The 56,416-nt window shown below is 65.1% G+C and carries 57 protein-coding genes and 1 other RNA gene (1 of these 58 cut by a window edge); 32 read left to right on the top strand and 26 right to left on the bottom strand.

All coding sequences use genetic code 11. The features are described from left to right. Together trpD and H292_RS0115250 are read right to left on the bottom strand one after the other, a co-directional pair. Window positions 1-537: the start of an anthranilate phosphoribosyltransferase gene (gene trpD / locus H292_RS0115255; RefSeq protein ID WP_026347921.1), read on the bottom strand. Its footprint begins 537 nt before the window's first position; the window shows 537 of its 1,074 coding nt (coding positions 1-537); the start codon lies at window positions 535-537; its stop codon lies off the left edge, out of view. Window positions 538-616: 79 nt separating this feature from the next. Further along, window positions 617-1,099 carry a hypothetical protein gene (locus H292_RS0115250; RefSeq protein ID WP_026347922.1) on the bottom strand — a complete coding sequence of 161 codons (483 nt, stop codon included), beginning with the start codon at window positions 1,097-1,099 and terminating at the stop codon, window positions 617-619. 151 nt (window positions 1,100-1,250) lie between these two features. On the opposite strand from H292_RS0115250, the gene ctaE reads away from it, so the two are divergent. From ctaE to H292_RS27895, 5 genes are all read left to right on the top strand, one after another. Then, a complete protein-coding gene (gene ctaE, locus H292_RS0115245) occupies window positions 1,251-1,862 on the top strand; it encodes an aa3-type cytochrome oxidase subunit III (RefSeq protein ID WP_026347923.1) in 612 nt (203 codons plus the stop codon). Window positions 1,863-1,965: 103 nt separating this feature from the next. Next, complete coding sequence (gene qcrC / locus H292_RS0115240; RefSeq protein ID WP_019665968.1) at window positions 1,966-2,808, top strand: cytochrome bc1 complex diheme cytochrome c subunit; 843 nt, start codon at window positions 1,966-1,968, stop codon at window positions 2,806-2,808. Continuing rightward, on the top strand, window positions 2,805-4,007 hold the full coding sequence (gene qcrA, locus H292_RS0115235; RefSeq protein ID WP_371828572.1) for a cytochrome bc1 complex Rieske iron-sulfur subunit: 1,203 nt from the start codon (window positions 2,805-2,807) through the stop codon (window positions 4,005-4,007). Before qcrC ends, qcrA begins: the two co-directional genes overlap by 4 nt. After that, on the top strand, window positions 4,004-5,773 hold the full coding sequence (gene qcrB, locus H292_RS0115230) for a cytochrome bc1 complex cytochrome b subunit (RefSeq protein ID WP_020111963.1): 1,770 nt from the start codon (window positions 4,004-4,006) through the stop codon (window positions 5,771-5,773). Before qcrA ends, qcrB begins: the two co-directional genes overlap by 4 nt. 310 nt (window positions 5,774-6,083) lie before the next feature. Continuing rightward, window positions 6,084-6,350 carry a helix-turn-helix domain-containing protein gene (locus tag H292_RS27895; protein ID WP_027498845.1) on the top strand — a complete coding sequence of 89 codons (267 nt, stop codon included), beginning with the start codon at window positions 6,084-6,086 and terminating at the stop codon, window positions 6,348-6,350. A gap of 133 nt (window positions 6,351-6,483) precedes the next feature. Here H292_RS27895 and H292_RS0115220 read toward each other — a convergent pair whose 3' ends face one another. Further along, window positions 6,484-6,900 carry a cytochrome c oxidase subunit 4 gene (locus H292_RS0115220; RefSeq protein ID WP_019665972.1) on the bottom strand — a complete coding sequence of 139 codons (417 nt, stop codon included), beginning with the start codon at window positions 6,898-6,900 and terminating at the stop codon, window positions 6,484-6,486. Between the two features lie 18 nt (window positions 6,901-6,918). Next, on the bottom strand, window positions 6,919-7,995 hold the full coding sequence (ctaC, locus tag H292_RS0115215) for an aa3-type cytochrome oxidase subunit II (protein WP_026347926.1): 1,077 nt from the start codon (window positions 7,993-7,995) through the stop codon (window positions 6,919-6,921). A 223-nt stretch (window positions 7,996-8,218) separates the two neighbouring features. Between ctaC and asnB the strand changes: the two genes are divergently transcribed. Then, a complete protein-coding gene (gene asnB / locus H292_RS0115210) occupies window positions 8,219-10,144 on the top strand; it encodes an asparagine synthase (glutamine-hydrolyzing) (protein WP_027498844.1) in 1,926 nt (641 codons plus the stop codon). A 108-nt stretch (window positions 10,145-10,252) separates the two neighbouring features. Here asnB and H292_RS0115205 read toward each other — a convergent pair whose 3' ends face one another. Then, complete coding sequence (locus H292_RS0115205; RefSeq protein ID WP_019665975.1) at window positions 10,253-11,227, bottom strand: carbohydrate kinase family protein; 975 nt, start codon at window positions 11,225-11,227, stop codon at window positions 10,253-10,255. A 147-nt stretch (window positions 11,228-11,374) separates the two neighbouring features. Continuing rightward, window positions 11,375-11,725, bottom strand: a complete 351-nt coding sequence (locus H292_RS0115200; protein ID WP_019665976.1) for a HesB/IscA family protein — start codon at window positions 11,723-11,725, stop codon at window positions 11,375-11,377. Between the two features lie 177 nt (window positions 11,726-11,902). On the opposite strand from H292_RS0115200, the gene H292_RS0115195 reads away from it, so the two are divergent. From H292_RS0115195 to H292_RS0115180, 4 genes are read left to right on the top strand one after another with little or no spacing between them, the layout of a single operon-like run. Beyond that, window positions 11,903-12,553, top strand: coding sequence for a DUF3043 domain-containing protein (locus tag H292_RS0115195; RefSeq protein ID WP_019665977.1), 651 nt, complete (start codon window positions 11,903-11,905; stop codon window positions 12,551-12,553). 14 nt (window positions 12,554-12,567) lie between these two features. Beyond that, on the top strand, window positions 12,568-13,146 hold the full coding sequence (cobU, locus tag H292_RS0115190; RefSeq protein WP_019665978.1) for a bifunctional adenosylcobinamide kinase/adenosylcobinamide-phosphate guanylyltransferase: 579 nt from the start codon (window positions 12,568-12,570) through the stop codon (window positions 13,144-13,146). Then, window positions 13,121-14,236, top strand: a complete 1,116-nt coding sequence (cobT, locus tag H292_RS0115185) for a nicotinate-nucleotide--dimethylbenzimidazole phosphoribosyltransferase (protein WP_442978566.1) — start codon at window positions 13,121-13,123, stop codon at window positions 14,234-14,236. The genes cobU and cobT overlap by 26 nt, the downstream gene beginning before the upstream one ends. Continuing rightward, window positions 14,236-15,000, top strand: a complete 765-nt coding sequence (locus H292_RS0115180) for an adenosylcobinamide-GDP ribazoletransferase (RefSeq protein WP_019665980.1) — start codon at window positions 14,236-14,238, stop codon at window positions 14,998-15,000. The genes cobT and H292_RS0115180 overlap by 1 nt, the downstream gene beginning before the upstream one ends. Before the next feature lie 27 nt (window positions 15,001-15,027). On the opposite strand, the gene H292_RS0115175 is transcribed toward H292_RS0115180, so the two are convergent. Then, window positions 15,028-16,131, bottom strand: coding sequence for a branched-chain amino acid aminotransferase (locus tag H292_RS0115175; RefSeq protein WP_019665981.1), 1,104 nt, complete (start codon window positions 16,129-16,131; stop codon window positions 15,028-15,030). Between the two features lie 34 nt (window positions 16,132-16,165). Beyond that, complete coding sequence (gene gcvT / locus H292_RS0115170) at window positions 16,166-17,266, bottom strand: glycine cleavage system aminomethyltransferase GcvT (RefSeq protein ID WP_026347928.1); 1,101 nt, start codon at window positions 17,264-17,266, stop codon at window positions 16,166-16,168. Window positions 17,267-17,374: 108 nt separating this feature from the next. Here gcvT and H292_RS0115165 point away from each other — a divergent pair, with 108 nt between their 5' ends. Then, window positions 17,375-18,892 carry a leucyl aminopeptidase gene (locus H292_RS0115165; RefSeq protein ID WP_019665983.1) on the top strand — a complete coding sequence of 506 codons (1,518 nt, stop codon included), beginning with the start codon at window positions 17,375-17,377 and terminating at the stop codon, window positions 18,890-18,892. A gap of 65 nt (window positions 18,893-18,957) precedes the next feature. On the opposite strand, the gene H292_RS0115160 is transcribed toward H292_RS0115165, so the two are convergent. Further along, a complete protein-coding gene (locus tag H292_RS0115160; protein WP_019665984.1) occupies window positions 18,958-19,290 on the bottom strand; it encodes a hypothetical protein in 333 nt (110 codons plus the stop codon). Between the two features lie 421 nt (window positions 19,291-19,711). Between H292_RS0115160 and sucB the strand changes: the two genes are divergently transcribed. The 5 genes from sucB to H292_RS0115135 all read left to right on the top strand — a co-directional run bounded on the left by sucB (window position 19,712) and on the right by H292_RS0115135 (window position 25,164). Continuing rightward, window positions 19,712-21,487, top strand: coding sequence for a 2-oxoglutarate dehydrogenase, E2 component, dihydrolipoamide succinyltransferase (gene sucB / locus H292_RS0115155; RefSeq protein ID WP_020111960.1), 1,776 nt, complete (start codon window positions 19,712-19,714; stop codon window positions 21,485-21,487). A gap of 149 nt (window positions 21,488-21,636) precedes the next feature. Next, a complete protein-coding gene (locus tag H292_RS0115150; protein ID WP_019665986.1) occupies window positions 21,637-22,527 on the top strand; it encodes a TIGR01777 family oxidoreductase in 891 nt (296 codons plus the stop codon). A gap of 38 nt (window positions 22,528-22,565) precedes the next feature. Then, on the top strand, window positions 22,566-23,330 hold the full coding sequence (lipB, locus tag H292_RS0115145) for a lipoyl(octanoyl) transferase LipB (RefSeq protein ID WP_020111959.1): 765 nt from the start codon (window positions 22,566-22,568) through the stop codon (window positions 23,328-23,330). A 10-nt stretch (window positions 23,331-23,340) separates the two neighbouring features. Further along, the gene (gene lipA, locus H292_RS0115140; protein WP_026347929.1) at window positions 23,341-24,354 is read left to right on the top strand and encodes a lipoyl synthase; all 1,014 of its coding nucleotides are present in this window, start codon (window positions 23,341-23,343) and stop codon (window positions 24,352-24,354) included. 54 nt (window positions 24,355-24,408) lie between these two features. Next, window positions 24,409-25,164: a DUF4191 domain-containing protein gene (locus tag H292_RS0115135; protein ID WP_020111958.1), complete on the top strand. Its 756-nt coding sequence runs from the start codon at window positions 24,409-24,411 to the stop codon at window positions 25,162-25,164. A gap of 35 nt (window positions 25,165-25,199) precedes the next feature. Here the strand turns inward: H292_RS0115135 and H292_RS0115130 are convergent, their stop codons facing one another. Beyond that, window positions 25,200-25,670 (bottom strand): RDD family protein, encoded by a 471-nt coding sequence (locus H292_RS0115130; protein WP_019665990.1) that lies wholly within the window; start codon window positions 25,668-25,670, stop codon window positions 25,200-25,202. 202 nt (window positions 25,671-25,872) lie between these two features. Here H292_RS0115130 and glnA (H292_RS0115125) point away from each other — a divergent pair, with 202 nt between their 5' ends. From glnA (H292_RS0115125) to H292_RS0115105, 5 genes are all read left to right on the top strand, one after another. Continuing rightward, the gene (gene glnA, locus H292_RS0115125) at window positions 25,873-27,309 is read left to right on the top strand and encodes a type I glutamate--ammonia ligase (RefSeq protein WP_019665991.1); all 1,437 of its coding nucleotides are present in this window, start codon (window positions 25,873-25,875) and stop codon (window positions 27,307-27,309) included. Window positions 27,310-27,509: 200 nt separating this feature from the next. Then, on the top strand, window positions 27,510-28,160 hold the full coding sequence (locus H292_RS0115120) for an ABC transporter permease (protein WP_019665992.1): 651 nt from the start codon (window positions 27,510-27,512) through the stop codon (window positions 28,158-28,160). Further along, a complete protein-coding gene (locus tag H292_RS0115115) occupies window positions 28,153-29,343 on the top strand; it encodes an ABC transporter ATP-binding protein (protein ID WP_027498843.1) in 1,191 nt (396 codons plus the stop codon). Before H292_RS0115120 ends, H292_RS0115115 begins: the two co-directional genes overlap by 8 nt. A 41-nt stretch (window positions 29,344-29,384) precedes the next feature. After that, the gene (locus H292_RS0115110; protein WP_051104930.1) at window positions 29,385-30,161 is read left to right on the top strand and encodes an ABC transporter permease; all 777 of its coding nucleotides are present in this window, start codon (window positions 29,385-29,387) and stop codon (window positions 30,159-30,161) included. Between the two features lie 14 nt (window positions 30,162-30,175). Beyond that, window positions 30,176-31,144: a glycine betaine ABC transporter substrate-binding protein gene (locus H292_RS0115105; RefSeq protein ID WP_020111956.1), complete on the top strand. Its 969-nt coding sequence runs from the start codon at window positions 30,176-30,178 to the stop codon at window positions 31,142-31,144. A gap of 15 nt (window positions 31,145-31,159) precedes the next feature. On the opposite strand, the gene H292_RS0115100 is transcribed toward H292_RS0115105, so the two are convergent. The 3 genes from H292_RS0115100 to H292_RS0115090 form a co-directional block, all read right to left on the bottom strand. Then, window positions 31,160-34,195: a bifunctional [glutamine synthetase] adenylyltransferase/[glutamine synthetase]-adenylyl-L-tyrosine phosphorylase gene (locus tag H292_RS0115100; RefSeq protein ID WP_019665996.1), complete on the bottom strand. Its 3,036-nt coding sequence runs from the start codon at window positions 34,193-34,195 to the stop codon at window positions 31,160-31,162. Window positions 34,196-34,293: 98 nt separating this feature from the next. After that, entirely contained in the window at window positions 34,294-35,634 is a 1,341-nt protein-coding gene (gene glnA, locus H292_RS0115095) for a type I glutamate--ammonia ligase (protein WP_019665997.1), read from the bottom strand. Window positions 35,635-35,735: 101 nt separating this feature from the next. After that, entirely contained in the window at window positions 35,736-37,340 is a 1,605-nt protein-coding gene (locus H292_RS0115090) for an alpha/beta hydrolase (protein WP_196806176.1), read from the bottom strand. 58 nt (window positions 37,341-37,398) lie between these two features. Between H292_RS0115090 and H292_RS0115085 the strand changes: the two genes are divergently transcribed. The 4 genes from H292_RS0115085 (at window position 37,399) to pip (ending at window position 41,585) form a co-directional block, all read left to right on the top strand. After that, window positions 37,399-39,111 carry an NAD+ synthase gene (locus H292_RS0115085; RefSeq protein ID WP_231383861.1) on the top strand — a complete coding sequence of 571 codons (1,713 nt, stop codon included), beginning with the start codon at window positions 37,399-37,401 and terminating at the stop codon, window positions 39,109-39,111. Between the two features lie 117 nt (window positions 39,112-39,228). Then, on the top strand, window positions 39,229-40,074 hold the full coding sequence (gene panB, locus H292_RS0115080) for a 3-methyl-2-oxobutanoate hydroxymethyltransferase (protein WP_019666000.1): 846 nt from the start codon (window positions 39,229-39,231) through the stop codon (window positions 40,072-40,074). A 31-nt stretch (window positions 40,075-40,105) separates the two neighbouring features. Continuing rightward, on the top strand, window positions 40,106-40,549 hold the full coding sequence (locus H292_RS0115075; RefSeq protein ID WP_019666001.1) for a hypothetical protein: 444 nt from the start codon (window positions 40,106-40,108) through the stop codon (window positions 40,547-40,549). 1 nt (window position 40,550) lies between these two features. Next, on the top strand, window positions 40,551-41,585 hold the full coding sequence (gene pip, locus H292_RS0115070) for a prolyl aminopeptidase (protein ID WP_020111953.1): 1,035 nt from the start codon (window positions 40,551-40,553) through the stop codon (window positions 41,583-41,585). Here the strand turns inward: pip and H292_RS0115065 are convergent. The 3 genes from H292_RS0115065 to rnpB all read right to left on the bottom strand — a co-directional run bounded on the left by H292_RS0115065 (window position 41,513) and on the right by rnpB (window position 43,626). Further along, window positions 41,513-42,979: an RNB domain-containing ribonuclease gene (locus H292_RS0115065; protein ID WP_020111952.1), complete on the bottom strand. Its 1,467-nt coding sequence runs from the start codon at window positions 42,977-42,979 to the stop codon at window positions 41,513-41,515. The two genes, pip and H292_RS0115065, sit on opposite strands and share 73 nt — an antisense overlap. A 2-nt stretch (window positions 42,980-42,981) precedes the next feature. Beyond that, complete coding sequence (locus tag H292_RS0115060; protein ID WP_019666004.1) at window positions 42,982-43,167, bottom strand: hypothetical protein; 186 nt, start codon at window positions 43,165-43,167, stop codon at window positions 42,982-42,984. 17 nt (window positions 43,168-43,184) lie between these two features. After that, window positions 43,185-43,626: RNase P RNA component class A (gene rnpB / locus H292_RS27710), an RNA gene on the bottom strand. Between the two features lie 52 nt (window positions 43,627-43,678). Here rnpB and H292_RS0115055 point away from each other — a divergent pair. Then, window positions 43,679-44,200: a DUF1697 domain-containing protein gene (locus H292_RS0115055; protein WP_019666005.1), complete on the top strand. Its 522-nt coding sequence runs from the start codon at window positions 43,679-43,681 to the stop codon at window positions 44,198-44,200. Next, window positions 44,197-45,441, top strand: a complete 1,245-nt coding sequence (locus tag H292_RS0115050) for an SLC13 family permease (protein WP_019666006.1) — start codon at window positions 44,197-44,199, stop codon at window positions 45,439-45,441. The genes H292_RS0115055 and H292_RS0115050 overlap by 4 nt, the downstream gene beginning before the upstream one ends. On the opposite strand, the gene H292_RS0115045 is transcribed toward H292_RS0115050, so the two are convergent. The 4 genes from H292_RS0115045 to cobC are packed head-to-tail and all read right to left on the bottom strand — an operon-like array spanning window position 45,430 to window position 49,493. Next, window positions 45,430-46,524: a bifunctional RNase H/acid phosphatase gene (locus H292_RS0115045; RefSeq protein WP_027498841.1), complete on the bottom strand. Its 1,095-nt coding sequence runs from the start codon at window positions 46,522-46,524 to the stop codon at window positions 45,430-45,432. The genes H292_RS0115050 and H292_RS0115045 overlap by 12 nt on opposite strands. Further along, the gene (locus H292_RS0115040; protein WP_026347932.1) at window positions 46,512-47,249 is read right to left on the bottom strand and encodes a zinc ribbon domain-containing protein; all 738 of its coding nucleotides are present in this window, start codon (window positions 47,247-47,249) and stop codon (window positions 46,512-46,514) included. Before H292_RS0115040 ends, H292_RS0115045 begins: the two co-directional genes overlap by 13 nt. 43 nt (window positions 47,250-47,292) lie before the next feature. After that, window positions 47,293-48,438: a Nif3-like dinuclear metal center hexameric protein gene (locus H292_RS0115035; RefSeq protein ID WP_020111950.1), complete on the bottom strand. Its 1,146-nt coding sequence runs from the start codon at window positions 48,436-48,438 to the stop codon at window positions 47,293-47,295. Further along, window positions 48,435-49,493, bottom strand: coding sequence for an Rv2231c family pyridoxal phosphate-dependent protein CobC (gene cobC / locus H292_RS0115030; protein ID WP_020111949.1), 1,059 nt, complete (start codon window positions 49,491-49,493; stop codon window positions 48,435-48,437). Before cobC ends, H292_RS0115035 begins: the two co-directional genes overlap by 4 nt. 103 nt (window positions 49,494-49,596) lie before the next feature. Between cobC and H292_RS0115025 the strand changes: the two genes are divergently transcribed. Genes H292_RS0115025 through H292_RS0115015 form a run of 3 tightly spaced genes read left to right on the top strand, consistent with a single transcriptional unit; the run spans window position 49,597 to window position 51,790 of the window. Further along, window positions 49,597-50,292, top strand: a complete 696-nt coding sequence (locus H292_RS0115025) for an HAD-IA family hydrolase (protein WP_019666011.1) — start codon at window positions 49,597-49,599, stop codon at window positions 50,290-50,292. Then, window positions 50,279-50,767 carry a low molecular weight protein-tyrosine-phosphatase gene (locus H292_RS0115020; protein WP_255183008.1) on the top strand — a complete coding sequence of 163 codons (489 nt, stop codon included), beginning with the start codon at window positions 50,279-50,281 and terminating at the stop codon, window positions 50,765-50,767. The genes H292_RS0115025 and H292_RS0115020 overlap by 14 nt, the downstream gene beginning before the upstream one ends. Window positions 50,768-50,800: 33 nt before the next feature. Beyond that, window positions 50,801-51,790: an SURF1 family cytochrome oxidase biogenesis protein gene (locus H292_RS0115015; RefSeq protein WP_020111948.1), complete on the top strand. Its 990-nt coding sequence runs from the start codon at window positions 50,801-50,803 to the stop codon at window positions 51,788-51,790. On the opposite strand, the gene H292_RS0115010 is transcribed toward H292_RS0115015, so the two are convergent. Both H292_RS0115010 and H292_RS28755 read right to left on the bottom strand, forming a co-directional pair. Then, window positions 51,731-52,714 carry a cobalamin biosynthesis protein gene (locus H292_RS0115010; protein WP_020111947.1) on the bottom strand — a complete coding sequence of 328 codons (984 nt, stop codon included), beginning with the start codon at window positions 52,712-52,714 and terminating at the stop codon, window positions 51,731-51,733. The two genes, H292_RS0115015 and H292_RS0115010, sit on opposite strands and share 60 nt — an antisense overlap. Window positions 52,715-52,769: 55 nt before the next feature. Beyond that, complete coding sequence (locus H292_RS28755; RefSeq protein WP_019666015.1) at window positions 52,770-52,895, bottom strand: hypothetical protein; 126 nt, start codon at window positions 52,893-52,895, stop codon at window positions 52,770-52,772. Between the two features lie 148 nt (window positions 52,896-53,043). Between H292_RS28755 and H292_RS0115000 the strand changes: the two genes are divergently transcribed. Next, window positions 53,044-53,607 carry a hypothetical protein gene (locus tag H292_RS0115000; RefSeq protein ID WP_019666016.1) on the top strand — a complete coding sequence of 188 codons (564 nt, stop codon included), beginning with the start codon at window positions 53,044-53,046 and terminating at the stop codon, window positions 53,605-53,607. Window positions 53,608-53,611: 4 nt separating this feature from the next. Here the strand turns inward: H292_RS0115000 and H292_RS0114995 are convergent, their stop codons facing one another. From H292_RS0114995 to H292_RS0114980, 4 genes are read right to left on the bottom strand one after another with little or no spacing between them, the layout of a single operon-like run. Then, window positions 53,612-53,860 carry a hypothetical protein gene (locus H292_RS0114995; RefSeq protein WP_019666017.1) on the bottom strand — a complete coding sequence of 83 codons (249 nt, stop codon included), beginning with the start codon at window positions 53,858-53,860 and terminating at the stop codon, window positions 53,612-53,614. 42 nt (window positions 53,861-53,902) lie between these two features. Continuing rightward, window positions 53,903-54,325, bottom strand: coding sequence for a hypothetical protein (locus H292_RS0114990; protein WP_231383860.1), 423 nt, complete (start codon window positions 54,323-54,325; stop codon window positions 53,903-53,905). 25 nt (window positions 54,326-54,350) lie between these two features. Then, the gene (locus tag H292_RS0114985; RefSeq protein WP_020111944.1) at window positions 54,351-55,028 is read right to left on the bottom strand and encodes a GAP family protein; all 678 of its coding nucleotides are present in this window, start codon (window positions 55,026-55,028) and stop codon (window positions 54,351-54,353) included. Window positions 55,029-55,050: 22 nt separating this feature from the next. Then, the gene (locus tag H292_RS0114980; protein WP_019666020.1) at window positions 55,051-55,944 is read right to left on the bottom strand and encodes a LysR family transcriptional regulator; all 894 of its coding nucleotides are present in this window, start codon (window positions 55,942-55,944) and stop codon (window positions 55,051-55,053) included. A 118-nt stretch (window positions 55,945-56,062) separates the two neighbouring features. Here H292_RS0114980 and H292_RS27175 point away from each other — a divergent pair. After that, on the top strand, window positions 56,063-56,416 hold a 354-nt coding region (locus H292_RS27175), incomplete at its 3' end, for an aldehyde dehydrogenase family protein (RefSeq protein ID WP_037188545.1).

Here is a 56,416-nt window from a genome sequence, read left to right as displayed (position 1 = left end):
GATCTCCTTCCGCGGAGGGCCCGCGAAACGCAGCGCCGGATGGTAGACAGGCGCGAAACAGAACCCGATTCCCACGTCTCGGACCGTGGTCGCGACACCGTCCGCTCCGAGCCCGAACTTCACTCCGAGGGCCTCGAGCACATCCGTCGTCCCACTTCGCGAAGACGCAGCACGGTTGCCGTGTTTGACTACCGGAGCTCCGGCCGACGCCACGACGAGGGCGGCCATCGTCGAGATGTTGACCGTGTCGGCGCCGTCGCCACCCGTACCGACGACGTCGACGGCATTCGGTTCGCTGTCGACCAAGGTCGCATGGCCCAGCATCGAGTTCGCCAGTCCGCTCACTTCCTCCGGAGTCGGACCCTTCATCTTCAGAGCGACACCGAAGGCCGCGATCTGAGCGGCAGTGGCGTTGTCGGACATGATCTCGTCCATCGCCCAGGCCGTGTCGTCGGCGGAGAGATCGACGTTCGACGTCAGCGCACCGAGTACGGCCTTCCAGGTCCTGCTCGGCACACCGTTGCTCGCATCTGTCATCGACTACTCCCCATACCTTCCTCGGCCGTTCCAGAGCTCGACGCCCTCGATCGGCAGTCCGCGACGTGCGACCGAAAGCCTAGTCAGCACCGGACGGAGACGCCCCTCCAGGTTGCAGCGCATCCCACCCCTCGACCACACCACCTCGCCGCTGCGCGAGACCGGCCATTCGCGAGCGTTCCTGTGAGCAGTGCAACGCGTCGATCACCTGCACCCGCTGCAGCGTCAGGCCGACACCGCCCTCGACACTCGGGCGGTAACCGATGGTCGGAATCTCCGGGCGCGGGCGCGGATCCATCACCGGCTCGTACCCGTCCTGCGCGGCGACGGCCGTCGCGTCCTCGATCTGGTCCGGCGGCAACACCAGGTGATGACGGAACACCGCCTCCGCTGTGTCGACCCATCCCGCAGCCGCTCCGCGACCGAGCGCCGTCGAACACGATTCGGCGTCGTCGAAGGAAAATGCCACTACCACCAAATCGTCCCTGGCGGGGTCGAGAGGAACAGTCTTCGCCCCTCCGAACAACCGCCGGAACCATGATGCGCCACCGTTCGTTGCCATGAGGCGAGCCTTGCACGACAACCTATGCGCAGCGTGGTCGATGCCCTTGACCTGGCCATACGCGGGAGCCGGCAATCACCCCTGCGTCGGCGACGCGCCAAGACCGGACCCGAGTATGCCTCCGGTACTACGAGCAGTCATACTTCTTTCTGTGACGAGCGCTGTAGGGACTCAAGGATCGGCAATCACCCAACGCGTGCACTCGCTGAACCGTCCCAATATGGTCAGCGTCGGCACCATCGTGTGGCTGTCGAGCGAACTCATGTTCTTCGCTGGACTTTTTGCGATGTACTTCGTCGCGAGGGCGCAGGCAAACGGAAACTGGCCACCGGAACCGACCGAGCTCAACCTCGCGCTCGCCGTTCCGGTCACCGCCGTGTTGATCGCGTCGTCGTTCACCTGCCAGCTCGGGGTCTTCGCCGCCGAGCGCGGTGACGTCTTCGGACTGCGACGCTGGTACGTCATCACCCTGGCGATGGGCATCTTCTTCGTGGCCGGACAGGGCTACGAGTACTACCACATGGTTCACGAAGGCACGACGCTCTCCTCGAGCGTCTACGGATCGGTCTTCTACATCACGACCGGATTCCACGGACTGCACGTCATCGGCGGTCTGATCGCATTCGTCTTCCTCATCACTCGAACGCTTGTCAGTAAGTTCACGCCGGCACAGGCCACCGCCGCGATCGTCGTGTCCTACTACTGGCACTTCGTCGACATCGTGTGGATCGCGTTGTTCGCCACCATTTACTTCATCCGCTAGTAGACATAAAGCAGATCAAGTGTTTTCACTTCGCCAACCGCAGCGAACGACCTGTATCAGCCCCAGGCCGTTCGGTCCGTCCCGACACGACAAGGGATAGAAGATGAGTTCATCTCCCCCAGCAGCATCCGATGCCGCAGCCAAGAACAGGCGCAAGCGCAAGACTCGTCGCCGTGTGACCGGTGCGCTCGTGCTGATGATGGGACTCCTGAGTGCAGGATTTCTCGCATCGGCTCTGACCCCCACCCCGCAGGTCGCGACGGCCGATCAGGATTCGGCCGCTCTGATCCGCGAAGGCAAGCAGTTGTACGACACCTCGTGCGTCACGTGCCACGGCGTCAACCTGCAGGGTGTGCAGGACCGCGGCCCGAGCCTCATCGGCGTCGGCGAAGCTGCCGTCTACTTCCAGGTCTCCTCGGGACGTATGCCTGCCGTACGTAACGAAGCTCAGGCGATCCGTAAGCCACCGAAGTTCGACGACAAGCAGATCGACGCTCTCGGCGCGTACATCCAGGAGAACGGTGGAGGCCCCACGGTCATCCGCGACAGCAACGGCGAAATCGCGCAGTCCTCGCTCGCCAGCGGCGACGTCGCTCGCGGTAGCGAACTGTTCCGCTTGAACTGTGCGTCGTGCCACAACTTCACCGGTGAGGGCGGCGCACTGTCCTCCGGTAAGTTCGCTCCCCCGCTCGGACCTGCATCGGAGCAGGAGATCTACGCGGCCATGATCAGCGGCCCACAGAACATGCCGAAATTCTCCGACCGTCAGCTGACGCAGGAAGAGAAGATCGACATCATCTCCTACGTGAAGTCCGCTCAGGAGACCAAGGCTCCCGGTGGATGGGGACTCGGCGGCTTCGGACCCGGTACGGAAATGATTGCTATCTGGGTTGTCGGAATCGCTGCCGTCGTCGGCGCGACGATGTGGATCGGATCACGGTCATGAGCGAAGCCGATCCCGAACGCACAAGCCATGGCCACGATGACAGCGCGAAGGTCGACAAGGTGGATCTGAACAAGAAGTACACCGACGAGGAACTCGCCGGTATGACACGTGAGCAGTTGGTCGAACTCGGCACCAACCTCGACCACGTGGACGTCGCGTACCGCCGCGACCGTTGGGCTGTGAAGGGCACCCGCGCAGAGAAGCGGGCCGAGCGCAGCGTTGCTGCCTGGTTCACTCTCGCCGGCGTGTCCGCGGTCGCGTTCATCGCGATCTACCTGTTCTGGCCCTGGCAGTACGCCGGCATGGGCGAAGAGAACTACGGCGCCTACTCGCTGTACACCCCGTTGATCGGCCTCACCATGGGTCTGGCGATCCTCGGTGTCGGCGTCGGCGCAGTCCAGTTCACCAAGAAGTTCATCCCCGAAGAGGTGTCCATCCAGGACCGCCACGACGGTGGTTCGTCCGAGGTCGACCGCAAGACCGTCGTCGCCGAACTCGGCGATTCGCTGGAGACGTCGACGATCGGTCGTCGCAAGGTCATCAAGCGTTCACTGTTCTTCGGCGGTGGCGCACTCGGAATCATGGCGCTGATGCCGCTCGGTGGCCTGATCAAGAATCCGTGGGCCGAAGGTGACAAGTCTCCGCTCTGGGTGTCCGGCTGGACGCCGCGCTACCCTGGAGAGACGATCTATCTCAGGCGCGATACCGGACGGCCACACGACGTCGTTCTGGTCCGCCCCGAGGATATGGATGCCGGAGCCATGGAGACTGTGTTCCCGTTCCGCGAGGCCGATCGCGACGACGACCACGCGCTTCTCATGTCGCTGCGTGGAATTCGTAACTCGGTGATGCTCATTCGTCTTCGTACCGAGGACGCGGAGACGGCCATCAAGCGCAAGGGCCAGGAAAGCTTCAACTACGGCGATTACTTCGCCTACTCCAAGATTTGCACGCATTTGGGTTGCCCGACTTCGTTGTTCGAGCAGCAGACGAACCGCATCCTGTGCCCGTGCCACCAGTCGCAGTTCAACGCGCTGGAATACGGCAAGCCGATCTTCGGCCCTGCCGCTCGCGCATTGCCACAGCTGCCGATCACCGTGAACGAAGAAGGCTTCCTCGTTGCCAACGGGGACTTCATAGAAGCCCTCGGACCTGCCTTCTGGGAGCGTCCGAACCGCGAAGCGGAGAGTGAATCATGAGTCCTTCACTGCAGACACTCGCAGCGAAGCAGGCGAACGACGTAGACAGTCGGTACCACCTCGCACCGGGTCTGCGCCGTCAGATCAACAAGGTGTTCCCGACGCACTGGTCGTTCCTTCTCGGCGAGATCGCGCTGTACAGCTTCATCATCCTGTTGCTGTCCGGTGTCTTCCTGACGCTGTTCTTCGACCCCTCGCTCAGCGAGGTCGAGTACAACGGCATCTACGAACCACTGCGCGGTGTGACCATGTCTCGGGCGTACGCCACGACACTGGACATCTCGTTCGAGGTCCGCGGTGGTCTGTTCATGCGGCAGATCCACCACTGGGCAGCGCTGATGTTCGCCGCGTCGATCATCGTCCACATGATGCGCATCTTCTTCACCGGTGCGTTCCGTCGCCCCCGTGAGGCCAACTGGGTCATCGGCTGCCTGCTGCTGATCCTCGCGATGTTCGAAGGCTTCTTCGGATACTCCCTCCCCGACGACCTGCTCTCCGGCACCGGCCTCCGCGCCGCGTTCTCCGGCATCACGATGAGCGTCCCGATCGTCGGAACGTGGCTGCACTGGCTGATCTTCGACGGCGACTTCCCCGGCACGATCATCATCCCGCGCTTGTACGTCGCCCACGTTCTATTGCTGCCCGCCATCATCCTCGCGCTGATCGCGGCTCACCTGGCACTCGTCTGGTACCAGAAGCACACGCAGTTCCCCGGACCCGGCCGCACCGAGAAGAACGTCGTCGGCGTTCGCATTCTCCCGGTCTTCGCCGTCAAGTCCGGTGCGTTCTTCGCAGTCACGTTCGGTGTACTCGCACTCATGGGCGGTCTGCTGCAGATCAACCCGGTCTGGAACCTCGGCCCGTACAACCCGGCTCAGGTATCCGCCGGCTCGCAGCCCGACTTCTACATGATGTGGACGGACGGACTGGCCCGACTGTGGCCGGCATGGGACATCTACATCGCCAACCGCTACACGATCCCCGCAGTGTTCGCAGTCGCCCTGATCATGGGCCTCGTCTTCACCGTGATGATCGCGTACCCGTGGATCGAGAAGCGCCTCACCGGAGACACTGCTCATCACAACCTGCTGCAGCGTCCCCGCGACGTACCGGTCCGTACCGCGATCGGTGCCATGGCTCTGGCGTTCTACGTGGTGGCAACGCTCTCCTGCATCAACGACATCATTGCGTACAAGCTCGACATCTCCCTGAACGCAATGACGTGGATCGGCCGTATCGGCATACTGGTGTTGCCGCCCATCGCCTACTTCGTGGCCTACCGCTTCTGCATCGGCTTGCAGCGCAGTGACCGCGCAGTACTCGACCACGGAATAGAGACCGGCATCATCAAGCGTCTCCCCCACGGTCAGTACGTGGAGGTGCACCAGCCGCTCGGACCTGTCGACGACCACGGACACCCCATCGCTCTGCCTTACCAGGGCGCAGCTGTCCCGAAGAAGATGAGCAAGCTCGGCTCGGCCGGCAAGCCCGGATCCGGATCGCTCTTCCGTCCCGACCCTGTCTCCGAAAGCAAGGCACTCGAGGAAGCACTGCACCACGGCGAACTCGAGCAGCTGAAAATGCTGAAGGACTACCAGACGTCGCTGTACGGCAACGGTTCCAACGGCAACGGCAACGGCCACAACGGCAACGGCCACAACGGCAACGGGGCCAACGGTCACAACGGCAACGGCTCGAACGGCCACGCTTCGAACGGCAACGGTGATCACTCACCCGCACGCCAGGAAAGCGACAGCGAGCACTAGCTACACGCAGAACCACAACGAGGGCGGCACCGATCCGGTGCCGCCCTCGTCGTATGTCGTACCCCCTCCCCTCCCCCACCCTCCTGCATCCGGCACCCTTCACCCGTCTGCCTCCCGGCTCCCTCGCGGACCGAACGTGGCGTTCGGTCACTCCAAGTGACTGAACGTGACGTTCGGTCACCTCGGAAAGTCCACCTGTAGGACCGAATGTGGCGTTCGGTCACTCCAAGTGACTGAACGTGACGTTCGGTGCGGCTACCCAGCGAGGCGGAGGTCTTGGACGGCGTGGGCCGGTATTACTATTGGTGACATGGTTCGTATTCCGTTGTCCCCCGAGGAGCTGTCGAGAGGTCTTCGCTTGGGTGAGTTGCTTCGCTCTACTCGCGGGCCGAGGACGATGACGGATGTTGCGGCGCAGGCGGGGATTTCGGTGGAGACGTTGCGCAAGATCGAGACGGGCCGGATTCCGACGCCTGCGTTCTTCACTGTTGCGGCTCTGTGCCGGACGCTGGGCTTGTCGCTCGATCAGGTTGCGGCCACCCTTGCCGACGCCGATCGTCAGGCCGACGCGTCCTGAGGGACTCACTGGACCCACCGTGCGGAGTCCGTCGGGCAAAGACTGTTACGTGGCCGCTGTACGACACGCAGAAACGACTGACGCCGACCCCCAATCGGGAGTCGGCGTCAGTCGTCGTGTGAGCTGTGTGAGTTCAGTGCTTCTCTGGTCCGAGGTGGTACTCGAACACCAGTCCGGCGGCTGCCGACAGGACGAGCACGACACCGAAGGCGATGAGCCACCAGAGGAAGAACGCGAATCCGATGGCGGTGACCGATGCGGCGCCGGCGAGCAGGATCGGCCAGAAGCTTCCGGGGCTGAAGAAGCCCAGATCGCCTGCGCCGTCGCTGATCTCTGCATCGTCGAAGTCTTCGGGACGAGTGTCGAGACGACGGGCGACGAATCGGAAGTACGTTCCGATGATGAGTGTCAGACCGACCGACAGTGCGATGGCCGTGACACCTGCCCATTCGACGCCGGTCCGTGAGAATCCGGTGAAGAGGGCGTACACGATCCCGACGAGAAGAAAGAAGACAGTCAGGATCTCGAAGATCTTGGCTTCGATTTTCATTTCAGCATTCTTCCTGGGTCAGTTGCCTTCGGCGACGGATTCGGACTTCTGCGAGCGGTCCGTGGTGAACGGGATGGTGCTGGTGGCGATCGGGGACTGGCCGATTGCTTCCAGCGCCTGAGCGTTGGTGAGGCCTTCTCCGCCGTCGGATTCGGGCTTGCGAAGCTCGATGTATTCCTGGAAGTCGTCCGGGGATACTGCGCGCACCTCGAAGTTCATCATGGCGTGGAATGTGCCGCACATTTCGGTGCAGCGGCCGACGAAGGCGCCTTCGCGTTCGATCTCGGAGATCTGGAAGACGTTGTCCGAGTGGTTTTCCTTCGGGTTCGGGAGGACGTCTCGCTTGAAGAGGAACTCGGGAACCCAGAAACCGTGGATGACGTCCGAGGAGGCAAGAACGAACTCGATGCGCTTACCGGTCGGGAGGACCAGAACCGGAATCTCGTTGCTGGTGCCGACGGTCTCGATCTTGTTGTAGTGCAGGTAGGACAGATCCTGCGGGCTTGCACCGTGGATTGCGCCGGGAACGAATTCGCCGTCCTCGCTACCTTCGGCACCCTCACCTGGATCGGCGGCGGCTTCGGCTGCAGCCTGCGCTTCGAGGTCGGTGCCGTCGTACTTGACGACGCCGTCCTTCAGGTCCACCGTCTGGTAGCCGAACTTCCAGTTCCACTGGTACGCCGTCACGTCGACGGTCACATCCGGATTCGGTTCCTTCTCGTCGACGTAGTTCTGCACGACGACGGTGAAGTAGAACAGCACCGCGATGATGACGAAGGGAACTGCGGTGTAGAACAGCTCCAAGGGCACGTTGTATGCCGTCTGACGCGGGAACTCGGGCGAGTCCTTCTTCTTGCGGTGGAAGATGACCACCCAGAAGATCAGGGCCCACACGATGATGCCCATGATCAGGGCTGCCACCACGGACCAGGTCCACAATTCTCGAATCGACTTGCCCTGGGGAGTAATGCCCGACGGAAAGCCGAAGCGCAGAACATCGTTGTCGATGGAACAACCCGACAACAGCAACGCGGCCAAGCCGAGAAATACTGTTAGCCCAGCTCGCCGAAGGATCCGACTCTGCGCCACGTTCACGCCTTCCTGATCGCTCACCACTGAAGAATGAGGGCTTCCACATGCGGATGCCCTAGTACTACGCAGCGTAGACCAAAGCCGTCGCATCACCACTCTTGGGTCGCCCGCGTTGCGCGTACCGTGTCTGCGGCATACTCGAGGTTTCCGTGCCGCCTGGGGCGTCAGGATGCTGACGCCGTGGCAGCGGACCAATCCCCAACTGCGAAACGAGGTAGCAGACGCTGTGTGTGGACTACTCGGTGTACTGACGTCGACCGGCACCGATGCTGCGGGAGTCGACCTCGTGTCCTCCGCCATGCACTGCATGCGCCACCGCGGACCGGACGAACCGGGCACCTGGCACGACGACGACATCATCTATGGATTCAATCGTCTGTCGATCATCGACATCGCTCATTCACATCAGCCGCTTCGGTGGGGGCCGCCCGAGAACCCGACGCGTTACGCACTGACGTTCAACGGCGAAATCTACAACTACCTCGAACTGCGGGAGGAACTCTCTCGCGATCACGGCGCCGAGTTCTTCACCGAGGGCGACGGCGAGTCCATCGTGGCGGCTTTCCACTACTGGGGTCCGACGGCTGTGCGACGGCTGCGTGGCATGTTCGGGTTCGCCATCTGGGACACGGAAACGCGCGAGCTGTTTCTGGCGCGTGACCCGTTCGGTATCAAGCCGCTGTTCATGGCGACCGGTCCGGGCGGCACCGCGTTCGGCAGCGAGAAGAAGAGCTTGCTGGAGCTGACGGACCTGGTGGGTATCGGCACTGACCTCGACGCGAGAGCAACCGAGCACTACACGGTGTTGCAGTACGTACCCGAGCCGGAGACGCTGCATCGTGAGATCCGACGCCTCGAGTCCGGTTGCTACGCGACCCTCTCCCCCGGTGGGACTCCGGTGGTCACTCGGTACTTCACGCCGAAGTTCCCGGTGAAGCCGTTCGCGGCGGGTTCCGAGGCGGCTCGCTACAAGGAGATCGCCGAGGCGCTGGAGGATTCGGTCGCCAAGCACATGCGGGCCGATGTCACCGTCGGATCGTTCCTGTCGGGCGGCATCGACTCGACCGCCATCGCGGCTCTGGCGATGCGCCACAATCCGAACCTGATCACGTTCACCACCGGCTTCGAGCGTGAGGGCTACTCGGAGGTCGATGTGGCCGCGGAGTCGGCCGCCGCGATCGGGGCTCGGCATGTCGTCAAGGTCGTCGGCCCCGAGGAGTTCGCAGCGTCGATTCCGGAGATCGTCTGGTACCTCGACGATCCGGTCGCGGATCCGGCTCTGGTGCCGCTCTACTTCGTGGCGAAGGAAGCACGCAAACACGTCAAAGTCGTGTTGTCGGGTGAAGGCGCCGACGAGCTTTTCGGTGGCTACACCATCTATCGGGAGCCGCTGTCGCTCAAACCTTTCGAGTACCTGCCGAGGGGTCTGCGTCGCGCGGCGGGCGCTCTGAGCGAGAGGATTCCCGACGGTACGCGGGGTAAAAGTTTGCTGCACCGCGGATCCATGTCGCTCGAGGAGCGCTATTACGGGAATGCGCGGAGTTTCGGGGACGCTCAGCTCAGGGCGGTACTGCGCGATTTCCGTCCGGAGTGGACGCACACGGACGTGACGGCGCCGATCTATGCACAGTCGCAGGGCTGGGATCCGGTGGCGAGAATGCAGCACCTCGATCTGTTCACGTGGTTGCGCGGCGACATTCTGGTCAAGGCAGACAAGATCACCATGGCGAATTCCCTCGAACTGCGTGTCCCGTTCCTCGACAACGAGGTGTTCGCGGTCGCCGAGAAGCTGCCGTTGGAGCAGAAGATCACGAAGGACACCACCAAGTACGCCCTGCGGCAGGCGCTCGAAGGAATCGTGCCCGGCCATGTTCTGCATCGCGCGAAACTGGGCTTCCCGGTCCCTCTTCGGCACTGGCTACGCGGAACCGAATTGTTCGATTGGGCGCACGAGCAGATCGCCGCGTCGGAGACCGATCACATCCTCAACAAGGCGGCCATCACCGCGATGCTGAACGAGCACCGCGACGGCAAGTCCGATCACAGCCGACGGCTGTGGACCGTGTTGATCTTCATGGTGTGGCACGGGATCTTCGTGGAGAAGCGGATCGTCCCGGAGATCGCGGAGCCGACATACCCGGTGGACCTCTGACGGCGCACAGGCTGGTCTGAATCTCTACCTGAACTTCGATGGCCCGCACGCAACGATTTCGACTGTTGCGTGCGGGCCATCGACGTGAGGTCTGCGATACCGAGCGACCTACGACGGCAGGAGTGCGCCGATCTCCTCGGCCGCGACGGAGCCGTAGGCCGCGCCGAGACGTTTCAGTGCGTCGTCGCGCACGAAGGTCCATTCCTGAGTACCGGTGGTCTCGAGCACGAGGACCGCGACGAGCGAGCCGAGTTGGGCGGCGCGCTCGACCGTCGCACCGGCGCGGTGCGCGAGCAGGAATCCAGCGCGGAATCCGTCACCGACGCCGGTCGGGTCGACCTTGCTTGTTTCCGGTACGACCTCGACATGCGTCCTCGTACCGTCGGCGGCGACGATCTCCACACCGGATTTGCCGAGCGTGGTGACTCGCAGTCCGACCTTCGCGGCGATTTCCGCCTCGGACAGTCCGGTCTTCTGACGCAGCAGTCCCCACTCGTATTCGTTCGTGAACAAGTAGGTCGCGCCGTCGACGAGGGCAATTGCCTGCTCGCCGGTCAGTCGCGCCAGCTGCTGCGACGGATCGGCTGCGAACGGAATTCCGCTCGCGCGGCATTGGTCGGTGTGCGCGATCATCGCGTCGGGATCGTTGGCACCGATGAGAACGAGTTCGATGGGACTCGAGGACACCAATCCGTCGATCGTGATGTCACGAGCTTCGCTCATCGCACCGGGGTAGAACGAGGCGATCTGAGCCATGTCCTCGTCGGTCGTGCACACGAATCGAGCGGTGTGCGCGGACTCCGAGACTCGCACGCCCCCGCAGTCGACGCCGTTGGCTTCCAACCACGCGCGGTACTCGCCGAAGTCCGGTCCGACGGCTCCCACGAGAAGCGGTGATCCGCCGAGGACACCGAGTGCGTATGCGATGTTCCCGCCGACTCCGCCTTTGCGGATCACCAGATCGTCGACGAGGAAGCTGAGCGAGATGTTCGACAGCTGATCGGCAACGATCTGCTCGGCGAACTTGCCCGGAAATCGCATGAGGTGATCGGTGGCTATCGATCCCGATACCGCGAGTGTCACGTGGGTGGGCCTTTCGGTTGGCGAGACGGGCTATGTGAGTGGAAATGTGCCCCCTGGGCTACATTTCCACTCACGTGGCGATTGGGTGTGAACAGACCTCTGACCGGTACCCGCGAGCGAGTACCGGTCAGAGGTTGTGCTGAAAACTCAGTTGAACGAATCACCGCAGGCGCACGAGCCTGTGGCATTCGGGTTGTCGATCGTGAAGCCCTGCTTCTCGATGGTGTCCACGAAATCGATGGACGCACCCTCGACGTACGGAGCACTCATCCGGTCCACGGCGAGCGTGACGCCGTTGAAGTCGACCGCGAGGTCGCCGTCGAGGCTTCGATCGTCGAAGAAGAGCTGATAGCGCAGACCTGCGCAACCACCGGGCTGCACAGCAATGCGCAGTGCGAGGTCGTCGCGGCCTTCTTGATCCAGCAACGCCTTGGCCTTCGACGACGCGGCTTCTGTCATCGTGACCTTGTGCGTGATGGTCTCGTTCGAGACGGTCATGGGCTCTCCCTGTCAGTCGTACCAAACCCGTGAACGCCTCAACCGTACTCCGCTCCCGCTTATTCCTCACGAGCCACGGGCGTCGAAGACCGATTCGATCGTATGAAACCCCGGACTTCGGACGTGTCCGACGCGGCCGGTGTTCAGGACTTCGTCGTCATCCCATAACCTGGGAGGGTGAAGTTGCTACGCCGCGGAAACTCTGACAATTCGGACGGGGACGATTCGAAGTCCGTCGAGTCCCCCGCCACGGACCAGACGGCTCCCGCCGTCGGCAAGGGTCGCCCGACGCCGAAGCGTCGGGAAGCCGAGGCGCGGCGCCGCGGTCCGGTCGCCCCACCGCCGATGACGAGCAAGGAAGCCCGCGAGCGCAGGAAGGCGAACCGCGGCTCCAAGGACGACCGGAAGAAAGCCGCAGCCGAGCGGCGTGCTGCCTCTGCCGAGCGTCGTGAACGGATGCTGGCCGGTGAGGACAAGTACCTGCTCCCCCGCGACAAGGGTCCGGTTCGGGCCTTTGCGCGCGATCTGGTGGATGCACGACGCAACCTCGTCGGCTTGTTCATGCCGTTGGCGTTGCTCCTGATCTTCGCGTTGTTCCTCAGCCCGGCCGTTCAGGCGTTCGTGACTCTCGCGATGTTCGTCATGATGCTGTTCATGGTGATCGAGGGCATCTTCATCGGCCGTCAGATCAACAATCGGGTGCGTGAGCGTTTCCCGGACACCACCGACGGTGGTTTCCGCCTCGGTTGGTACGCGTTCGTCCGCGCGTCGCAGTTGCGCAAGATGCGCGCGCCGAAGCCACGCGTCGAGCGCGGCGCAGCAGTCTGACCGCCGCGGCCCACGTGAGTACCGTGCGGCGCACGCTCGTCCTCGGGGGTACGCGGTCGGGTAAGTCTGCGTACGCGGAATCTCTTGCCGCCGAGGCGCCTGTTGTTCGATATGTCGCGACGGGACGCCGCATCGCCGGCGACGCGGATTGGGATGCTCGTCTGGACGCGCACCGCGCGCGTCGTCCATCGGAGTGGTCCACCGTGGAGTCGTCGGACGGGTTGGTGGAGACGCTGCGCGAAGCACATCCGGGTACGACGATCGTCGACGATCTCGGCACCTGGTTGACCGGTGCCCTCGACGACGCCGATGCGTGGGATTTGCCGCGAGGAACCGCCGCCCCAGCCACCGACGCGCTGTGTGCGGCCGTGCAGCGGTACCGGGGCGATCTGGTTCTCGTCAGTCCCGAGGTGGGGTGGGGCGTGGTTCCCGCGACTCGCTCGGGCAGGCTGTTCCAGGACGAGATGGGTACCCTCAATTTCCGACTGGCCGCCACGTGCGAGACGGTCGTTCTTGTAGTCGCCGGCCTCCCGCTGCCGCTGAAGTCCGACGACCCGAAGACCGACGATGACAGCGGTTCCGATTTTCGATGAAAGGTCGCCTGTGACAGCCCCTTCGGAGTCCGAGGACTTCTCGACGCCCCTGCGTCCCGTGGCACCTCCGTCGGCGGAGTCACGAGTGCAGGCTTCGGAGCTGCAGCGATCGCTGACCAAGCCCGTGGGCAGCCTCGGGCGGCTCGAGGAGCTCGGCGAGTGGGTGTCCGCCTGCCAGGACCGATGCCCTCCGTCGCCGATCGTCAGGCCACGCGTGGTGGTGTTCGCCGGTGATCACGGTGTGGCTGCGCACGGGGTGTCGGCGTACCCGCCAGAGGTCACCGCGCAGATGGTCGCCAACTTCACTGCCGGCGGCGCTGCGGTCAATGCGCTTGCCGGGGTTGCCGGGGCGTCGGTTCGGGTCGTGGACATCTCGGTCGCGACCGACACCGATCCGACGGTGAGCGCGTACAAGGTTCGCCGGTCCAGCGGTTCCATCGACCGGGAGGATGCGCTGACGTCCGACGAGGTTCTCGCCGCGATCGACGCGGGCCGCGCAGTGGCGGACGAGGAGGTCGACGGCGGTGCCGATCTGCTGATCGCGGGCGACATGGGAATCGGAAACACCACTCCCGCAACAACGTTGATCGCCGCGCTCACCGACACCGAACCCGTCGCCGCGGTCGGGCGAGGAACCGGCGTCGACGACGCAGGCTGGATCAGGAAGACCGCAGCTATCCGTGACGCGATGCGCCGGGCACGGCCCGTCGTGAAGGATCCGGTGGCGTTGCTTCGAGTCGCCGGAGGCGCCGACATCGCGGCCATGGCGGGCTTTCTCGCGCAGGCAGCACACCGTCGTACGCCGGTGATTCTCGACGGCCTCGTCGTCACTGCTGCGGCGTTGGTCGCGGAGGAATCGGCTCGCGGTGGGCGTGAATGGTGGGTCGCCGGTCATCGCTCGACCGAGCCGGCTCATTCGATTGCACTGCGCCACTTGCGTATCGAGCCGGTCCTCGAACTCGACATGCGGCTCGGGGAAGGCTCGGGTGCACTTGTTGCACTCAACGTGGTGCACGCGGCGGTGGCAACCCTCGGTGAGATGTCCACGTTCTCTGCCGCGGGGGTCAGCACCGAGAGCACCACCACGTAATGCTCATCGGACCGCGCCTGGCACTGTCGTGGTTGACGGTTGTGCCGGTGCGCGGCCCGGAGACGGTCGGTCGCGACGACGCCCGTGCGGCGATCGGGTGGACACCGCTGGTGGGAGTCGGGCTCGGCGCATCGGCGGCGGCCGTTCTGTGGTTCGGCGTGGTTGCCGCGTCTCTGCCTGCCGTTCTGGCCGGGGCGTTGGGCGTCTCTGCGCTCGCGTTGCTGACCCGAGGCATGCACATCGACGGGCTGGCGGACACCGCTGACGGACTGGGGTGCTACGGGCCACCCGAGCGCGCCCGTGACGTGATGCGGTCCGGAAGCGCAGGCCCGTTCGGCGTCGCGGCCATCGGGTTGGTGATGCTCGTTCAGGCCGCCGGGTTCGGCGCTCTCGCCTCGGCCGAGCAGTGGTGGTCTGTCGTCGTCGCTGTCGCTGCCGGGCGCGTCGCCGTCGTTCTCGCGTGTCGACGCGGCGTCCGGCCCGCGTCGGACACCGGTTTCGGTGCGCTGGTTGCGGATTCGCAGTCCCGCGTCGTGGTGTCCACGTGGGCGGTACTGGCTGTTGCAGCATCGACTCTCGCCGTCGACGGTCGGTGGTGGCAGGGCCCGGTGGTACTCGTCGTCGCGTTGGGCGCGGCCGCACTGGGCGTCCGGCATTGTGTCCGACGGTTCGGCGGTGTCAGCGGAGACGTTCTGGGCGCAGCTGTGGAGACGACGACGACGATCGTCGTGGTGGGGTTGCTGGCGGGGCTGCCTTCCGCCTGATCGGACGATCCGCGGAAGGCAGACTGGTCAGCCGAGCTTGGTCATCCAGCCGTGCGTGTCGGCGAAGGTGCCGCGCTGAATTCCGGTCAGCGTGTCCCGTAGCGCGAGGGTCACTTCGCCGGGCTCGCCGTCGGCGACGGCGAATTCACCGTCGGCGGACTTCACGGTTCCGACCGGGGTGATGACGGCGGCGGTTCCGCATGCGAAGACCTCGGTGATCTCGCCCGATTCGGCGCCCTTGCGCCATTCCTCGGTGGAGATCCGGCGTTCCTCGACGGGGATGCCGGAGTCCGTTGCCAGCGTCAGCAACGAGTCGCGCGTGATGCCCGGCAGAAGCGAGCCCGACAGGGACGGGGTGACGAGCCGGGCGTCGGATCCGGAGCCGAAGACGAAGAACAGGTTCATTCCACCCATTTCTTCGACGTAGCGCCGCTCGATGGCGTCGAGCCAGACCACCTGATCGCAGCCTTCGTCGCTGGCCTGGGCCTGTGCGAGGAGCGACGCGGCGTAGTTGCCCGCGAACTTGGCTGCACCGGTGCCTCCTGGCGCGGCCCGAACGTACTCGGTCGAGAGCCACACCTTGACGGGCTTGACGCCACGTGGGAAGTAGGCGCCTGCGGGTGACGCGATGAGCATGTAGCGGTAATCGTCCGCCGGCCGGACTCCGAGGCCTGCCTCGGTGGAGAACATGTACGGACGCAGGTACAGGGCGTCTTCGCCGCCGGCCTCGGGAACCCACTCGTGATCGACAGCGAGCAGTTGCTCGATCGATCCGAGGAAAAGTTCGTCGGGTAGTTCCGGCATCGCGAGCCGCTTCGCCGACGTACGGAAGCGCTCCGCGTTGGACAGCACTCGGAACGACGCGAATTCTCCACTCGGCTGGCGGTACACCTTCAGGCCTTCGAAGATGGCTTGGCCGTAGTGAAGAACCATCGCGGCAGGGTCGAGCTCGATGGGACCGTACGGCGCGATCGTCGGCTGGTACCAGCCCTTCTCGGCGGTGTAGTCGATGATGGCCATGTGGTCGGTGAAGAATTTCCCGAACCCGGGCGCGGCCAGTACTGCTTCTCTGGCTTCCGACGGCGCCGGAGAGGGGTGCTGCACGCGGGTGAATTCGGGAGTGCCTGTCATGTGTGGAATCTTAATCCTCCGCGCACACGGCTATTCACTTGGTGTTGGCGGAGACGAAGGGTGGAGCGACTATCTCGCACGCCAGGGCGCGGCCACGCACGTCGACCTCCACAGTGTCTCCCGGTGTCACCGCGGCGCTCGAATCGAGCAAGGCAAGAGCGATTCCGACTCCGAGCGAGGGCGAGAAAGTGCCGGACGTGGTGATTCCGATCGGCTCTCCGCCGTGTGTGACGGTGAGGCCGGGGCGAAGGACACCTCGGTCGAGTGCCTTGACTCCACGGAGCACGCGCACGGGGCCTGCTGCCTTCTCCGCGGCGAGAGCGTTCTTGCCCCAGAACTGTTCCTTCTTCCAGCCGATCGCCCACCCGCAGCGGGCCTGGAGCGGGGATATGTCCAGCGACAGTTCGTGGCCGTGCAGTGGGTAACCCATCTCGGTGCGCAAGGTGTCTCGGGCACCGAGTCCGGCGACCTGCCCGCCGGCGCCTCGAACCTCGTCGGCCAGCGCGCGCAGCAGGGCTTCCGTGTCGGACCACGCGGGGATCAGTTCGTACCCGTGTTCTCCGGTGTAGCCGGTACGGCACACCCTCACCGACTTCCCCTGCCACGTCGCGTCCGCGAAGGCCATGTATTCCATGTTCGCCGGGAGGCCCAGGCTCTCCACGACTGCGCGTGATCCCGGACCCTGGACGGCGAGCACGCCGAAGTCTCGGTGCAGATCGGCGACGGTGACATCGTCGGGTGCCTGCGCCGCCAGCGCCGCGACGACCGCTGCGGTGTTGGCGGCATTCGGAACGAGGAACACCTCTTCGTCGCTCACGTAGTAGGCGATGAGGTCGTCGACGACCCCGCCGGACTCGGTGCAGCACAACGTGTACTGGGCTTTGCCCGGCCGGATGCGGCCGAGATCGTTGGTCAACGTCGCGTCGACGTATGCTGCTGCACCCGGTCCACTGACGATCGCCTTGCCGAGGTGGCTGACGTCGAAGACGGCGACGGATTCTCGAACGGCCTTGTGTTCGGCGACGACCCCGGCGTAGGACACCGGCATCTCCCAACCACCGAACGGTGCGAACGTGGCACCGAGTTCGACGTGAACGGTGTGCGCGGGACCTCGAACGAGCTCGGCTTCACTCATGGTCGCCAACGCTAGCGGACAACAGCCCTCGCGGCGGTGATCATCACCGAGGGGGTCACTACCATCGAAGCCGACCGACACAATCGATCCCTCTGTAGGAGCTGCCACGTGCCCTCGACTTCATCCCGCACTCTCGGACCCGAGCTGGCGCTGGCCGGCCGAATCGGCAAGAACGTCGACGTGCTCGTCGTCGCACTCAGCACGAGTGACGAAGGGCTGGAACTGCACACCGACGAGGACGTCTTCGACGACGCCGTCGCGACGACGTTGTTCGACGCGTTCGACAGCGTCGGCGCAACGGGCAAGGCAGACGAACTCACGCGCATTCCCGCGCCCTCCGCACTGGGTGTCTCCAGTGTTCTCGGTGTGGGCCTCGGCGCGTCGGCGGACATCGACGACGAGCGCATCCGGCGGTCGGCCGGCACCGCGGCTCGCGCACTGAGCGGTACGGGAACCGTTGCCACCACTCTGTCTTCGCTGGATCTCGGTGCGACCGCCGAGGGTTTCTACCTCGGCGCGTACACGTTCACCGAATTCAAGTCCGCACTGTCCGCACCGGGTCCGGACGCAGGCCCGGTCGCTCGGGTCGAACTTCTCGTGGCGAATCCTCGTGCGCGTGAGCCGAAGTCGGAGCTGGCGCGGTCTCTGGCCATTGCCGAGTCCGTCGCGCTCGCGCGTGACTTCGTCAACACTCCCCCGAGCCACCTCTACCCCGAGGAGTTCGCGGCGCGCGCCAAGGAACTGGGCACCGCGGCGGGTCTGAGTGTCCAGATTCTCGACGACAAAGCGCTGGAAAAGGGTGGGTACGGCGGCATCCACGGCGTCGGCAAGGGCTCGTCGAGGCTGCCGCGGCTTGTTCGGCTGAGCCATTCGGGAGGCAAGCGAAAGTCGAAGAAGGTCGCGCTCGTCGGCAAGGGCATCACGTTCGACACCGGCGGCATCTCCATCAAGCCTGCCGCGGGCATGGAGAACATGACGTCCGACATGGCCGGCGCCGCCGCCGTCATCGCGACGGTCATCCTCGCCGCCAAAGTCGGTCTCGCGCTCGACGTCGTCGCTACCGTTCCGATGGCGGAGAACATGCCGTCCGGGACCGCGCAGCGTCCCGGTGACGTGTTGACCCAGTACGGCGGCATCACCGTCGAGGTCATCAACACCGACGCCGAAGGACGCCTTGTTCTCGCCGACGCCATCGTGCGTGCCTGTGAGGACGACCCGGATTACCTGATCGACACGGCGACGCTGACCGGCGCGCAGGTCGTCGCGCTCGGCAACCGCACGCCTGGCGTCATGGGCACGGACGCGTTCCGTGACCGCGTCGCGGCGCTGTCGCAGGCCGTCGGCGAGGACGGTTGGGCTATGCCGTTGCCGAAGGAGATTCGCCGCGAACTGGATTCCAAGGTCGCGGATCTGGCGAACGTCACCAACGGTCGTGCGGGCGGAATGTTGGCGGCGGCACTGTTCCTGAAGGAGTTCGTCGCCGAGGGTGTCGAGTGGGCGCACATCGACGTCGCCGGTCCTGCCTACAACACGGGTGGGCCGTTCGGTTACATCGGCAAGGGCGGCACGGGTGTGCCGGTGCGGACGATGTTCGCAGTACTCGAAGACATCGTCGAGAACGGCTAGCCCCCCGGCTATGTGAGTGGAAATGTAGGCCCTGGCCTACGGCTTGAGACCGCCTACATTTCCACTCACATACCTTCGGCTCGCTTGCGCAGGATCTTCTGACGCGCGTCGTAGTCACGCATGCGCTGGGGGTAGCGGGTCTTGCGGACGTCGTAGACGGGAATCTTCAGGTCCGGGCCGATCTTTCGGATATCGCGCTCGTCGACGGCACGGCGCGTCCACTCGCCGTCGTTGGCTACCAGAACCACAGTGACAGGAGTCACTGTCGTCTTCGGTTCCACGTACGCCTCGACGCCGATCCTGGCCGCGGTCCAGTCCGCGAGGTACTGCGCGGTCGAGCCCTCCTTGGCTCGTCTACCTCCAGTGCCGCGTCGAGAGAAACGATCGAACAAGCCCACTGCTTGACTCCTGTCATCGGTGCGTCATTCTGTCGTCGCGGATCACGCACTTCGTGTTACTCACCAGTTTGCCAGTCCGAGATCAGCCCTCGGGGAACATGCGACGCCGAGGGATGGAAGGATGAAGGTAGAGGGTTCAACTCTCTCGTTGTCGAGAAAGATTGCCGATCGCGGATGGAAGGGCGTAGAGGTGCCAGCTGGAGTCAGCCGATCGTCTTCGGCCAACCGTCTCGCCACATCCGGTTCGGGCGCCCTGGCGCGGACGTCCGTCGACCACCTCGTCGCAATTAACGCAAGTATCGTCCGCGAACCTTGCAGCGCCAGCACAATAGTTTCAGCACTGGTTTCCACACACTGTTCTGCGACCACAAGTCGTAGGAACTGAATTTACCCGCATACAACTGTCGAGGAGTCAACAGACATGGCCTTCTCCGTCCAGATGCCAGCTCTTGGTGAGAGCGTCACCGAGGGAACTGTCACGAGGTGGCTCAAGCAGGAGGGCGACACCGTCGAGGTCGACGAACCGTTGCTCGAAGTATCGACGGACAAAGTCGATACCGAAATCCCGTCCCCCGCTGCTGGCGTTCTGACGAAGATCGTGGCTCAGGAAGACGACACCGTCGAGATCGGTGGCGAGCTCGCGCAGATCGGCGACGCAGGCGAAGAGTCCGCGCCCGCTGCAGAGCCCGAGGCAGCCGAGGAAGAGCCCACACCGGCCGCCGAGCCCGAGCCTCAGGCCGAGGAAGAGGCACCGGCAGAGGACGCGGCTCCCGCTGCGAAGTCCGACTCGAGCGGCTCGGGCACCCCGGTGAAGATGCCCGAGCTGGGCGAGTCCGTGACCGAAGGAACCGTCACGCGGTGGCTGAAGGCGGTCGGCGACGAGGTTGCGGTCGACGAGCCACTGCTCGAGGTCTCCACCGACAAGGTCGACACCGAGATTCCGTCCCCCGTCGCAGGCACGCTGCTCGAGATCAACGCCGAGGAAGACGACACCGTCGAGATCGGTGGTCAGCTCGCGGTGATCGGGTCCGGTGCACCGGCGGAGAAGGCCCCCGAGCCCGAGAAGGCTCCCGAGCCGGAGAAGAAGCCCGAGCCGGTCGCGGAAGCACCCAAGCAGGAAGCACCCAAGGAAGCCCCAAAGCAGGAAGCTCCCAAGCAGGAAGCCCCGAAGGCAGAAGCTCCCAAGCAGGAAGCTCCCAAGCAGGAAGCTCCGAAGAAGCAGGAGTCCGCACCGTCCGGTGACGCGACTCCGTACGTGACTCCTCTCGTGCGCAAGCTCGCCGCGGACAACGATGTCGACCTCTCCGAGGTCAAGGGCACCGGTGTCGGCGGGCGTATCCGCAAGCAGGATGTGCTCGCCGCAGCGGAAGCGAAGAAGGCTCCCGCTCAGGCCGAGGCGCCGGCCGCGGCTCCCGCTGCCGCGTCCGCTCCGGCGGCTCCGGCTACCGCAGGCGTTCGCCCCGAGCTCGCTCACCTTCGCGGTACGACTCAGAAGATCAACCGCATCCGTCAGATCACGGCGAAGAAGACGCGTGAGTCGCTGCAGACCACGGCTCAGCTCACGCAGACGTTCGAGGTCGATGTCACGACGATCGCTGCGCTGCGCACGAAGGCGAAGTCGACGTTCTCCAAGAACGAGGGTGTCAACCTGACGTACCTGCCGTTCTTCGCGAAGGCGGTCGTCGAGGCACTCAAGGCGCACCCGAACGTCAATGCCAGCATCGACGAGGACAAGAAGGAGATCACGTACCACGCCGATGTCCACCTCGGCATCGCCGTGGACACCGATCAGGGTCTGCTCTCGCCCGTCATTCACAACGCGGGCGATCTGTCGCTGGCCGGCTTGGCTCGCGCCATCGCCGACATCGCGTCGCGTGCACGCTCCGGTGGCCTCAAGCCCGACGAGCTGTCCGGTGGCACGTTCACCATCACCAACATCGGTAGCCAGGGCGCGTTGTTCGACACGCCGATTCTGGTTCCGCCGCAGGCTGCGATGCTCGGTACCGGCGCGATCGTCAAGCGTCCGGTCGTCGTGAAGGATGCGGCGGGCAACGAGTCCATCGGTGTTCGTTCGATGGTCTACCTGCCGCTGACCTACGATCACCGCCTGGTCGACGGTGCGGATGCCGGTCGTTTCCTGACGACGATCAAGCAGCGTCTGGAAGATGCTTCGTTCGAGGCGGACCTGGGTATCTGATCCGACACGAGCGCGGCTGTGTCTGTATCGTGAGGTACCAGACATTCCGGACGTGATCGTCCTCGAACAATCGGGGTAGACCACACAATCGGGGCGCCACTCGCACTGCGGGTGGCGCCCCGAAACCGTCGAGAGGGGCGTCGAACACCATGCGCGTCGTCATTGCAGGTTCTTCGGGATTGATCGGTACCGCCCTGGTGGCGTCGTTGCGCGGACGAGGTCACGAGGTGTCCCGCCTCGTGCGTCGCGCACCGGCAGGGCCGGACGAATTCCAGTGGGATCCTCCGGCGGGAACGGTCGACGAGCGTGCACTTCGCTCGTGTGACGCCGTGGTGAATCTTTGCGGAGTCGGCATCGGTGACAAGCGGTGGTCCGGTGCGTACAAGCAGGAGGTCCGCGACAGCCGGATCACGCCCACCGAGGTGTTGGCGGGTGCCTGTGCGGAGCACGGGATCCCGACTCTCGTCAACGCCAGTGGCATCAACTTCTACGGCGACACCGGCGATCGCATCGTCGACGAATCGGACGGTGTCGGCGAGGGGTTCCTCGCCGAAGTGTGCCGCGACTGGGAACTCGCGACGGCCGATGCCGTCGCCGGCGGGGTACGGACGGTGATGCTCCGGAGCGGAGTGGTCCTGTCGCGCCGCGGCGGGATGATGGGCAAACTGCGCCCGCTGTATCTGCTCGCGCTCGGCGGTCGTCTGGGTAGCGGGCGTCAGTACTTTCCGTGGATCTCGTTGAAGGACGAGATCGGCGGGATCATCCACAGCATCGAGAACGACGCCGTGCGCGGTCCGGTGAACATGGTGGGTCCGGCTCCGGTCACCAATGCTCAGTTCAACAGCGCCTTTGCGCGAGCGATCAAGCGACCGGCACCCTGGGTGGTTCCCGGATTCGCGCTTCGTCTGGTGATCGGCGAGTTCGCCGAGGAAGCTATCCTCACCGGCCCGCGAGCCATCCCGAAGGTCCTCGAGGACACCGGGTTCACGTTCGAACACAACACTGTCGGCGAGGCGCTGCGCGCGGCCGTCGGGAGCTGATTCCGTTCGCGCGCAGGGTCGGCGTAACGTCGACGGTTATGACCGAAGGTGTTGTGTCCGCACGCGAAAGTTCCGACTCCATCGAGGTGTCCCGGCTCGGAACGGTCGATTATCTCGACGCGTGGGATCGCCAGCGCGCACTCGCGGACATGCGCGCCGAGGGTGTCGGACGCGACACGTTGCTGCTGCTGGAACATCCGTCGGTGTACACCGCGGGACGGCGCACGTCGCCCGAGGATCGCCCGAAAGACGGTACGCCGGTCATCGAGGTCGACCGCGGCGGCAAGATCACCTGGCACGGCCCGGGCCAACTCGTCGGCTATCCGATCGTGAAGTTGGCGCAGCCGATCGACGTCGTGCGGTACGTCCGTCGTGTCGAGGAGGCTCTGATCGCCGTGTGCACGGATCTGGGCATCGACTGCGGACGCATCGACGGGCGATCGGGTGTGTGGCTCGCCTCCGAGGTCCGAGACGGAATTCTTCTGCCCGAGCGCAAGATCGCGGCCATCGGCGTTCGCGTGCAGCGCGGCGTCACGCTGCACGGGTTCTCGTTGAACTGCAATTCCTCGACGTCCGGGTTCGACGCCATCGTCCCGTGTGGCATTGCCGACGCGGGCGTCACGTCCCTCACGAGCGAGCTGGGCCGCGAGGTGACCGTCGACGACGTGATTGCTGCGGTCGTGGACGCGGTCACCGCTGCTCTCGACGGGTCTCTGCTGGTCAGCGAACACCCAGTAGCGCGCCCCGATGTGGTACAAGTCTCCACCAACCCGCAGTTCACCACCGTGAAGTTCGGCGCGTAGCATCGAAACCGTGACTGTGGCCCCAGAAGGACGCAAATTACTCCGCCTCGAGATCCGAAACGCGGAGACCCCGATCGAGCGCAAGCCCAACTGGATCAAGACCAAGGCCAAGATGGGTCCGGAGTATTCCGAACTCAAGGGGCTGGTCAAACGCGAGGGCTTGCACACGGTGTGCGAGGAAGCCGGATGCCCCAACATCTACGAATGCTGGGAAGACCGCGAGGCGACGTTCCTGATCGGCGGTGAGCAGTGCACCCGCCGCTGCGACTTCTGCCAGATCGACACCGGCAAGCCGGAGGATCTCGACCGCGACGAACCCCGCCGCGTCGCGGAAAGTGTCCAGGCGATGGGTCTGCGGTACTCGACCATCACCGGCGTCGCTCGTGACGATCTGGCCGACGGCGGCGCATGGCTGTACGCGGAGACGGTCCGCTACATCAAGAAGCTGAACCCGAACACCGGCGTCGAGCTCTTGATTCCGGATTTCAACGCTCGCCCCGAGCAGTTGGCCGAGGTGTTCTCCTCACGTCCCGAGGTGCTCGCGCACAACGTCGAGACGGTCCCCCGCATCTTCAAGCGAATCCGGCCCGCGTTCCGGTACCAGCGGTCGATGGACGTCATCACCGCGGCGCGCAACGACGGCCTCGTCACCAAGTCCAACCTGATCCTCGGCATGGGTGAGACCCCGGAAGAGGTCCAGGAAGCGATCCGCGACCTCCACGAGGCCGGATGCGACATCCTGACGATCACGCAGTACCTGCGTCCCTCCCCGCGGCACCACCCGGTCGAGCGTTGGGTCAAGCCGGAGGAGTTCGTCGAGCACTCCGATTACGCCACCGAGATCGGTTTCGCCGGTGTTCTCGCCGGTCCGTTGGTCCGTTCGTCGTACCGCGCCGGGCGTCTGTACGCGCAGGCCATGCAGCACCATGGACGTGAGCTGCCGGCGAGCATGGCGCACCTGGTCGAGGGCGGCGAAGCGTCGCAGGAAGCCAGTTCTCTGATGGCGCGTCTGGCGGCTCGCTGATCCACTCCCGGCGCGATGCATGACGACGGGATGTCGGGACGTATCCTGTGAAGCATGGCGAACGGCAGTAAAGCGGGCAAAGCAAGTAAGCCCAGCAAAGAAGCGAAAGCAGCAGCGAAGGCCGCTCGGAAGCAGGCGTCGAAAGAACGTCGCAGTCAGTTGTGGCAGGCGTTCCAGATGCAGCGGAAGGAAGACAAGGCTCTTCTTCCGCTGATGATCGGCGCGATCGTGGGAATCACGGTCATCGCGTTTCTGATCGGTTTGATCATCGGTATCGAATGGTTCCTGCTGCCGTTCGGTCTGCTCCTCGGCGTGCTCGCCGCGTTCATCATCTTCGGGCGTCGTGTCCAGAAGTCGGTGTACAAGAAGGCCGACGGCCAGGCCGGTGCGGCTGCCTGGGCGCTCGACAACCTTCGTGGCTCGTGGCGCGTCACCAACGCGATCGCCGGGACCACCCAGCTGGACGCTGTCCACCGGGTGATCGGCAAGCCGGGTGTCATTCTCGTCGCCGAAGGCGCCCCTCAGCGCGTGAAGTCACTTCTCGCTCAGGAGAAGAAGAAGACTGCCCGCCTCGTCGGTGACACCCCGATCTACGACATCGTCATCGGCAACGGGGACAATCAGATTCCGCTGTCGGGCCTGCAGAAGTACCTGGCGAAGCTTCCCAACAACATCGACAGCAAGCGCATGGACACCATCGAATCGCGTCTGTCGGCGTTGGGAACGAAGGGTGGGCCGGCGATGCCGAAGGGCCCGATTCCCGGTGGAGCGAAGATGAAGGGCGTTCAGCGCACCATCAAGCGCCGCTGACGATCGAACAATATCTCCAAGACGATGCTGCGCGGTCACCGACCGCGCAGCATCGCTGTTCCGGTGGCGCGATCATGCATGCCCCGGCCGTCGTGGTCGGAGATGATGGCCGGGAACACGAACAGGAGAAAGAACGTGCGGACGAGGGCTCGGACGAAGCCGACTCGAGCAGAGGCGTCGACGCGGGCCACCTGAATCCCGACGATCAACTGTCCCGGTGTGAACGAGAAGATGCTGACGGACGCAACACCGAGGACGAACCACACCAGAAGCGTGATGGTGGACATCGACTGTCCGATACCGGTGACGCTGATGATCAGTGCGGAAATGCCCATCGACATGAACCAGTCGACCAGGAGCGCGAGAGTTCGTCGACCGAGTCCCGCAACCGCACCCGGTCCGTCCTGCGGGAGACCGAGGCGTTCCCCGGGGAAGTTCTGTTCGGTTCCGTCGTCGGGCATCGCCGCGTTCGGGCCGGACAACCAGGAACCTGTCATTCGTGCCATGCACTCCAGGATAGGCGCCGCGCGGGACCGACCCGGACACCGTCACCGTAGTGTGTTGGGGAGAGCACGACGCAGTGCGTCGTCGCTCACGGTTACATGCAGAGAGCACGACGTGTAACACGGGCGAAACACAGCCTTGACTGGTGGGCAACACCAGGTCCATAACGTGCAGGTCGACGGAATTCGACAAAGGAGTAAAAGCGTGGCGTTCACCACGGCCGAAGAGGTCATCAAGTTCATCGCCGACGAGAACATCGAGTACGTGGACATCCGTTTCACGGATCTCCCCGGCACCCAGCAGCACTTCTCCATCCCGGCGTCGGCGTTCAACAAGGATGTCTTCGAAGACGGTCTGGCCTTCGACGGTTCGTCCGTCCGCGGCTTCCAGTCCATCCACGAGTCGGACATGATGCTTCTCCCCGACGTGACGACCGCGCAGGTCGATCCGTTCCGCGCCGCGAAGACTCTGAACATCGACTTCTTCGTGCACGACCCGTTCACGCGTGAGAGCTACAGCCGCGACCCGCGCAACGTCGCACGCAAGGCCGAGGAGTACTTGGTCTCCACCGGCATCGCCGACACCGCCTACTTCGGCGCCGAGGCCGAGTTCTACATCTTCGACTCGGTTCGCTACGACTCCGGCATCAACGGTGCGTTCTACGAGCTCGATTCGGTGTCGGGCTCCTGGAACACCGGTGTCGAGGCCAACGCCGACGGCAGCCCCAACCTCGGCTACAAGGTTCGCCCCAAGGGCGGATACTTCCCCGTTGCACCGTACGACCACTACGTCGACCTGCGCGACGAGATCTCGACCAACCTGCAGAACGCAGGCTTCGAACTCGAGCGCGGTCACCACGAGGTCGGCACCGGTGGCCAGGCCGAGATCAACTACAAGTTCAACACGCTGCTCGCAGCCGCGGACGACCTGCAGCTGTTCAAGTACATCGTGAAGAACACCGCATGGAAGCACGGCAAGTCGGCGACGTTCATGCCGAAGCCTCTCTTCGGTGACAACGGCTCGGGCATGCACGTTCACCAGTCGCTGTGGAAGGACGGCAAGCCGCTGTTCCACGACGAGGCCGGATACGCCGGACTGTCGGACCTGGCTCGCCACTACATCGGCGGCATCCTGCACCACGCTCCGTCGCTGTTGGCCTTCACCAACCCGACGATCAACTCCTACCACCGCCTGGTGCCGGGCTACGAGGCTCCCATCAACCTCGTGTACAGCCAGCGCAACCGCTCCGCCGCCGTGCGTATCCCGATCACGGGCAACAACCCGAAGGCCAAGCGCCTCGAGTTCCGTGCACCGGACAGCTCGGGCAACCCGTACCTCAACTTCGCCGCGCAGATGATGGCCGGTCTCGACGGAATCAAGAACAAGATCGAGCCGCTCGCTCCCGTCGACAAGGATCTCTACGAGTTGCCGCCCGAGGAGGCCAAGAACATTCCTCAGGCACCGACGTCGCTGAACGCCGTCATCGATCGCCTCGAGTCCGATCACGAGTACCTGACCGAGGGTGGCGTCTTCACCACCGACCTCATCGAGACCTGGATCTCGCTCAAGCGTGAGCAGGAAATCGCTCCGGTCAACCTGCGCCCGCACCCGTACGAGTTCCAGCTCTACTACGACGTGTGATCTGCGCGTAAGCGCTCGTCCAGAACACCGAACCGCCCGTCCTGCGTTCACGCAGGGCGGGCGGTTTCGTGTGTACGGAAGGTAACGACTTTCTGAAAAAAGGTTTGCCATCACGCTCGTCAAGCCATTCTCGATGGGTCGGATTGTCCGTCGTCACCGAAAAAGACCGGTGAACGGGAAAAGAGGGTGGCAGCACCACAATGGACACGCTCTGGAATTTCGTATCGGTCAGGCGGCAACAATTGCTGACCGACTCGTACCTTCACGTCTCGGCGGTGGTGCAATCCATCGTCATCGCAACGATTCTTGCGGTCGCGATCGGTGTGCTCGTGTACCGCTCCCCTGCAGGCTCGGCAATCGCCACAGCACTGGCGAGCACCGTGCTCACCATTCCTTCGTTCGCCCTCCTGGGCCTGTTGATTCCTATCCTGGGTCTCGGCGTCGCGCCGACGATCACCGCACTGGTGCTGTACGCACTGCTTCCCATCATCAGGAACACCATCATCGGGCTCGCTTCGGTGGACCCGGCGGTCACGGACGCCGCCAAGGGCGTCGGATTGAACCGAGGGCGAGTTCTGGCACGAATCGAGATGCCACTGGCCTGGCCGTCGATCCTCGCGGGTATGCGCGTGAGCACCCAGATGATCTTCGGCATCCTCGCGATCGCTGCGTACGCGAAGGGCCCGGGGCTCGGGAACCTCATCTTCTCCGGACTTTCGCGCGTCGGCAGCCCCAACGCTGTCCCGCAAGCACTGGTCGGAACAGTTCTGATCGTCATCCTTGCTCTGATCCTCGACGGCATCCTCGTCCTGGTCGGCAAGCTCACCACCTCGAGGGGTCTTCGTGTCTAACTCAACCAACCAGCACGTCTCGGGAGTCGACATCGTGCTCGACTCGGTCAGCAAGCGATACCCCGGTCAGGACACGGCCGCCGTCGACAACGTGTCGCTGACGGTTCCCGCCGGCGAGACCGTCGTGTTCGTCGGTCCGTCGGGATGCGGTAAGACGACGACCATGCGGATGATCAACCGCTTGATCGAGCCGTCGTCGGGAACCATCACCATCGACGGCAAGGACGCCTTGAGCATCGACGCCGACGAACTGCGACGCGGAATCGGCTATTCGATCCAGCAGGCCGGTCTCTTTCCACACATGACCATCGCGAAGAACGTTGCGACAGTCCCCGGCCTGATCGGCTGGGACAAGAAACGCATCTCCGAGCGCACCGACGAGATGCTGGATCTCGTGGGACTCGACCCGGACACGTACCGAAACAGGTACCCGCGGCAGTTGTCCGGTGGCCAGCAGCAACGTGTCGGCGTCGCACGCGCGTTGGCCGCCGATCCCCCGGTACTGCTCATGGACGAACCTTTCGGTGCGGTAGACCCCATCACCCGTGGTCTGCTGCAGGACGAGTTGATGCGTTTGCAGAGTGAGCTGGGCAAGACCATCGTGTTCGTCACGCACGACTTCAACGAGGCGGTCAAGCTCGGCGACAGGATCGCAGTACTCGGAAACCAGTCGTCGATCATGCAGTACGACACGCCCGAGGCCATTCTCGCCAACCCTGCGAACGACACGGTCGCCGGATTCGTCGGTGCGGATGCTTCCCTGAAACAGTTGACGCTGACCAGAATTCGTGACGTCCGCTTGCTGCAATGCCCGACGGCCAGGGAATCCGATCCGGTCGACGACATTCGCACCAAGATCTCGTCACGAAAGTGGCAGTGGGGATTGATTCTCGACGACCGGAACCGCCCGCTCCGGTGGGTCTCCCCCGGTCATCTGGCGACGGCATCGTCGCTGCGCGGCGTCGGCGTTCCGATCGGCGAACTCGTCTCCATCCAGTCGACGTTGCAGGACGGACTGGAAGCACTGCTCGCCGAGAGCACGGCGTCCACGGTGGTCACCGGCCCACGCGGGGAATACGTCGGTCTGATCTCCATCGACACGCTCGTCGGGCATCTGCAGAAGATGCGCGAAGCGCACGAGCACGATCACGACGACCAGGAAGAACAGGTCAGCCAGTCATGACCACGGCAGAACGGACGACGTCCACGCCCGAGGCGCCGGACATGGAAACGGAACCCGACGAGGGTGCCTCGGAGCGCGGCGCATCCAAACGCGCCGAGCGCATTCGGCTGCTGGTCCAACCGGCGCTCGTCGTGGTGCTGGTCGCGGGCGTGCTGATCTGGGCCTTCAGTCGTGATCTCACGGCGACGCAGCAGGGCAGTATCAGCGTCTCGAACATTCTCACTCTGACCTGGCAGCACATCCTGATCACGGCGGCCGTGGTCGTCATCGTCGTTGCGTTGGCAGTTCCGTTGGGCACGGTACTCACTCGACCGGGGTACACCAAGCTTGCCCCGTTCTTCGTCGGCATCGCCAACATCGGTGCCGCCGCTCCTGCCATCGGCCTGCTCGTCCTGTTTTATCTCGCCACGCGACAGACCGGATTCTGGATCGGTGTGCTGCCCATCGCCTTCTATTCGTTGCTTCCGGTGCTGCGCAACACGATTCTGGGTTATCAGGAAGTGGACCGGACGTTGATCGACGCCGGTCGAGGCCAGGGCATGTCGCCGATGACGGTGCTGCGCAGAATCGAGTTCCCGTTGGCCGTTCCCTACATTCTGGCTGGTCTTCGTACGTCGCTGGTCCTGGCGGTCGGCACCGCGACGCTGTGTTTCCTCGTCAGCGCAGGTGGGTTGGGAATTCTCATCGACACCGGATACAAGTTGCGCGACAACGTGACTCTCGTCGTCGGTGCAGTGCTGGCGGTATCGCTCGCGTTGTTCATCGACTGGCTGGGCGCATTGGCGGAGCAGTTCCTCGGACCTCGGGGACTGCGATGAGAAGAACGACGAGCATGAGACGGACCGCCGTTGCCGTCGCCCTGTGCGGCGCACTGATGACCGGGTGCGGCCTCGAATCCGGAGGCGCTCTGCCTCTGGCCGTCGGCCCCGGCAGTATCGAGCCCGTCCCGGAGCTGGACGGCGTCAAGGTCACTGTGGGATCCAAGGACTTCACGGAGCAGATCACCCTCGGCTACATCATCGAATTCGCACTGTCCGCGGCAGGCGCCGATGTCCGTGACCTCACCAACATCCAAGGGTCCAACAGCACCCGGGAGGCGCAGCTCGCCGGTCAGATCGATCTGACGTACGAGTACACGGGAACGGGGTGGATCAACTACCTGGGCAACGAAACTCCGCTTCCCGACTCGCAGCAGCAGTACGAAGCAGTCCGCGATGCCGACTTGGAAGCGAACGACATGGTGTGGGCCGTGCCCGCCCCGATGAACAACACCTATGCCCTCGCGATGAACAGGCAGACAGCCGAGCAGACCGGGATCCGCACCCTGTCGGATTACGCCCAGTTGGTCCGCACCGACCCGGCAGCGGCAACCACGTGCGTCGAAACCGAATTCAACGTCCGTCAGGACGGATATCCGGGCATGGCCGCGAAGTACGAGTTCGACCCCGGTGCCGCGCCGCGCCAGATCCTGCAGACCGGCATCATCTACCAGGCCACCGCAGACGGAACACAGTGCAAGTTCGGTGAAGTGTTCACCACCGACGGGCGCATCATCGCCCTCGATCTGGTTCTGCTCGAGGACGATCGAGCGTTCTTCCCCAAGTACAATCCGGCCCTGGTGATGAAAAAGGCCTTCGCCGACGCGCACCCACAGGTCGCCGAGGTCATGGCACCGATCTCGGAGAAATTGACCGATCAGGTGATGACCGAACTCAACCGGCAGGTCGACGTCGAGGGCATCGAGCCCGCCGACGCCGCCCGCGACTGGTTGGTGTCGGAAGGCTTCGTCACCGCGCAGTGACGGGCGGGCGGACCTTCACGCTCCGAAGGTCCGCTCCACCACTGCCTTGGCGCGACGCGTCACTCGCAGGTAGTTGTCGAGGAAGGCTCCGGCGTCGCCGTTGTCCCAGCCGGCGACCTTGGCCACCGCGGAGAGCACGTGGCCCGGTCGAGGCAGCTGGTCGGTCGGTTTGCCACGGACGAGGACGAGCGCGTTGCGGGCCTTCGTCGCGAGAATCCATGCTTCGCGCAGCAATTCCACATCGGTTTCGCTCATCAGCTCTGCGGCACCGATGGCGTCCAGGCTCTGCAGCGTCGACGTGTTGTGCAACGACTTGACGTCGTGTGCATGTCGCAGCTGGATCAGCTGCACGGTCCACTCGATGTCGGCCAGCCCGCCGCGGCCCAGTTTGGTGTGTGTGGCAGGGTCGGCGCCCTTGGGCAGTCTCTCGGAGTCGATGCGCGCCTTGATCCGTCGGATCTCGCGGACAGCGTCCTGCGACACCCCGCCTTCCGGGTAGCGAATCCTGTCCACCATCAGCAGGAACCTGATGCCGAGGTCCTCGTCGCCCGCGACCTGGTGAGCACGCAGAAGCGCCTGAACTTCCCATGCCTGCGCCCACTGGGCGTAGTACGCCTCGTAGGAGGCGAGCGTACGAACCACGGGACCGTTGCGACCTTCGGGACGAAGGCCGGTGTCGACCTCGAGCGGCGGGTCGGTGCTCGGCGCTCCGAGCAGTTTGCGGATCTTGTCGGCGATGCCGTTGGCCCACTTGACTGCAGCGCTGTCGTCGGCACCTTCCGCCGGCTCGCACACGAACAACACGTCGGCGTCGCTGCCGTACCCGAGTTCACCGCCGCCGAGTCGCCCCATTCCGATGACCGCGAGCGTTGCCGGTGCCGGCTCGCCCCGCTCGGCGACGCTGGACCGAACGGCCGCGGCGAGAGCCGCGTTGATGACTGCTGCCCACACCGACGACAGTGCCCGGCAGACCTGCGGCACGTCGAGCATGCCGAGAATGTCCGCGGAGGCGACGCGAGCGAGTTCGTGACGGCGCAGAGCGCGTGCGGCGTTGATTGCACGGACCGGGTCCTCGTAGCGTCCCGACGACGACAGGATCGCGCGATACGTCTCCTCGGGTTCGGCGTCGAGCAGACGTGGTCCGCTGGGACCGTCCGCGTACAGACGGATGACCTCGGGCGCCTTGATCAGCAGTTCCGGGACGTATGCGGACGAACCGAGCACGATCATCAGACGCTGCGCCACAGCACCCTCGTCGCGCAGAGTGCGCAGGAACCACGTCTGCTCGCTCGCCGCCTCGGACAGTCGACGATAGTTGAGCAACCCAGCGTCCGGGTCCGGGGTGTCGGCGAGCCATTCCAACAACGTCGGCAACAGCACCGCTTGGATCTGACCGCGCCGCGCTCCCCCACCGACCAACGCGCGAAGGTGCCCGAGTGCATTTTCCGGTGCCGCGTATCCGAGCGCTGCGAGCTGCCGAATCGCGGCGTCGGGCGTCAACCGCACCGTGTCGGAGTCGAATCGGACCACCGAGTCGAGCAACGGCCGGTAGAACAGTTTCGCGTGGAGCCTGCGGATCCGCTGCGCGTTGCGCTTGATCTCCGCGGCCAGCACACCGAGCGCATCTCGATTGCCGTCGGGCCGCATGTGCGCGGCCCGTGCCAGCCACCTCAATGCTTCCTCGTCGTCGGGCGGAGGCAAGGTGTGTGTTCGCTTCATCCGCTGCAGTTGCAGGCGATGCTCGATGAGGCGCAGGAACTCGTAGGACGCAGTGAGATTGGCCGCATCGTCGCGGCCGATGTACCCGCCGTCGGTCAACGCCGTCAGCGCATCGGTCGTCCCCAGCACGCGCAACGACTCGTCGGTGCGGCCGTGCACGAGTTGGAGCAACTGCACGGCGAACTCGACATCGCGAAGGCTGCCACGTCCGAGTTTGATCTCTCGTTCGCGCAGTTCCGGTGGGACCATTTCCTCGACCCGACGGCGCATCGCCCGAACCTCGGGAACGAAGTCCTCTCGCTGCGACGCCAGCCAGACCATCGGATTCAACGCGGCGACGTAGCTGTGCCCGAGTTCCATGTCTCCGGTCATCGGACGTGCCTTGAGCAACGCCTGGAACTCCCACGTCTTGGCCCAGCGCTTGTAGTAGGCGACGTGCGAATCCAGTGTCCGCACCAGTTCGCCACGTTTGCCCTCGGGGCGCAGCGCAGCGTCGACCTCGAAGAACGCGGACGAGCCGATTCGCATCATTTCGCCTGCGATCCGGCTGGCGGTCGCATCCGCGGGTTCGGCGACGAACACGACGTCGACGTCGGAGACGTAGTTCAGTTCTCGGGCACCGCATTTGCCCATCGCGATGACGGCGATGCGGCTGGGGCACGGTTTGTCCGGGCAGGCGGTGGCGATGGCCACGGCGAGAGCTGCGGTGAGGGCGGCGTCGGCCATGTCCGAAAGTTGATTGCCGACGAGCTGGTACGGCAGAACCGGTTCGTTCTCGACGGTGGCGGCCAGATCGGCGGCCGCCAGCACCATCACCTGGTCGCGGTAGGTCTTCCTCAGCGCGACAACGGCTTCCGGTCCGGTGACGGACGCTCGATACAGTTCGGGGGACGCATGTTCCCCGGTCTCCGGGCTAGCCTGGACCGCTGCGAGCAACTGTTCGGTGAGTTGCTGCTTGCTCGGCAGGTCTATCCGACCGGTGGACTTGCCGTCGGGCGAGGCGAGCAGGCGCCACGACTGCGGATCGGAGACGAGGTGGTCCGCGAGGGCGCTCGACGCACCCACCAACCCGAAGAGCCGACCGCGAAGACCCTTGTCCGTCCGCAGTGCGGAGTCCAACTCGGCGAACTTGTCACCGAGTGCATCGTTCAACCGGACGACGGTGCGGAGCGCGAGGTCGGCGTTGGCTGCCCGCGAGAGCGACCACAACAGTTCGAGGCTGTCCTCGTCCACCCATCCGAGCGTGCGGAGGTCGGTGGGCGCGGTGGATTCGACCAGTCCCAGCCGTCCTGCGCCGGGAACAACAGAACGTGACGTCGGTGGACGCACCATCAGCGAACACCTCGACTCTGGCGTGACACCTGATTCACCTCACCGCGGGGGAAACTACCTCGAACGGGTAAAACCTAGCCCATCGGCGCCCGTCCGATTCACAACCCCAGGTACGCCTTCAATTCGTACGGGGTGACATGACTGCGGTATTCCTCCCACTCGCGACGTTTGTTGCGGAGGAAGAAGTCGAAGACGTGCTCGCCGAGAGCCTCGGCGACGAGCTCCGAGTTCTCCATCGCGTTGAGGGCCTGATCGAGATTGCCCGGAAGCTCCTTGTAGCCCATCGCACGCCGTTCGGCGGACGTCAGTGCCCACACGTCTTCCTCGGCCTCGGGGGGCAACGTGTAGCCCTTCTCGATGCCGCGCAGACCGGCAGCGAGCAACACCGCGAAGGCCAGGTACGGGTTGCACGCAGAATCAGGGCTTCGGATCTCGACGCGACGCGAGGACGCCTTGTTGGGCGTGTACATCGGGACGCGAATGAGAGCGGATCGGTTCGCCGGGCCCCACGACGCCGCCGTCGGTGCCTCACCGCCGCGGACCAGACGCTTGTAGGAGTTGACCCACTGGTTGGTCACGGCACTGATCTCGTTGGCGTGCTCGAGAATGCCTGCGATGAACGACTTGCCGGTCTCCGACAACTGCATCGGATCGTCCGGGTTGTGGAACGCGTTGGCGTCTCCCTCGAAGAGACTCATGTGAGTGTGCATCGCCGAGCCGGCCTGGTCGCTGAACGGCTTGGGCATGAACGTCGCGCGGACGCCCTCTTCGATCGCGACCTCTTTGACCACGTAGCGGAACGTCATGATGTTGTCGGCCATCGACAGCGCGTCGGCGTAGCGGAGATCGATCTCCTGCTGACCGGGCGCTGCCTCGTGGTGGCTGAACTCGACCGAGATACCCATCGACTCGAGCGCGTCGATGGCGTGGCGACGGAAGTTCGGCGCCGAGTCGTGCACGGCCTGGTCGAAGTAGCCGCCGTTGTCCGCAGGCGTGGGCGGAGACCCGTCTTCGGGGCTGTCCTTGAGGAGGAAGAACTCGATCTCGGGGTGCACGTAGCAACTGAACCCGAGGTCGGCGGCCTTGCTCAGCTGACGGCGCAGCACGTGGCGCGAATCGGCCCAGGACGGCGAGCCGTCGGGCATCGCGATGTCGCAGAACATGCGCGCGGAGTGCTGGTGACCCTTGCTCGTGGACCACGGCAGGATCTGGAACGTCGACGGATCCGGCTTGGCGACGGTGTCGGCCTCCGAGACGCGTGCGAAGCCTTCGATGGCGCTGCCGTCGAAGCCGATGCCTTCGTCGAACGCTCCTTCGAGTTCCGCCGGCGCGATCGCGACGGATTTCAGGTACCCCAGAACGTCGGTGAACCACAGGCGGACGAAACGGATGTCCCGCTCCTCCAGTGTCCGGAGCACGAATTCCTTTTGGCGATCCATGTCCGCGAGACTAAGCAAACCGCGTTAAATCTGTGTTACATCGTGAATTCGGTCTCACTGCGGGGAGCTCTCACCTGGGGAAGAACACCCGTGAAGTTCCGTCAGCACACCAAATCGTTACCTGGCGGGGTCAGATCGACGAGGTAGTCGACCACCGGTTCGTCGACGCAGTTCTCGCCGGAGAACGCAACCGTGTGCTGGGCCCCGTCGAACGTGATCAGGTCCGCGTCCAGTTGACGGGCAAGTTCGACGCCTGCCTGGTACGGCGTCGCCGGGTCAAAGGTCGTCGAGATCACGACCAGTTTCGGAAGTCCCTCGGCCGAGATCGTGTAGGGAGTGCTGGTGTTGGGGACGGGCCAGAACGCGCAGACATCGAGCGGTGCGTTTCCGGTTCCGCGTCCGTCGTCGAGGAAAGGAGCAGCTTCCCGATACCGTCGGTCTGCTTCTCCGGCCTCGGCGCGGTCGGTGGTCGGTGGATCGTCGACGCAGCGGATGGCGTTGAACGCGTCGTCCAGATTGGAGTAGGTGCCGTCGTCGAGACGGCCACTGTAGGTGTCGGCAAGGCGGAGCAAGGTGTCTCCCCTGCCCTCCTGCAGTTCCGCCAGGCCCACACGCAGGATCCGCCACAGGCTCTGCGAGTACAGGGCTTGCTGCGTTCCGGTGATCGCGTCGTCGTAACCGAGTCCGCGCGGATCCGTGGTGGCGGCGGGCGTTTGGATCAGTGGGTCGACGAGCTCCCTGAACGTCCGGTCCGCGGCGGCCGGGTCCGGCCCGAGAGGGCACGCCTCGCTCTGTGCGCAGTCCTCGGCGAACGCCTCGAATGCGCCTTGGAACGCAGCTCCTTGCTCGACGGCCTCGTCGACGGGGCTCTGCTCGGGATCGAGTGCACCGTCGAGAACCATGGCGCGGACTCTGTCCGGGAACGCTTCCGCGTAGGCGGCGCCGATCCGCGTTCCGTACGAATAGCCGAGGTAGGTGAGCTTCTCGTCGCCCAGAACCGATCGGATGACGTCCATGTCCTGCACGACCTCACGGGTACCGACGTGTTCGAGTACGTCGGCACCTGTTCGCTCGACGCATTTCGCGGCGTACTCGCGATGATCGTTCTCCACTGCGGCGATGCCTTCGGGCGAGACGTCGACGTCCGGCTCGGCGCGTTCGAGGTCGGTTTCTTCCGCGGTGAGGCACCGAACTGCGGGCGTCGACGCGCCGATTCCGCGGGGGTCGAAGCCGATTCGGTCGAAGTTCTCCGCGAGTGCGGTGTCCTCGGCCTGGGTGGCGAGGTACAAACCGGACGACCCGGGTCCGCCCGGGTTGAAGAGTATGGATCCGGTGCGCTCACCCGACGCCTGCACGCGGGACACCGCGATCTGTGCTGTCGGGCCGTCCGGGTCCTGGTAGTCGAGCGGAACGGTCACACGGGCGCACTCGACGGAACTTCCGAGCACGGTTCCATCGGTGTTGTAGTCGTCGCACGATCCCCAGTCGAGTTCCTGCGTGAAATAACGCTCGAGACCTGCTGGGATCACGCCGGCACCTGGCGACGCCGACGCAGTGTTCTCCGGCAGCGGCGTGCCCGACTCGACGTCGGCGCTCCCGCAGCCGGCAGCCACCGTCACCGCGACAGCACCGAGGGCTGTCGCCACCGTTAGTCCGTGACGCCGTCCGTGGCGGGTACGTGCTGTCGGATCCGAGGAGACGCTCATGAGGTGAAATCGTGCCAGAGCGGGCGAGGTGCAGTCTGCGGCACTAGTGTTTCCAGTCGTGCAGGCACTGCGAACAGCCCTTGCCCAGATCAACCCGACAGTCGGTGACCTCACCGCGAATTCCGAGCTGATCGTGGATTGGACGTCGCGCGCCGCCCAGGAAGGCGCCCAGGTCGTGGTGTTTCCGGAGATGGCCCTGACCGGTTATCCGGTGGAGGACCTCGCGCTTCGCCCGGAGTTCGCGCACGCGTCGCGCGACGCTCTGCGCGACCTCGCCGATGCACTCGACCGAGCCGGATGCGGTGACGTCGTCGCCGTCGTCGGGTACCTCGACCGCGATGCGGTGGGATCGAGAAACAGCGCCGCCGTTCTGTTCCGTGGCGACGTCGTGTCGCGGTACGACAAGCACGAGCTTCCCACCTACCGAGTCTTCGACGAGCTCCGATACTTCGCCCCCGGAACGCGGTTGAGCATCACCGAGGTGAACGATGTTCGCCTGGGAATCGTTGTCTGCGAAGACATCTGGCAGCCCGGCGGGCCGGTTCCCGCGTACGCGGCGGCCGGAGTCGACGTGCTGCTGTGCCTGAATGCGAGTCCGTTCGAGCGCGGCAAAGCGGAGGTCCGCTTGTCGGTGGTCCAGCGGCGGGCAGCCGAGGCTGGGGTACCCGTCGTCTACGCCAATCTGGTCGGTGGTCAGGACGAGCTCGTGTTCGACGGCGGCAGCATGGTCGTCGCCGCCGATGGAGCCATCCTCGGCCGTGCCCCGGCGTTCACCGAACACCTGCTGTGCGTGGACCTCGACGTCTCCGACGCGCGACGTCCCGACGGCGGCCCACCGCCGGGATGGTCCATCGACCGGAACACCGTGCCGGATCTCCTCGTCCGCGGGTGGGATCGGCTACCTCGATCGGTGGCAGAACCCTCGGACGACCTGGCGTCGACGTGGGCGGCACTCGTCACCGGGTTGCGCGATTACGTCCACAAGAACGGGTTCGCCTCGGTGGCGCTCGGCCTGTCCGGTGGCATCGACTCCGCTGTGGTCGCGGCGATCGCCGTGGACGCTCTCGGAGCGGAGTCCGTGTACGGCGTCGCGATGCCTTCGCAGTACTCCTCGGACCACTCGCTCGCGGACGCGAACGATCTTGCGTCGCGCACCGGGCTGCATTTCGGCATCGAGTCGATCGTCGACATGGTGCGGTCGGTGACGGACCAGCTCGGCCTCTCCGGCGTCGCGGAGGAGAACGTTCAGGCGCGGTGCCGCGGCATCGTTCTGATGGCGATCTCCAACTCGGCCGGACATCTGATTCTCGCCACCGGCAACAAATCCGAACTTGCCGTTGGCTATTCGACCATCTACGGTGACGCCGTCGGCGGGTTCGCCCCCATCAAGGACGTACCGAAATCCATGGTGTGGGAGCTGGCGCGGTGGCGTAACGACGCAGCGGTCGGACGCGGCGAGGTGCCCCCGATTCCGGAGGCGAGCATCGACAAGCCTCCGTCGGCAGAGTTGCGCCCGGATCAACTCGACACCGATTCGCTCCCGGAGTACGACCGGCTCGACGCGATCCTGTTCCGCTACGTCGACTGCGATCAGGGTGAGGACGACATCGTGGCGGCAGGCTTCGATCCCGTGGACGTCGCAGACATCGTGGCCAAGGTCGACGCGGCCGAACACAAACGTAGGCAGTATCCGATCGGAACCAAGGTGACGTCGAAGGCGTTCGGTCGGGATCGACGCATGCCGATCACCGACGGCCGACGGAGAGTGTGACGAATTGCACGTCCGGGTGCGCTTCGGCGTCGGTCGTGCCGGTGGCAGACTGAGGTCGTCATCAACCCCATCCCGGGGACCCGCACGGCGGGCCTCGAGGAACCGAAAGGGACAAAGATGTCCAACGATTCTGTGTACGGCTCGTCCGATGCGTCCGTCTCCGGTTTGACCCGCAAGACTCGCACCCATCACCTGCTGCAAATGAAAGCCGACGGCGAGCGGTGGGCCATGCTCACCGCGTACGACTACTCGAGCGCCCGCATCTTCGAGGAAGCGGGCATCCCGGTCCTCCTCGTCGGCGACTCGGCAGCGAACGTCGTCTACGGCTACGACACGACGGTGCCGATCACCATCGACGAACTGCTGCCTCTGGTTCGGGGCGTCGTCCGCGGAGCTCCCAACGCACTCGTCGTCGCCGACCTCCCGTTCGGCACCTACGAGTCCTCGCCTCAGCAGGCACTCGCGACGGCCACCCGATTCATGAAGGAGGGCCTCGCGCACGCCGTGAAGCTCGAGGGCGGCGAACGCGTCGCAGATCAGATCGCCGCGATCTCCGCGGCCGGCATCCCGGTCATGGCGCACATCGGCTTCACACCGCAGAGCGTGAACGGCCTCGGCGGCTTCCGCGTGCAGGGCCGCGGTGACGGTTCCGAGCAGCTCGTCGCCGACGCCATCGCCGTCCAGGAGGCAGGAGCATTCTCCGTCGTCATGGAGATGGTGCCCGCCGACATCGCGGGCCAGGTGACCCGCAAGCTCACCATCCCGACCATCGGCATCGGAGCGGGCAACGAAACCGACGCCCAGGTGCTGGTCTGGCAGGACATGGCGGGCTACACCAACGGCAAGACCGCCAAGTTCGTCAAGAAGTTCGGCAACGTCGGAGACGAACTGCGGACCGCCGCTGCGACGTATCTCGCCGAGGTTCGCGGCGGAGTCTTCCCCGGTCCCGAGCACAGCTACTGATCGGTCACCTGCAGGTGGCACACTCGGTGCCATGAAACCTGGTCTTCGTAGTTCTCGCCGTGCAGCCGCCGCCGTCCTGGGGGCGGCTGCCGTCGTCGGTCTGGCAGCGTGCGGCACCGACTCCGCCAATACCGGATCGTCGGCGTCGCTGACCACCACGACCACGGCCCCGGTCACCACCACCGATGCGGCTGCTGCCGGTGACACGATCACCGACCAGCAGAAGCAGCAGCTGTGCACCGATCTCGGTGAGCAACTGCAGGAATGGCGAATCCAGGGGCCGACGCTCGGCCGCGGTGGGCTCAACATCGTCGTGCAGACATGGGCGGCGCAGAGCGGAGTCATCAACCTGCAGGTGGTGCAGAACCGCTCGATCATCGACGACATCACCATCGACAACTGCTCCGACGTCCGTGACGAAGCCCTGCGATCACTCGACATCCCCGACTTGGCATCGGGACTGGTGGGCTTCTGACGTGGCACGTGATCTCTACCCGGCCATCGAGCCCTACGCCAGTGGCCACCTCGACGTCGGTGACGGCCAACAGATCTACTGGGAGACCAGCGGTAATCCGGACGGACTCCCCGTCCTGTTCGTCCACGGAGGGCCCGGCGGTGGAACCGGACCTGCGCAGCGCCGCTACTTCGACCCCGAAAAGTATCGAATCGTGCTGTTCGACCAGCGTGGCTGTGGCAAGTCCCGACCTCATATCGCGGACAGGAGTGGAGCCGGCGGAACGACCAAGGGGTGGGACATGAGGGTCGACTGGGCGGTGAACACGACTGGAAAGCTTGTCGGCGACATCGAGAAGTTGCGGACTCATCTCGGCGTCGACACCTGGCTCGTGTTCGGTGGTTCGTGGGGTTCGACGCTGTCCCTCGTCTACGCACAGACCCACCGCGACCGGGTCACCGGCCTGATCCTGCGCGGCATCTTTCTGCTCCGCCGCAGTGAGATCGACTGGTACTACAACGGCGGCGCGGGCCATCTCTTCCCCGAACAGTGGGAGAAGTTCCTGGCACCTGTCCCGGATGCAGAACGACACTTGGATCTGGTCGAGGTCTACCACCGGCTGCTGAACTCCGACGACCGCGACGTCGCCACCGCGGCGGCCATCGCCTGGTCGTCGTGGGAGGCCGCGACGAGTTATCTCATTCCCCGCCCGGAGCAGATCGCCTCCAACGAGGACCCGCGATTCGCCCTGGCCTTCGCAGGGATCGAGAACCATTACTTCCGCAACGACGGATTCCTGCGCGAGAACCAGTTGCTGGAGGACGCGCACCTCCTGGCCGGAATCCCCGGCGTCATCGTTCAGGGCCGGTACGACGTGGTGTGCCCGGCCACGAGTGCCTGGGCCCTTCATCGGGCGTGGCCGGATGCGGAATTGACGATCGTGGACGATGCCGGGCATTCCGCGTCCGAGCCCGGCATCATCCATCATCTCGTCGAGGCGACCGACCGTTTCGCCTCGACAGCGTCACCCGGCGCCGTGCCACCGTCCGCCTCGTAAGCGAACTCGACACGGCGGGAGGCGGTGTCGGCGACGGTCAACGTCACCGACACCGCTTGCCCTTCCGGCGGATCCCCCACGCATTTGCCGATGACGATCGGATCGGCCACGAACACCTCGGCGGTCTTCTTTCCTTCCGCCCCACGCAGAACGAGAGCGGAGAACGCCTCGCCGACGCGGTCGTTCAGAACGTGCGCTTCGGTCAGGTCGATGCACGCTCGATCCACTTTGGACGCAACGGAATCCGATCCGCGCATGATCGCGGGCAGATCAGGGAGCGCAGTCCGCGCCCACTCGGGGATGTCCGTGCCAGCAACCACCGCGAGGCATACTTCGGTGGCGAACCTGTCCGACAGCCGGCGAAGCGGCGCCGTGACGTGAGCGTAGGGTGCTGCGATTCCGGCGTGCTCGGGCGATTCGGGGATTTCCCCGTCGAACGCCACGTAATCCGCGCCTCGCAGCAGACTCGTTGCCTGAGTCATCATGGCCAGCGTCGTAGGTTCGTCACCCGGTAACCCGGCGAGCACGGCTCCAGCCGATGCACCTGCGGGCCATTCGATTCCGAGCATCTCCGCTGTCTTCTTCAACGAGTCGACGGCGTCCTCCGGGGCCGGCGGCAAAGTGCGGAGCAGTCCGATTCCGGCGTCGAGCATGATCGACGCTGCGCACATCCCCGTCAGCAGCGACACCTCGGCGTTCCACGCGTCCACGGCGGTCCGCGCCTGCAATTCGATGCGCCACCCTGCACCGTCGGCTACCACGTCCTGCTCCGGCAAGGTGATGTCCAGTGCACCTCGGCGCAACGCGGCCTGCGCACGCAGGCGACCGAAGTCGCCGAGAGCGGCGATCGACGGATGCGGGGAACCTGCATCGAAGTCGGCTTGGACACCCGCGTAATCGAAGCGGGCAACGGATTTCACCGTCGCTCTCGACACCGTCCACGCGACTGCGTCACCGGATTCGTCGAGTTCGATCCGCCACAGCGCTGCCGGGCGAATCTCGTTCGGCAGCAGACTGGCCGAGCCTTCCGACAGCACCCGCGGGTGAAGCGGTACCGAACCGTCGGGCAGGTAGAACGTCTGCCCGCGCTGACGAGTCTCGGTGTCGAGCCGGCCCGCAGGCGTCACGATGGACCCGACATCCGCGATCGCGTAATGCACGACGAATCCACTGGCGAGTTTCTCGACGTGCACCGCCTGATCCAGATCCATCGAACCGGGCGGATCGATGGTCACCAAGGCAAGGTCGGTGCGGTCTTCCCTCTCGGACGCGTATCTGTCCTGGGCGGACTCGGCCTCGGCGAGTGCGTCCGCCGAGAAGTGCTCGGGCAGGTCGAACTCGGAACGGATGGGGTAGAAGTCGAAGGCGGTCGCGGACAGTCGCGCCGAGACCACCGTCAGTTGTTCCAGTCGTCGTCGGCCTTGTCCGCAGCTTTGTTGCGCTCGGCTGCGATCTGAATGGCGCGCTCGGCGGTGGCACGGTCCGGATACGGGCCCATCCGGTCGAGTGCCCCGGATTCCTTGCCCTGCGAAACCGTCTTGGTGCGTACGTCGTAGTACCAGGCGTCGTCTTCTGTACTCATGAGAGCAAGCCTAGGTGCGAACGAGTCGGCATGTAAGCCGGATCCTGTGAACCGGCCCGCCGAAACGGGACGGAACGACGACCATCCATCTGGGCACACCGTCGCCGGGTACCTCGAGCAGTCCACCCGCAGGCTCGGGCGAGCAGCCCTCGAACACCTGCGCAGTCGCACTCCCGAGGGAATGCGACCTTCGACCTTGCTCCGGGCGGGGTTTACCTAGCCACCCCAGTCACCTGGGGTGCTGGTGCGCTCTTACCGCACCGTTTCACCCTGACCCGCGTCGTGCTGTCCGAAGACAGAACGAGCGCGGGCGGTCTGTTTTCTGTGGCACTGTCCCGCGAGTCACCTCGGGTTGCCGTTAGCAACCGCCCTGCTCTGTGGAGTCCGGACTTTCCTCGGCTCGAAGCTTGGCGGAATCGCTCCGCCAGTTCCCCGTGCCGCAGCCGTCCAACCGACTCGTTCGCAGGATGGAACTCTACCCGGTCGTACGGCTGGAACTAGAGTTCACCTCATGGATCACGTCGTCCTGCTGCGCGGAATCAACGTCGGCGGAATCAACATCAAGATGGTCGACCTTCGCCAGGCGCTCTCGCAGGCCGGGTTCGAGCCGGTGCGCACGGTCCTCGCGACCGGCAACGTGCTGCTGTCGTCGCCGCTGTCCCCCGCGGAACTGAAGCCCGCGATCGAGAAGACCCTCGCCGACACATTCGGATACGAGGCGTGGGTGATCGTCCTCGATCCGGCCACCCTGAGCGCCATCGTCGACGACTATCCGTTCGACGCCGAACGCGACGGTTGGCACCCGTACGTGATCTTCGGAAACAACGACGAGCATCTCGCGGAACTGGCGCGGACGGCCGAAACGCTCGATCCGCAGCTCGAGCGAGTCTCCCTCGGCCGGGGCGTCGTCTACTGGGAGGTCGTGAAAGGAAACACCACCGACAGCATCGTCGGAAAGTTCACGGCGAAAGCAAAGTACAAGCCCACCACCACTACCCGGAACCTACGCACCCTCGTCAAGATGCTGGCGTGAGCGTCGTAGCGGCCGCACTCGTTGCGGCGGTGCTGATCTTCGCGATCGTCCGGCCCCGCGGTCTGCCGGAGATCGTCGCGGCACTCCCGGCCGCAGTGGCGGCACTACTGCTCGGGCTCGTCACCCTGTCCGACGCACGCTCGCAGGTGCTGGAACTGCTCCCGACCGTCGTGTTCCTGGCGTTCATCCTCGTTCTCGCCCATCTCGCCGACGCACTGGGTGTCTTCCGGTGGACGGCTTCGATCATGGGCAGATCTGCCCGCGGCAATCCGCATCGGCTTCTCGGTTCGGTGTTCGTGGCCGCCGCCGTCACCACAGCCGTGCTGAGCCTCGACGCGACTGTCGTGCTGTTGACGCCGGCGGTGATCGGCGCGGCGCGGGCTCTGCGTATGTCGCCTCGGCCGCACAGTTATGCGACAGCGCACCTGTCGAACTCCGCGTCGACGTTGCTGCCGGTGTCGAACCTGACGAACCTTCTGGCGTTCACCGCGACGGGCCTGACGTTCGTGCATTTCGCCGCGCTGATGGCGCTGCCGTGGATCGTGTCGATCGTGATCGAGTTCGCGGTGTTCTGGGTGTTCTTCCGCGCCGACCTTCGGCACGGTGCCACGCGATCCGAGCAGCACTCGGTGACGGAACCCATCGTCGCGCCCACGGCGGCGCTGGTGGTTCTGGGCGCAACGTTGCTGGGCTTCGCCGTGGCAGGGTTCTTCCACGTCGAACCGTTCTGGGTCGCGGCCGTGGGCGCGTGCGCTCTCGCCGTGCCCGCACTGAAGCAGGGTTACACCGTGCCGTCGCGCATGCTGCGGGCCGCCGACCTCACATTCTGCGGATTCGTGCTGTTGCTGGGAATTGTCGTCGAGGGCGTCACGGCAGGGCCTATCGGCGACTGGCTCGCGAGCATCCTGCCCGGCGAGGCGTCGTTCCTCGGCCTGTTGACGACCGCCGCCATCGCAGCGGTCGCGTCGAACGTCGTCAACAATCTGCCCGCGACGCTGATGCTGCTCGCCGCATTCGGCTCGTCCGCTCCCCCCGGTCTGCTTCTCGCGATGGTCGTGGGCGTCAACCTCGGGCCCAACCTGACCTACGTGGGCTCGCTCGCGATCATGTTGTGGCGCAAGGTCGGCGCGGCACACGACGAACCGGCGTCGTTGCGCACCTTCACCGTCCTCGGTCTGATCAGCACACCGCTGACGATCCTCGGTGCCGTCGCCGCCCTCTGGCTCGCCCTACAGATATGACGTGTCGTTGACGAGTCGGACCGAGGCACCGCCGTCGGGATAGAACTCGGCGATGCTGAGCGACGCGAGATCCAGATGCAGCCGGTACAGCAACGACGGCCCGACATCGAGAGCGAGCTGCAGCAGCATCTTGATCGGGGTCACGTGGCTGACCACGACGACCGTCGACCCCGCGTACGACGCGACCAGCTTGTCGCGGGCCACGGTGACCCGCTCCAGGACGGTGTCGAAGCTTTCGCCTCCCGGTGCGGCGACCGAGGTGTCACCGCGCCACTTCTGGTGGACGTCCGGGTACTTCTCGAACGCTTCCTTGAACGTGAGGCCTTCCCAGTCACCGAAGTCGGTCTCGGTCAGTTCGTCCAGCGTGGAGACCTCGAGGCCTACCTTCCGGGCGAGCGCGCCTGCCGTCTGCTGCGCCCGGCCCAGCGGCGAGGCGACGATGGCCGCGATGTCGTCTCGCTGCGCCAGACGGGCGGCCGCTGCGGCCGCCTGACCCTCGCCGATCTCGGTCAGTGGCGGGTTTCCTCGGCCCGAGTAGCGACGCTCCACCGACAGCGGAGTCTGTCCGTGCCGCAGCAGAAGCAGCCGCGTGGGCTCACCCGTCGCTCCGGTCCATCCGGGTGCGGCCGGCTTGACATCGCGGTCCTTCGGGGGCTCCAGTTCCCGACCGTCGGCCGCGGCATCCATCGCCTCGTTCGCCAACCTGTCCGCGTGCGAATTCTGTGCCCGTGGAATCCACTGGAACGTGACGCGGTCGAAACCGCGGACCAGGTCGGCGGCCTCACGGTTGAGCGGAATCATGTCCGGGTGCTTGACCTTCCAGCGCCCGGACATCTGCTCGACGACGAGCGTGGAATCCATCCGCACGTCGACCTCGCGCGCACCGACCTCGCCTGCAGCAGTCAACCCGGCGACGAGGCCGCGGTACTCGGCGACGTTGTTGGTCGCGACGCCCAACGCGAGACGGCGTTCTGCGAGCACCTCGGAGCGGTCGGCGGACAGCACCACGGCGCCGTACCCTGCCGGGCCCGGGTTGCCCCGAGATCCACCGTCCGCCTCGACGACAACCCTCACAGACCGGATTCCTTGGTGCGCACCAGAATGGCGTTGCACTCCGAGCATCGCACCAGCTCGTCGGCGGGCTTCGCCGCGATGCGCGAGATCTCGCCTCGATCGAGTTCGATCCGGCAGGCGCCGCAGCGTCGGGCCTGCAGTAGCGCGGCGCCGCGGCCGGTGAGAGCGCGCTGCTTCTCGTAGACTGCCAACAGCTCGTCCGGGAACGTGCTCGCCAGTTCCGATCGCCGTGCGGTGGCGCGCTGCTCCGCGGAATCGACATCGGCCACGGCGTCGTCTCGCCGACGTCCGGCGTCGACGAGCTCGTCCTCGATCTGGGTCAGCTGCGCCCCGGCGTGGTTGTAATCGGTCTCCGACGCCTCGCGCCGCTCCATGACCTCGAGAAGTTCCTCTTCGAGGATTCCCTGCCGACGTTCGAGGCTGGCGAGTTCGTGCTGGAGCTCGGACATCTGTTTCGCTGCGACGGTGCCGCTGTCGAGGAGCGAGCGGTCGCGGTCTTCACGTTGGCGGACCGCGTCGACCTCGCCTTCGAGCTTCTTGATGTCACGGTCGAGGTCGTCCATCGCCATCTGGACCGTGACGGCTGCGTCCTTGCGGGCGATGCGCTCGGCCTCGAGCTTCTCCACCTCGGCCTGCTCGGGAAGACTTTTACGACGGTGCGAGATCTGCGTCAGCTCGGTGTCCACTGCGGCCAGTTCGAGAAGTGAGGCCTGCACTCGGGGATCGACATTCACGCGTGATGACTCCTGCGACTATGGAAGAAATATTCGGCCAAGCCTACCGGCTCCGATCGTCCACCGAACCCACTGTCCACGGATCGGTCCTGCGGGTACTGACGCGGCTGCTCCATCCCCCCTCGTCGCCGAACTCTGCGTCGACGATGTGTCGGGCCTGCTCGCACCACGGCCACTCCGACGCCCAGTGCGCGACGTCGACCACGGCTGCGCCTCCGGCGCGAAGGTGCTCGTCGACGACGTGATGCCGCAGGTCCGAGGTGACGTAGACGTCGGCTCCGAGGGATGTCACTGCACTCAGATAGCCGTCGCCCGCTCCCCCGCACAGCGCGACCGTGCGGATCTCGGTGTCGGGATCGCCTGCCGCCCGTACGCCCCACACCGTATCCGGCAACACCGCGCGCACTGTTCGTGTGAACTCGCGCAAGGTGGTGGGTCTGTCCAGCACCCCGATCCGTCCGAGGCCCGTGCAGCTCGGGAGCCTGACTTCCTCGAACACGTCGATCGCCGGTTCCTCGTACGGGTGTGCTCGCGTCACGGCGTCCAGAATGTCCGCCCGCTTCGACGCAGGCGCAACCACCTCTATGCGGTCCTCGTCGACTTTCTCGAGCACACTGTGGTCGCCGATCGCCGGCGTCGATCCGACGCCGGGCAGGAACTGGCCGAGCCCTCGGGTGCTCCAGCTGCAACGGCTGTACTGTCCGATCGCTCCTGCGCCGGCGTCGAACAGCGCGTCCCTGACGGCGTCGCTGTGCGACGTCGGAGTGAACACGACCCACTTGTCCACTCGCGGTCCGTCGATCGGATCGAGGGGGCGCGTGTGTGTCACGCCGAGCGCATCCGCCAGGGCGTCGGACACGCCTGGGTTGGCGCTGTCGGCATTGGTGTGCGCGGTGAACAGTGCGCACCCGGCCCTGACGAGACGGTGGATGAGTGCGCCCTTGGGTGTGTTCGCGGCGACGGTGTCCACGCCGCGGAGCAGGAGTGGATGGTGCACCACCAGTAGGTCGGCGCCCATGTCGATGGCTTCGGCGACGACCTCCTCGGTCGCGTCGACGGCGTAGAGAACTGTGCCGACGCGATCGGCCGGGTCACCGCACACCAATCCGACCGAATCCCAGCTCTCGGCGAGCCGCGGCGGATAATGCGCCTCGAGTACCGCGATGACGTCGGCGAGAAGGACTGTCACTGTTCACCTTTCGATCGTGCGTGCTGTGGCGGTGAATTCTTCGGCAAAGATTTCGTCAGGGCATCGACGAGGACATCCACCTGCGCGGACGGGCGAACGGCCACACGCAGGTGACCCGGCGCCAGTCCCGGGAAGGTGTCGCACCGGCGAACCGCGACACCGTGGTCACGCAACCGCCGACGCACCCCCTCCGCGTCCGGAACGGACAGAAGCAGGAACGGTCCGCGCGCGGGCCCGTGCACATCGATCCCGAGCGCGGTCAGACGTCGCGTCATGTCCTCGCGTTCGGCTGCGATGACCGATGCCCTGGCTTCGGCCGACGCAACGGCGTCCGGTTCGCTGCACGCTTCGATGGCCTCGATCTGCAGACTTCCGAGCGGCCAGTGCGCCCGCCCGACGGTGAGTTCGGCGAGGACGTCCGGATGCCCCAGCGCGTATCCGCACCGCAGTCCGGCGAGCGCCCATGTCTTGGTGAGACTGCGCAGCACCAGCACATCGTCGAGGGAGTCGGAGGCAACGGACTCGGCTTCACCGGGCACTGCGTCGGCGAAGGCTTCGTCGACGACGACGATGCGTCCGGGGCGACGCAGACCCAGAATCGAGTGTCGCTCGTGCAGCACCGAGGTCGGGTTGGTCGGGTTACCGACGACCACCATGTCTGCGTCCTCGGGAACCGCGCTGGGATCCAGCTGGAACGGCGGAGCCGACACGACGTGTCGGACGGGTATGCCTGCTTGGCGCAACGCGAGTTCGGGCTCGGTGAACGACGGATGGATCAGTGCAGCCAGCCGTGGTTTCAGCTGTGGCAGCATCGCGAACCCCTCCGCACCTCCGGCGAGCAGAAGGACTTCTTCCGGGGCTCGGCCGTGTCTGTGCGCGACGGCTTCCCGCGCGCGCAGGTCGGCGTCGGCGGACGGGTAGGAGCCGAGCGAATCCAGCGATCGGCTCAGCCGTTCGCTGAGCCAGCGAGGTGGGCCTGTTCCTTGGACGTTGACTGCGAAATCGATCAGTCCAGCTCCCACTTCGGCGTCACCGTGGTGACGGAGAAGCGACATCGCGTCCAATTCTTCCCTGTCCTTTCGTTACCGACGAGCGTATCCCGCCCCGGCCGCGAGCGGAGCATGCGAAGGCCCGGCCACCAACCGATATGGTTTTGTCATGACAAATCTCGACGCCGCGCGCAGTCCGCGAGCCACGGTGGTGCTGTTCGACCTCGACGGCACGCTCACCGATTCCGCACCGGGCATCCTCGCGGGCTTCCGGCACGCACTCGCCGCGGTCGACGGACCCGAGCCGACGGAGGAGCAACTCGCCCTGGTCATCGGGCCACCGTTGATCGACACTTTCGGCGCGATGGGGCTTCCCGACGACGTCGCCCAGAGGGCGCTTGCCGCGTACTTCGAACGATACGACGCCAAGGGCTGGGCGGAGAACACGGTGTTCGAGGGTATCGAGCCGGTGTTGGCAGAGTTGAAGAGTCGAGGGGTTCGACTCGGAGTGGCCACGTCCAAGTCCGAGCGGTTCGCGCACCGGATTCTGGATCACTTCGGACTGGCCGAGTACTTCGAGTTCATCGGAGGGGCGAGCAACGACGGCACCCGTCGCGCCAAGCCCGACGTGATCGCGCATTCGCTGCGCAACCTGGGCATCACGGCGACCGAGGCGTCGGCCGGCGGGACCCAGGGCGTCCTCATGGTCGGGGATCGTGATCACGACGTGCACGGCGCCGCTCGATTCGGCATTCCGGCGATCTACGTGGACTGGGGTTACGGAATCGCGGGTGAGAACGACGACGCCGCGTTCACCGTGACGACCATGGACGAACTGGCGAAGGTGCTCGGTGACAACACGTAAGCCCACCCTCCACGTGACGTTCGTCTGCACCGGCAACATCTGCCGGTCACCGATGGCGGAGAAGATCTTCGAGCAGCACCTGCGGGAGGCGGGGCTGGATTCGGTACGGGTGTCGAGTGCAGGCATCGACGGGTGGCACGAGGGCGAGGGCGCCGACCCGCGCACCGTTGCCGAGCTCGACGCGCACGGTTACGACAGCGACCACGAAGCCGCACAGGTCAACGACGATCACCTCGGCGCCGATCTGCTGGTCGCCCTCGACACCGGTCACGTTCGCGAACTACTGCGTCTCGGTGCGCCCGCCGACCGGATCGCACTGCTCAGATCCTTCGACGACGATGCGGACGACGAGTCCGTCGCAGACCCGTACTACTCGTCCGACGACGCGTTCACCACCGTCCGCGAACAGATCGAATCGGCCATGCCCGGGTTGGTGAGTTGGACCGAGAACGCCGTCTCCGACGAGGCGTCGTAGATCGATGTCGGGCGAGCCGCTACCGTAGTTGTCGTGCGAAGGCTCCGATTTCTGCTGCGTCCGGGTTGGTTGGCGGTTGCTGCTGTCGTCGCCCTGTTCGCTTACCTGTGCTTCACGGTGCTGGCGCCGTGGCAGCTCGGCAAGAACACGTCGACGTCGCACCGAAACGATCTGATCAACCAGTCCGTGGACGCCGAGCCCGTAGCGCTCGAGGAGCTGCTGACACCCACGGGCTTCGCCGACGACGACGAATGGCGTCGAGTCGTCGCCACCGGCGCCTACGAATCGGACAAGGAAGTGCTGGTCCGACTGCGCAGCATTCGCGAACAACCTGCGTACGAGGTGATCACCCCGTTCCGCCTAGACAGCGGGGAGACGATCCTCGTCAACCGGGGGTACGTGCTGCCGGTCCAGGGAACTCAGCCACCGACGATCGAGCCGGCTCCGACCGGTGAGGTGACGCTCGACGCACGCATCAGACGAGCCGAGGGAACCTCCCGTGAGCCCATCGAGGAAGCCGGGCACATCCAGGTCTACAACATCAACCCGGACCAGATCGGGACCGCCCTTTCCGTCACTCCCGTGCAGGGATACCTGCAGCTCGACGACGCCCAACCGGGCGGCTTGGGCGTGATCGAACTGCCGCAGACCGATTCCGGCCCCTACCTGTCCTACGGCCTCCAATGGCTGGCGTTCGGAATCATGGCACCGCTGGGCCTCGCCTATTTCGTCCGAGCCGAGTGGCGTGAACGCCGCAAGGCGACGAACCGTGATCTCGCGGACCCGACGGACGACGATCGGCTGGTTCCCGAACCGGACAGTCCTCTGCCTGATTCCACCGTGCGTGACTACCCAGCGCCCGACTCCCCTGCGCCTGACTCCTCAGCACCGACGGTGGCGGATCCGGAGCCCGAGTTCACCCTCCCGACGCGCCGGGAACGGAAGTCGCGAGCGAAGTCCGCGTCATCGACGAGGACCGCGCAGGATGCCCGCCTTGCCGATCGCTACGGCAAGGGCCGCTGACACAGCCGTCGCACCGATCTGGACCAGAGTAGACAGGCGCGCCGCGCGGTCCAGGTCCGCCGGTAGCGGATGTCTGCCGTCGCCGAGGGTCGGGCGGATCTCGACGCCGTGCGTGTACTCGGTTCGCCCGCCCAAACTGATTCCGAGTGCGCCCGCTGCCGTGGCTTCCGCCACGCCCGCGTTCGGGCTCGGGTGACGCGAGGCGTCAAACCGCCAGGCCCGCACGGCGTCGGCTGTTCGTCCGCCGACGAGCGGGGCGAGAACGGCCGTCACCACCCCGGTCACTCGCGCCGGCGCGAGGTTGATCACGTCGTCGAGGCGTGCGGCGAACCATCCGAACCGCTGATACCGCGGCGAGCGATAGCCGATCATCGCGTCCAGTGTGTTGACCGCGCGGTACCCGAGGATTCCGGGGACTCCGGCGACCGCACCCCAGAACACCACTCCCACAGTCGCATCCGAAGTGTTCTCGGCTACGGATTCGACCGAGGCACGTGTGAGACCGTCGGCGTCGAGGACACTGGGATCGCGCCCGCACAACGACGGAAGCAGGGCCCGTGCCTGATCGATCCGGTCGTGGCGGAGGTGCTCGGACATCGCGGAACCCGTCCGTGCCAACGATGTTCCACCCAGTGCGGTCCACGTCGCCACGGCCGTCAGTGCGACCTCCGCGAGAACGCCACGCCGGGCAGCAGCCGTCGTCGCCACCGACCCGGCGGCGACGACGGCACTCACAAGGAGGACTGTGTGGACTGCACCGGCTGCTCGGGCGTCACGGTAGGTGTGCCGTTCGAGCGCCGCTGCCGCACTACCGAACCCGGCGACCGGGTGATACCGACGAGGATCGGCCAGCGCCAGGTCGAGACCGAGCCCGAGCACCAAGCCGGCACCGCGACTGTCCCATCGCGTCCAGCGGAAGGTCATGGAAGCGACGGTAGCGAAGCTCTCGACCCATCCGCGCGCCCGGGTGCGGGAATTGTCAGGCCCAGCGCGACCTGTACACGCTTGCCATCTGGCGATTGTTGAACTCGAGATCGCGACCCGAGTGAAGCATCGCAGCTGCGATGCCGACGAAACCGACCGTTGCCATCAAGATCATTGCCATGGTGTCCCCCAAGGATCGCCGAGAGAGCCCGCTGTCGGGCCCTGATGATCTTGATTGTTACCGACGGGTAGAGAGAAGAAAATGCAGATGAGGGGGCCGTCACATGTGTCAACGGTCACCGAACAGAACCGAGGCTAGGATCGACCACATGACCGTAGAAGGCGGATTCCCGAGCGAGTCCACACCAGCAGCGACCACCACGGGGCGACCGAGTTGGGTCAACAAGGCAATCGTCGTCGCGGTCGCGGTGGTCGCGCTCGTGATCGCCTACCTCGTCCTGTCCGCATTCCTCCCGAGATGGTGGAGCATCAGGGTTGCCAACCTGTCGGATCAGGCGTTCAGCAAAGGCATCTTCTGGGGCCTCGTCTTCGGGATCCTGTCCACTCTCGTGCCGCTGCTGTTCTTCACCGCGGCGTGGCGCGTCAGGAAGAAGCGCGGCGGCAAGGTCACCGCGATCGTCTCGATAGTTCTGGCCGTCGCCGCTGCTGTCCCGAACCTGCTGACACTGTCCATCGTGCTCGGAAGCAGCAATGCTGCACATGCAGGAGAGCGCACCCTCGACACCGAGGCTCCCGGCTTCCGTGGAGCCACCGCACTCGGCGCGATCATCGCCGTCGTCCTGTTCGCTGCCTTGGTGTTCCTGATCGTTCGCGGACGCAGGCGTCGCGCGCAGAAGCGAAGTGCTGCCCAGGCTGCATCGCCTCAGGTCTGACCTGTCAGGGCACCACGGGCGCTTTTCCACCGTCGTAGGGCTCGACGGTGACCTGCTCTTCGGGAGTGAGGGACACAACGGCCGGGCCGGCCTCCTCGGTCACCGTGAGCACCACCGACAAGCCCTCCTGCGCTACGGACTCGATCCGTCCGCGCTGCTCTCCGGTTTCGTCCACGAGTGCGTAATCTCCGACCAGAACCAGCAATTCCTCGGCGGACAGTGTGCGGCGGCCACCGAAATCTTCCACAGTCATGCCTACACCGTAGGCGAAACGGCGCGGTGCGCGCCGCTGAAGTCACTCGTGCCCGGGTGGAGGATCGATGACCAGCACGTCGTCGATCGGCAGATGCAACGCCAGTTCCACCCTCCGCTCGTCCCAGCTGGGATACGCGGGGCGAATCCAGACGCGGGTGTCGTCGAGCTGGACCAGCAGGAACCGTCGCCACGTCCAGGTCTCGGCCGGATCGAGGAGGTCGGTGTGAGCGAGCACCGGCACGGGCGCGCGGCCCCACACCGGATTCGACAACGACGAAAGGCCTTGCTCCAGCAATACATCCGCGGCGTCGTCGACCGGGAGGCTCTGTGCGAGAAGGTGGCCGACGGGATTGACTGCGTCGACACAGCTCTCGTCGTAGTTCTCCGAGACTGTCCAGCCCACGATCTCACCGTCGGACGGACGCCTCACCGGAAGTCGGCTGCGCCACCGCGTGATATCCACTGCAACCACCTTACCGACCGCCTGCTCACCACAGATGTGTGTGATGAACCAGCGCATCGATCACGAGGACCGAGCCGATCACCGCGAACACCACTCGCACGGTCGCGGGGCCATAGGCCGTCAGAGCGCGCACCACGGATCGATAGCGTCGACGAGCAGACGGACTGCGCCCCATCGACAATGCGAGGACCGCCGCCGGAATACCGAGCGCGAGGAGGCAATAGAGCACGATGACGACGGGCCACGCGGCCGGCAACGGGTCGGACGCGGATATCATCGCGAGGCCGGCCAGATACGGTACGGCAGTAGGAGCCTGGACGATTCCGATGGCAAATCCCGTCGTCGCCAGGAGCGGCACACTCGCCCGGAAGCGAGCCGTCCACGCCGGCGGCGGACGCGAGGATCGTGGCATACACGCCAGAACGATCAAGGTGGCACCGATCGCAGCCTCGCCCCAGTACCGAACGGTCGGGGTGAGCTCGAAATCGACGATGCGGGAGAGAAAATCTATCCCGAGCACAGCCAGTATTCCGAAGGCAGTCGTGGCGGCGAAGACTCCGCCGAGAAAAGCCGATCCGGTTCGAAGCGGTGAACGCCTGTGCATCCGGGCGTCGTACGCGATCGCGGCGGTCAGACCGATCAGAAGAACATCCAGGGAATCGAGAAGTGCAAACCCGGTCAGCGCAGCGAACAACGTGATCATGTCGGTCCCAGCCTATACACGCTCACCCGTCCGATCGGAGATGAGGCGCGTCCGCCACGACCGCACGAAGCAGTTCGTCGACGGCTTTGACTCTCGCCAGCCCTGCCAGTTCGCGCGGTACTGCGACCCAGTACGTCCGGTCGATCGAGAACTGTTCTCCGGCCACGCGGACGAGGGTGTCGTCCGGTTCTCCGATGTAGCTGGGCAACGGCGCGATCCCGAGACCGCTGCGCGCGGCGAGCCAGTGACCGGTGATGTTGTTGGTCTGAATCTGCGCTCGTCCGTCGGTCAGAAACGAATCGAGTATCCGCAGCGGAGCCACGTCGAGGAGGGCGCCGACGTACCAGATGAGCGTGTGCTCTCGCAGATCGTCGCTCGTGGAGATTCTCGGATGGGACTGCAGGTACTCCTCGGTCGCGTACAGATACAACGAGTACGTCGCGAGCTTCCGATACACGACGAACCGCGGCGACGGTTGTTCCAACGTGATCGCGACGTCGAATTCCCTTGTGTTCAAGGTGTTGTGCTCCGTCGCCGTGACCAGTTCGACGTCGAGGTCGGGATGCTTCCGGCGCAGCGTGGTGAGGTTGGGCGTCAACACGAACGCACCGAATCCGTCCGGTGCGGCGATACGAACCGACCCGCTGAGCGAGCCGACGCTGGACGTCTGATCCTCGAATGCAGCGATCAAGGTCGACTCGACGGATTCCGCGTACCCGACCAGTCGTCGGCCGGCTTCGGTGAGACGCCATCCCGCAGGAGTGCGATCGAACAGTCGCTGACCGACCGATTTCTCGAGGCTCGTGATCCGTCGACCGACGGTGGTGTGGTCGACCCCCAGCGCCTTCGCGGCCTCGTTGAGGCGGCCGTGACGGGACACTTCGAGGAAGTAGAGCAGGTGGTCGGCAGTGAACACCCGACGAGGCTATCAGCGTCGTGCATTTTTGCACGCGCCACTGCGATATTGGCCTTTGACTAGCGCAAACTTGCGAGACAAGGTGGATGTCACAACGCCGAGACGAAGGAACCTTTTCGTGAGCACAATTTCGCACTGGTACGACAACAAGCCGTTCGCTGGTACCTCCACCACCACCGCACCGGTCACCAACCCCGCCACCGGCGAGGTCACCGGCCAGCTCGCACTCGCCAACCTCGACGACGCACGCACCGTCATCGACGCCGCCGCAGCCGCCTTCCCCGCCTGGCGCGACACCTCCCTCGCCAAACGCACCCAAATCCTCTTCAACTTCCGCGAACTACTCAACAAGAAAAAAGGCGAACTCGCCGAAATCATCACCGCCGAACACGGCAAAGTCCTCTCCGACGCCCTCGGCGAAATCTCCCGCGGCCAAGAAGTCGTCGAATTCGCCTGCGGCATCCCCCACCTC

Source organism: Rhodococcus sp. 114MFTsu3.1, from assembly GCF_000383555.1.
GTDB classification, from domain to species: Bacteria; Actinomycetota; Actinomycetes; order Mycobacteriales; family Mycobacteriaceae; genus Rhodococcoides; species Rhodococcoides fascians_E.
The sequence above is the reverse complement of the archived record's forward strand: the minus strand, read 5'-3'. Positions and strand labels throughout refer to the sequence as shown.

Excerpts from the sequence above, each read along its gene's own strand:
- H292_RS0115250 (WP_026347922.1), bottom strand. The coding sequence starts at position 1,099 with ATGGCAACGAACGGTGGCGCATCATGGTTCCGGCGGTTGTTCGGAGGG.
- qcrC (WP_019665968.1), top strand. The coding sequence starts at position 1,966 with ATGAGTTCATCTCCCCCAGCAGCATCCGATGCCGCAGCCAAGAACAGG.
- qcrA (WP_371828572.1), top strand. The coding sequence starts at position 2,805 with ATGAGCGAAGCCGATCCCGAACGCACAAGCCATGGCCACGATGACAGC.
- qcrB (WP_020111963.1), top strand. The coding sequence starts at position 4,004 with ATGAGTCCTTCACTGCAGACACTCGCAGCGAAGCAGGCGAACGACGTA.
- H292_RS27895 (WP_027498845.1), top strand. The coding sequence starts at position 6,084 with ATGGTTCGTATTCCGTTGTCCCCCGAGGAGCTGTCGAGAGGTCTTCGC.
- H292_RS0115220 (WP_019665972.1), bottom strand. The coding sequence starts at position 6,900 with ATGAAAATCGAAGCCAAGATCTTCGAGATCCTGACTGTCTTCTTTCTT.
- H292_RS0115200 (WP_019665976.1), bottom strand. The coding sequence starts at position 11,725 with ATGACCGTCTCGAACGAGACCATCACGCACAAGGTCACGATGACAGAA.
- cobT (WP_442978566.1), top strand. The coding sequence starts at position 13,121 with ATGACAGCGGTTCCGATTTTCGATGAAAGGTCGCCTGTGACAGCCCCT.
- H292_RS0115180 (WP_019665980.1), top strand. The coding sequence starts at position 14,236 with ATGCTCATCGGACCGCGCCTGGCACTGTCGTGGTTGACGGTTGTGCCG.
- H292_RS0115175 (WP_019665981.1), bottom strand. The coding sequence starts at position 16,131 with ATGACAGGCACTCCCGAATTCACCCGCGTGCAGCACCCCTCTCCGGCG.
- gcvT (WP_026347928.1), bottom strand. The coding sequence starts at position 17,266 with ATGAGTGAAGCCGAGCTCGTTCGAGGTCCCGCGCACACCGTTCACGTC.
- sucB (WP_020111960.1), top strand. The coding sequence starts at position 19,712 with ATGGCCTTCTCCGTCCAGATGCCAGCTCTTGGTGAGAGCGTCACCGAG.
- H292_RS0115150 (WP_019665986.1), top strand. The coding sequence starts at position 21,637 with ATGCGCGTCGTCATTGCAGGTTCTTCGGGATTGATCGGTACCGCCCTG.
- lipB (WP_020111959.1), top strand. The coding sequence starts at position 22,566 with ATGACCGAAGGTGTTGTGTCCGCACGCGAAAGTTCCGACTCCATCGAG.
- H292_RS0115135 (WP_020111958.1), top strand. The coding sequence starts at position 24,409 with ATGGCGAACGGCAGTAAAGCGGGCAAAGCAAGTAAGCCCAGCAAAGAA.
- H292_RS0115130 (WP_019665990.1), bottom strand. The coding sequence starts at position 25,670 with ATGGCACGAATGACAGGTTCCTGGTTGTCCGGCCCGAACGCGGCGATG.
- H292_RS0115120 (WP_019665992.1), top strand. The coding sequence starts at position 27,510 with ATGGACACGCTCTGGAATTTCGTATCGGTCAGGCGGCAACAATTGCTG.
- H292_RS0115110 (WP_051104930.1), top strand. The coding sequence starts at position 29,385 with ATGGAAACGGAACCCGACGAGGGTGCCTCGGAGCGCGGCGCATCCAAA.
- H292_RS0115105 (WP_020111956.1), top strand. The coding sequence starts at position 30,176 with ATGAGACGGACCGCCGTTGCCGTCGCCCTGTGCGGCGCACTGATGACC.
- H292_RS0115100 (WP_019665996.1), bottom strand. The coding sequence starts at position 34,195 with ATGGTGCGTCCACCGACGTCACGTTCTGTTGTTCCCGGCGCAGGACGG.
- glnA (WP_019665997.1), bottom strand. The coding sequence starts at position 35,634 with ATGGATCGCCAAAAGGAATTCGTGCTCCGGACACTGGAGGAGCGGGAC.
- H292_RS0115090 (WP_196806176.1), bottom strand. The coding sequence starts at position 37,340 with ATGAGCGTCTCCTCGGATCCGACAGCACGTACCCGCCACGGACGGCGT.
- panB (WP_019666000.1), top strand. The coding sequence starts at position 39,229 with ATGTCCAACGATTCTGTGTACGGCTCGTCCGATGCGTCCGTCTCCGGT.
- H292_RS0115075 (WP_019666001.1), top strand. The coding sequence starts at position 40,106 with ATGAAACCTGGTCTTCGTAGTTCTCGCCGTGCAGCCGCCGCCGTCCTG.
- H292_RS0115060 (WP_019666004.1), bottom strand. The coding sequence starts at position 43,167 with ATGAGTACAGAAGACGACGCCTGGTACTACGACGTACGCACCAAGACG.
- H292_RS0115055 (WP_019666005.1), top strand. The coding sequence starts at position 43,679 with ATGGATCACGTCGTCCTGCTGCGCGGAATCAACGTCGGCGGAATCAAC.
- cobC (WP_020111949.1), bottom strand. The coding sequence starts at position 49,493 with ATGTCGCTTCTCCGTCACCACGGTGACGCCGAAGTGGGAGCTGGACTG.
- H292_RS0115025 (WP_019666011.1), top strand. The coding sequence starts at position 49,597 with ATGACAAATCTCGACGCCGCGCGCAGTCCGCGAGCCACGGTGGTGCTG.
- H292_RS0115010 (WP_020111947.1), bottom strand. The coding sequence starts at position 52,714 with ATGACCTTCCGCTGGACGCGATGGGACAGTCGCGGTGCCGGCTTGGTG.
- H292_RS28755 (WP_019666015.1), bottom strand. The coding sequence starts at position 52,895 with ATGGCAATGATCTTGATGGCAACGGTCGGTTTCGTCGGCATCGCAGCT.
- H292_RS0115000 (WP_019666016.1), top strand. The coding sequence starts at position 53,044 with ATGACCGTAGAAGGCGGATTCCCGAGCGAGTCCACACCAGCAGCGACC.
- H292_RS0114995 (WP_019666017.1), bottom strand. The coding sequence starts at position 53,860 with ATGACTGTGGAAGATTTCGGTGGCCGCCGCACACTGTCCGCCGAGGAA.
- H292_RS0114985 (WP_020111944.1), bottom strand. The coding sequence starts at position 55,028 with ATGATCACGTTGTTCGCTGCGCTGACCGGGTTTGCACTTCTCGATTCC.